The organism is Micrococcus sp. 2A, from assembly GCF_039519235.1.
Classification (GTDB): Bacteria; Actinomycetota; Actinomycetes; order Actinomycetales; family Micrococcaceae; genus Micrococcus.
In genome coordinates this window covers 450,725-507,064 of sequence record NZ_CP154351.1, presented here as the reverse complement: position 1 = coordinate 507,064, position 56,340 = coordinate 450,725, and the positions used below count along the sequence as shown (strand labels likewise).

Below are 56,340 nucleotides of genomic sequence, written 5' to 3'. Positions count from 1 at the left end.
CACCTTGAAGACCTTCATCGCGATGAACGCCATCAGCGCCACGCACAGGAACAGGAGCACGGAGATCGCGGAGCCCATGCCGATCTCGAGCCGTCCGATGGAGGTGCGGTAGGCCAGCAGCGAGAGGACCTCGGTGCCGTAGGCGCCGTTGGTCATGATGTAGATGGAGTCGAAGATGCGGAACGCGTCCATCGCGCGGAACAGCACGGCCACCATGATGGACGCCTTCATGGTCGGCAGGATCACGAGGCGCATGCGCTGCCACCACGAGGCGCCGTCCACGGCGGCTGCCTCGGTGAGGTCGCCCGGCACCTGGGCCAGGCCGGCCAGCAGGAGCAGGGAGATGAACGGCGTGGTCTTCCAGATCTCCGAGAGCATGATCACGGACAGCGCCGTGGAGCCCTGGGCGAACCAGTTCAGGTCCGCGCTGATCCCCGGCACCCAGTCGAACCAGTGGTTGATGAAGCCGGAGTCGATGGAGAACATGTAGAACCACGCGAAGGCGGACACCACGGTGATGATGCCGTAGGGCACCAGGATCATGGTGCGGATCAGCCCGCGGGTGCTCGTGATGGCGTGGTGCATGGCCAGGGCCAGCAGGAAGCCGAGGATCAGCTCCACCACCACGGTGACCAGGGTGATCAGCAGAGTGATCCCGAGATCCCGCCAGAAGACCGGGTCGGAGAGGATCACGCCGTAGTTGCCGAGCCCCACGAACTCCCGCTCCCCCGGCGCCGTCAAGCGGTAGGTGAACAGCGAGTCGTAGAGCGCCTGCAGGATCGGGTAGAGCACCACGAACAGCATGACGAAGAACGCCGGGCCGGCGAGCATCCAGCCGAGGCGGGCCTCGGACGTCGCGCGAGCGGACTTCCGACGGCGCGGCCGGCGCGACTGCTCCGGTGCGGTGATGGACGTGACAGCGGTGCTCACAGCAGGCGCTCCCCTCGGAGGACTTCCTGGATGAAGGCGTCGGTCTCGGCCGGGGTGACGGCCGGGTCCACGTTCGACGGCGGCGCATAGCGCTGCTGGATCGCGGTGGACACCTCGTTGTAGTACGGCGTCTGCGGGCGCGGTGCGCCCTGTTCCAGGGACTCCCGGATCGTGGGCGCCATGGGGTACTTCTCGATGACCTCGGGGTCCTCGTAGGCGACAGGGTCGGCCGGCGGGTTGCCGTTGTCCCGGAAGTACTGGGCCTGGTGCTCGGCGGTGGTGATGCACTGGACCGCCTTCCACGCGAGGTCCGCGTGCTCGGACTTCGCGCCCACGCCCAGGTTGATGCCGCCCACGGGCGGGGCGGAGTCCTTCGCCTGCGTCGTCTGGGGGTAGAGGGCCCAGCCGATGTCCTCGGGGAGGTCCTCCGGCAGGGAGCCCTCCTTGACGGAGGCGAGGGTGGCCGGCCACACGAACGGCCAGTTCACCATGAAGGACCCGGACTCGCCCTGGAAGAGCAGCATGGAGGCGTTCTCGTCCTGTGTGGGGAGGCCGGCGCTGCCGAGCCCCTCCTTGCCGATCGTGGAGATGATCTCGGCGGCCTTGCGGCCAGCCTCGGACCCGAAGTTCGTCTGCACCTCGTCCGCGGGCGCGTCGGGGTTGGCGAGGATGTGCTCGCCACCGCCCTCCACGAGGGCGTTGAGCCACACGGTCATCGACTCCCCGCGGGCGCCCTGGACGCCCAGCTCCTTGTCCTGCTCGCGGGCCACCTCGATGAGCTGGTCCCACGTGACGGGCTGGGACATGTCCAGCCCGGCCTCCTCGGCCACCGACTTGCGGTACCACAGCAGCTGCGTGTTGGCCCAGAACGGGACCGTGACGATCTCGTCCTTCCACGTGGCGCCGGCCAACGCACCCTCGAGGGCGTGCTCCCTCGCCTGCTGCTGCAGATCCTCCGGCACGGGGGCCAGGAAGCCGGGCTCCGCGAGCTCGGGGACGAAGGGCGGGTCGAGGGACATGATGTCCATCGAGGTGTCGCCCGCCGCGAGCCGGCGCGTCAGCTGCTCCCGCTGGGAGGCCGCGTCCGTGGGCAGCATGGACGTCTCGACGGCGTACTCGCCGCCGGCCGCGTCCGTGCACTGCTTCGCGATGGCCGCCTGCCCGCCGTCGTCCGGGTTGGTGTACCAGGTGAGGGTGGGCGCCCCCTCCTCGGCCGGCGCGCATCCGGCCAGGATGAGCGCTCCGGCGGTCATCACGGAGGCCATCGTCGCCCCCCGTGAGAGCCGAGCCCGCTGCTGTCTCGTCACTGCAAACCTCGTTCGCTCCGGAAGATGTGACACACACCCTACTCCTCGCGGATGCGCGTGGCCCACCTCACATCAGGCGCCGGCGGCGCGCTTCGTCTTCGCCGTGGGCGACGCCGTCGCGGGGTCCTCAGGCCACGGGTGCTTGGGGTAGCGGCCCCGGTTCTCCGCGCGCACGTGGGCGTAGGGCCCCGCCCAGAAGGAGGGCAGGTCCGCGGTGACGGCGAGCGGCCGCCCCGCCGGGGAGAGCAGGTGCAGCACCACGGGCAGCCGGCCGTCCGCCACGGCGGGGCTCTGCGCGGCCCCCAGGAACTCCTGCAGCTTGGCCGCCACCACCGGCGCCGTCTCCTCGTCCGTGGCCGGGTACTCCACGGCCGCCGTCCGCCCGCTGGGGATGGGCAGCCGTTCGGGGGCCAGCTCGTCGAGGCGCCCGGCCTCCGGCCACGGCAGGATCCCGCGCAGCAGCCCGGCGACGTCCACGGAGGTGGCCGAGCGGCCCGCCGCGAGCTCCGCCGCGATCCCGGCCACGAGCGGCTCGAGGTCCGGGAGGGCGGCGGCGGAGAGGTCCGGCCACGGGCGGCCCAGCACCCGGTGCAGGAGGTGGACGCGGCGGCGAAGGCGCTCCCCCGCACCTGGTCCGGCCCCGGGCTCGAAGCGGGCCAGCCCCTCCGCGGCCAGGGCGGCGCGCACGGCGTCCGCGGCCGCGGCGGCGTTGACGCGCGCGGGCCCCTCCGCGAGCGGGATCGCCCCCAGCATCGTCCTGCGGCGGCCCGTGAGCCGTCCGCCCTTCCACGCCGCGTCCGCCTCGTCCCGGAGGAGTGCCGCCGCGGCGTCCGCGGCGATCTCCCGGGTGATCGGGGCGTCCGCGCGGATCACGGCGCCGGTGCCCTCGGCGTCGCCGGCGGCGCGGGAGGCCTCCGCGACGGCGAGCCACGCCGCGCCCCGCAGCTCTCCCCCGCCGCTGCGCGGCAGGGATGCGCGCGTCCCCGAGGCGAGCAGGTAGGCGTCCGTGTCCTCCACCCGCCGCGCCACCCGGCCCGGGGCGCTCAGTGCGACGACGATGCCCGCCGCGTGCGCGGCCCGGCCCCCGTCAGCGCCCCCGTCGGAGGCCCGGCCGGCGCGTCGCCCCGTCTCCCGTCCGCCGCTCGACCCCCGGGTCACGATCCGCTCGAGCCGCTCGGCCTCCCGCCGCCATCGGCCGGACTCGGGGTGGCCCCCACCCCGCAGCGCGGCGAGCAGCGCCTCGAGGTCGGCGCCGGGCGCGCGCACGTCGAGGGCGAGGAGGGCCACGGCCGCGGCGGCGGCGCGCGCGCCCACGCGGTCCGCGCCGGCCAGGAGCGCGTGGCCGAGCGCCGGGTCCACCGGCAGGCCGGCCAGGACCGTCCCGTGCGCCGTGATGCGGCCGTCCCCGTCCACGGCGCCGAGCTCGGCGAGCGTTCGACGGGCCTCGGCCATCGCGTCGGCGGGCGGGTCCTCGGGCAGCACCACGCCCTCTCCGCCCGGCGCGCCCCACGCGGCGAGCGCGAGCGCCACGGGGGCGAGGTCCACCACGGCCAGGGCCGGCGTCGGGGCGGCGGGGGCGGCGCCGAGGGCCGCGGCACTGTGGCAGCGCACCACCGTGCCGGGGCCGAGGCGGGCGGCGCGGCCCGCCCGCTGGCCGGCGGCCGCGCGGGAGGCCTGCACCGTGACAAGGCCGGTCATGCCGCGGCCACGGTCCCGCCGGGGCTCGCGCGCCAGCCCGGAGTCGACGACGAGACGGACCCCCGGGACGGTCAGGGAGGACTCGGCCACCGCCGTCGTGACCACCACGCGGGAGACCTCCGGCCGCGTGCGTCCGGCGAGGGCGGCGTCCTGCTCGGCGGCCTCCTGGCGGCCGTGCAGGGTGTGCACCTCGGTGCCGGGGGCGCGCCGCGTGATGCGCTCGGCCACCGCCTCCACCTCCGCGACGCCGGGGAGGAAGACGAGCGCGTCCACGGTGGGGTCGGCCGCGAGGGCCTCCGCGTGGGAGCGGACGGCGACGTCGGCCACGTGGTCCAGGAAGGCCCGCTCGACGCGGCCGTCCGCGGTGAGGCGCGGGGCGCCGAACGGGGCGTGCTCCTCGCGCAGCGGGTGCAGGACGGCCGGGGTGCGCACCACCGGGACGGCGTCGGCGTCGACGCCCATGCCGGCGGCCCAGCGAGCGGCCAGGGACTCGGCGTCCACCGTGGCGGACATGGCCACGAGCAGCAGCTCGGGACGCAGCTGCCGCAGGTCGGCGAGGAGGGCGAACAGGACGTCCGTGTCCAGGTCGCGCTCGTGGACCTCGTCCAGGATCACGGCACCGACGCCGTCGAGGCCCGGGTCGGCCAGGAGGCGGCGCAGCAGCAGGCCCGGAGTCACGAACTCGACCGCCGAGCGGCCTCCGCCCACCGACTCGCCGCGCACCGCGTAGCCGACTGCGTCGTCAGGATCGTCTGAACCGACGGCCATGTGCAGGCGCCGCCACGCGGCGCGCACGGCCACCCGGCGCGGCTGCGTGACCAGGGTGCGCCCGCCGTCCTGCCGCGCGAGCCGGACGGCGACGGCGGGCGGCACCACGGTGGTCTTGCCCGTGCCGGGCGGGGCGTGGACCACGGCGGCCCCGTGCGCCTCGAGGGCGGCCTCCAGCTCGGGCAGCACCGCGGTGACCGTGAGGCCGGCCCCGAGCGCATCGAGGGCGGCCGCGATCCGGCCCTGCGGCGTCGCGGGCGGGGCCCCCGGCCGGCGGGAGGCGACGGGGTCCGCGGGCGTGCGGGGGCGGCTGGCGGAGGTGGGCATCACCGTCCATTGTGGCGGCCGCCGCGGACCTGTCCGGCGCGCGGGGCACTGACTAGGCTGAGGCGCATGATGACTCCCGTCCAGGACCACCTCGACCGCCTGACCGCCGCCTTCCCCGGCGACGACGAGGGCAGGGGCGGCCTGGGCGTGGCCGTGACCCTCGTGGACGGGCACCGCTACGTCTCCGGCTCCTCGGCCGCCGTGCCGCTGGCGGCCCTGGCCTCCCCCGTCCTCCACGCCCTCGCCGTGGAGGACCTCGGCGCGGCGGGCGTGGCCGAGCGGGTGGGCGGCACGCCCGTCCCGGAGGACGACTCGCGGATCGAGGTGGAGGCGGAGACGGGACGCGCGTTCAACCCGCTGCAGAACACGGGCGTGGTGGCCACCGCCGCCCTCGTCAAGGGCCGCGGCGGGCGGGACCGGGCCGGACGCCTGCTCCAGCTGCTCTCCACCCTCCTGGACCGCGAGGTCAGCGTCACGGAGACGGCCGTCAAGGTGGAGAACCGCGCCCAGCACCAGACGCGCGCCGCCGCGTGGCTGCTGAAGTCCCTGGACGTGCTGGACACGGACCCGGAGCCCCTGCTCGAGGACATCGCGACCCTGCGCGCCGTGCCCGTGAAGGTCGAGGACCTCGCCCTCGTGGCGGGCACCCTGGCCCACGGCGGCATCCACCCCGTCACCGGGGCCCGCGTGCTGGAGGAGGAGACCGTCCGCGCCGTGCTCTCCGTGCTGGACTCGTGCGGCATGGACACCCGGCAGCCCCTGTGGGCGTACGACGTCGGCCAGCCCGGCTGGGCGTCCACCCGCGGCGGCACGATCATGGTGGTCGTGCCCGGGCACATGGGCCTGGCCCTGCAGGCGCCTGACCTGGACGAGCACCGCGTGTCCGCCGCCGGCATGGCCGCGCTGCGCTGCATCGTGGAGGACTTCGAGCTGCACCCCTCCGTGGTCACCGGCTCGCCCCGGGCCGCCTTCCGCGCCCACTACCGCGTGGACCAGGCACCCTCCGGCGCGGTGCGCAGCGCCCAGGTGCAGGACGCACTGGACGCGTTCGGGGACACGGTGCACGTGCTGGAGCTGGGCGGGCACGTCGGGTTCAGCCAGGTGGACGCGCTCGCCCGCGTGGTGCGCGGCCTCCCGGACGAGCTGGAGACCCTGCTCGTGGACATCCGGTCCGTCAGCACCGTGACCCGCTCCGCCCGCCTGCTCGTGGCGCGGTGGTTCGCCTATGCCCTGGACTCGGGGTTGGACGTGGTGCTCGTGGACCGGGACGAGGCCATGGTGGCGGAGCTGGTGGCCGCCGTCGAGGAGTCCGTGGACGTGAGCCTGCCGGATCCCCGCCAGGAGGCCGCGCGGGACCTCGAGTCCGCCCCGGACCGCCCGGAGTTCCTGTTCTTCGACTCCCGCTCCCGGGCCATCCAGTGGGCCGAGCAGCGCCTGCTGGTCCGTCACGCCCCGCAGCTGCTGCCCCACTCGCAGGAGGAGGCCGCGGTGGCGCCCCTGCTGCAGCACCTCTCCGCCGAGGACGCGGGCCTGCTCGAGTCCATGATGGACGAGCGCGTGTACACGGACGGTCAGATCATCCGCCGCGCGGGCCAGCCCTTCGGCGGCATCTACGTGATCACGTCCGGCCGCGTGGAGCTCACGGGGCAGGGCACGGGCGGGCGGCGCACCCGCAGGACCGTGCTCACCCCGGGGATGACCTTCGGCGAGATGGCGCTCGGCCAGTCCGGCCGCCAGCCCTCCACGGTGCGCGCCCGTGGGGACGTCACCGCCCGGGTCTTGACCGCGCACGTGATGTACGCCCTGCAGGAGGGGTCCCCGCAGCTGGCCATCAAGCTGTGGGAGGCGCTGGCGCGCGACGCCTTCACTGCCCTGGGCCAGCTCATCCGGGAGACGGGCGCCCTGCAGGACTGAGGGCCGACAGGCTCGGCGCGGCCGTCGAGTGGCGACCGCACCGCGCGGCGACCGCGGCGGGCGACTCAGCGCCCGAGCACGTGGCGCAGCGCGCCCTCCAGCTCGTCGTCCCGCATCGCATAGCCCGAGTCCACGAGTCGCCCGGCCTCCACCTTCTGGTCCGCGCGGACGGTCTCCGCGTCCCCCTCCGCGCCGAGCAGGAGCCGCGGCCCGAAGGCGGGCACCGGCAGCACGGACGGACGGTGCAGCACGCGGCCCAGCACGGTGGCGAACTCCTTGGCCGTGACGGGCTCGGGGGCGACGGCGTTGAGCGGCCCGGCCACGTCGTCGTCGAGCACCGCGTGAGCGAAGGCCCCGGCGACGTCGTCGACCCCCACCCAGCTGACCCACGGGCTCCCGTCGTGGCTCTCGCCGCCGGAGGTGGCCATGGGGCCGCCGAGCCCGGCGAGGAAGAGCGGCAGCACCTGCTGGAGCATGCCGCCGGCGGGGCTGAGCACCACGCCCACCCGCACGCGGGCCACCCGGGCGCCGAAGGCCTCGGCCCGCACGGCCTCGGCCTCCCAGTCCGCGCAGACCTCCGCGAGGAAGTCGTCGCCGGGCTCGAGCTCCTCCCCGAGCCCCGCGCCGAACGGGCCGGTGCCGGCGTGCGCGCCGTAGTAGCCGATGGCCGAGCAGTTCACGAGCGCGGGGACCCGGGGCAGGCGCCCCATCGCGTCGACGAGGGTGCGCGTGCCGCGCACACGGGAGTCGTGCACGGCCTCCTTGTGCGCGTCCGTGAAGCGGCCGGCGATCGGCTCCCCCGCGAGGTTGACGATCACGTCCACCTGGGCGAGCGCGGACTCGTCCACCCGCTCGCGCGCCGGGTCCCACAGGGCGGCGTCCGGGGCCGCAGCCTGCTCCGGGCTGCGCACGAGGCGGATCACGCGGTGCCCGCCGCTCATGAGCAGCGCGGTCAGCTGGGCGCCGATCAGCCCGGACGCCCCGGTGACCGCCACAGTGCGCGCGGGCCCGCCGGTGAGCGGGCCGGGGTGTGCGGCGTGGAAGGCGAGGTCGTCGGCCATCACGCGCGCGCGGTAGGCGAACTGGCGGCGCAGCTCGGCCTCGAAGCCGCGGCCGGCCCATGCGGCCGCGGTGCCGCCGATGCCGGGCACACGGCCCAGCAGCCCCTCCCCCGGCAGCACGTACTCGATGCGGTCCAGCACCACCGTGCCCGGGGTGCCGGCGGCCGTGTCCGCCTCGCCGGGGGCTGCGTCCTCCAGGGTGTGCGTGTGCGTCCAGGAGCGCAGGGGGCCCGAGACCATCTCGTCCCGGAACATCCGGCCCTCCTCGTACGCCGTGTGCCGCGCGTGCCACGGCACCTTGGGCGTGGCGGCCGCCGGGATGCGGGAGGACACGGCGTCCGGCAGCATGCCGGCCAGCAGGCCCCGGGAGGTGTCCGCGAGCAGTCCGAGCGAGCCCGGCGGGCTGATGCGCAGTCGGGTCTCCGAGCCGACCGCCAGGCCGTTCGTGGGCCCGTGCACGAGTTCGGAGGCGAACGGCGGGTTCATGCGCTGGAGCGCCCCGGGGTTGGCCAGCCAGCGGAACACGACGTCGCGGGGGTGGCGCAGGAGGGTGCGGTGCTTGAACACGTGGGTCTCGGTCATGCCCTCACCCTGGCACACCAGAGCGGGGCGCGCCCGGGCTGACGGACAATGGGGGCATGGACTTCGCCCCCGAGCTGCGCTGGACCGCCGCCGCCCTCCCCGACACGGGCCTGAACCTCGTGGCCGTGTACTCCCCCGAGGACCACACCGTGCGGGCCTCCGGGGTGGCCGTCCCCGAGGACGGCGAGCCGCACGCCGCGGCGATCGGCCGCCTCCTGCTGACGCTGATGGACCGACTGGCCGTGCTGGACCCGCCGACGGCGGACCGCGAGATGCACCCGCTGCCGGTCGAGCCCCGTGCGGGCGTGGCGAAGCCCGTGGCCGATGCGCTCGGGGCGTATGCGGCCGGCCACGTCGCCGCGCTCGACGCCCTTGCGGTGACGCAGCCGGGCACCGCCTTCCGCCAGGCCGCGTGGGCGGCGCTGCGGGGGATCACGCCCGGCGCGCCCGTCTCGTACACGGAGCTGGCCCAGCGCGCCGGGTCGCCGCGAGCCGTGCGTGCCGCCGGCGGGGCGTGCGCCGCGAACCTGGTGGCCGTCGTCGTGCCGTGCCACCGCGTGGTGCCGACCTCCGGCGGGGTCGGACAGTACCTGTACGGCCCCGCCGCCAAGCGGGCGCTGCTGGAGCACGAGGCGCGGCACGTGGCCTGACCCCCGGGCGCACGAGGGCCCCGGCACCATGACGGTGCCGGGGCCCTCGTGATGTCCCGCCCCCTGAGGGGACGCCGGTCTCCGTGGATCAGACGGACAGCTTGTCCATGATCGCGTTCAGCGTGGCAGAGGGACGCATGACGTCGACGACCTTGTCCATGGACGGCGCGTAGTAGCCCTCGATGTCCACGGGCTTGCCCTGCACACCGTTGAGCTCGGAGACGATCTTCTCCTCGTTCGCGGCGAGCTCCTCGGCGATCGGCGTCACGGCGTCGGCCAGGGCCTGGTCCTCGGTCTGCTTCGCCAGCTCCTGCGCCCAGTACAGGGCCAGGTAGAAGTGCGAGCCGCGGTTGTCGAGCTGCCCGGCCTTGCGCTCGGGGGACTTGCCCTCGATCAGCAGGGTGCCGGTGGCGGCGTCGAGCGTGTCGGCGAGCACCTGGGCGCGGGCGTTGCCGTTCGTCGTCGCCTCGTGCTCGAAGGACACGGCCAGCGCGAGGAACTCGCCGAGGGAGTCCCAGCGCAGGTGGTTCTCCTCGACGAGCTGCTGCACGTGCTTCGGGGCGGAGCCGCCGGCGCCGGTCTCGAACAGGCCGCCGCCGTTGAGCAGCGGGACCACGGAGAGCATCTTGGCGGAGGTGCCCAGCTCGAGGATCGGGAACAGGTCCGTGTTGTAGTCACGGAGCACGTTGCCGGTCACGGAGATGGTGTCCTCGCCGCGGCGGATGCGCTCGATGGAGAACTTCGTGGCCTCCACCGGGGACATGATGCGGATGTCCAGGCCCTCGGTGTCGTGGTCCTTGAGGTACTCCTCGACCTTCGTGATGAGCTCGCGGTCGTGGGCGCGGGACTCGTCCAGCCAGAACACGGCGGGGGTCTGGGAGGCGCGGGCGCGGGTCACGGCCAGCTTCACCCAGTCGCGCACCGCGACGTCCTTGGTCTGGCAGGCGCGCCAGATGTCGCCCTCGCCGACCTCATGGGAGATCAGGGTCTCCCCGGCCGCGTTCTTCACGGCGACGGTGCCCGCTGCGTCCATGACGAACGTCTTGTCGTGCGAGCCGTACTCCTCGGCCTTCTGCGCCATGAGGCCGACGTTCGGCACGGTGCCCATGGTGGTCGGGTCGAAGGCGCCGTTGGCCTTGCAGTCCTCGACGACGGCCTGGTAGATGCCGGCATAGGAGGAGTCCGGGAGCACCGCGAGGGTGTCGCGCTCGGCGCCGTCCTTGTCCCACATGTGGCCCGAGGTGCGGATCATGGCCGGCATGGAGGCGTCCACGATCACGTCGGAGGGCACGTGCAGGTTGGTGATGCCCTTGTCCGAGTTCACCATCGCCACGTCCGGGCCGTTCTCGTAGGCCTCGGCGATGGCCTTGCGCACGCCCTCGGCGGTCTCGGCGTCGAGCTTGTCCAGCCCGCCCTCGATGGCGGCGAGGCCGTTGTTCGGGTCCAGGCCCGCGGCGGCCAGCTGGTCGCCGTACTGCGCGAACAGGTCCGCGAAGTAGGCCTTCACGACGTGGCCGAAGATCACCGGGTCGGACACCTTCATCATGGTGGCCTTCAGGTGGGCGGAGAAGAGGATGCCCTCCTCCTTCGCGCGCGCCACCTGCTCGGCGAGGAACGCGTCCAGCGCCTTCGCGGACATGAACGTGCCGTCGATGACCTCGCCCTCGAGGACCTTCAGGCCCTCCTTGAGAACCTCGACGGACCCGTCGGCGCCCGTGAACTCGATGCTCAGCGTGTCGTCCGCCGGCATGGTCACGGACTTCTCGTTCGCGCGGAAGTCGTCCGCGCCCATCGTGGCGACGGCGGTCTTGGAGTCCGCGGACCACGCGCCCATCGAGTGGGGGAACTTCTTGGCGTAGTTCTTCACGGCCTTGGGCGCGCGACGGTCCGAGTTGCCCTCGCGCAGCACCGGGTTCACGGCGGAGCCCTTGACGGAGTCGTAGCGCTTGCGGGCGTCCTTCTCCTCGTCGGTCTGCGGGTCGTCGAGGTAGTCCGGCAGGGCGTAGCCGTCTGCCTGGAGCTCCTTGACCGCTGCGCGCAGCTGCGGCACGGAGGCGGAGATGTTCGGGAGCTTGATGACGTTGGCCTCGGGGGTCTTCACGAGCTCGCCGAGCTCGGCGAGGGCGTCGTCGACGCGCTGGTCCTCGGGGAGGACGTCCTTAAAGGCGGCGAGGATGCGGCCGGCCAGGGAGATGTCCCGGGTCTCGATCTCAACGCCGGCGGTGCCCGCGTAGGCGCGCACGATCGGCAGCAGGGAGGCGGTCGCCAGCATGGGCGCTTCGTCGGTGAGCGTGTAGATGATCTTCGACATGCGGATCTCTCCATTCTGGCCGCGCTCGGGGGCACGTCCGTGGTCGACATGGGACGGGTGTCTCACCGCCAATCTACCCGGCGGGTCGCACGCGTCACAGCGTGTGGACGCGCGCGACGCCGGCGGGCACGCCCCGGCTGCGCGCTGTCAGCGGGGCTCGGGACCCTGCCGGTCCAGACCCTCCGACGAGTACCAGCCCGGCCTCCTGTCCGCCGGTGCCGGCGGCGCGGCCGGGGAGCGGGCGCCGAGGCCGTCGTCCACGCCGGCCTCGCCGCCGGGGAGCGTGCCCGACGCGGCCCTCGAGCCTCGGAACGCCGCCCCGAGGCGCGCGGCGTGATCGATCTGCTCCTGCGCTGCCCGGCGCCGGCGCTCCGCCGCCGCGAAGGACTGCCACGCTCCGACTGCCATGAAGGCGGCGAAGGCGAGGCCCATCAGCCCGAAGAAGGAGCCGAGGGCGGAGAGCGCGGCGGCCAGGGCGACTGCGACCAGGCCGAGGCCGAGCGCCGCGTGGCCGGCCCATGGACGCCCGACGGCACGCCGCTTCCCCGCCGCGGCCAGAGGGAGCCGGGCGATGGCGCCCACCACCATGCACGCGAGCAGCCCTGCCCAGCCGCTGCCGATCAGCACCTCGGTCATCATGCCGTCCCCCATCATGCGCCCAGACTAGACACCGCCGGGGGCGGACGCCATGGTCAGCCGTGGAAGAAGTGCCGCGCCCCGGTGAGGTACATCGTGATCCCGGCCGCCTCGGCCGCGGCCACGACCTCCTCGTCCCGCACGGAGCCGCCGGGCTGGACGACGGCCTTGACGCCGGCGTCGATCAGGATCTGCAGACCGTCCGCGAAGGGGAAGAACGCGTCCGAGGCCGCCACGGCGCCGCGGGCCCGCTCAGGGGCGCCGGTGCCGGAGACGTTCTCCGCGCCGCCCGCCGTCGTGATCTCCTTGACCACGTCCTGGCCGCCGGTCTGCGCGGCGCCGAGCGTGTTGGCGCGCTCCACGGCCAGGCGGCACGAGTCGAGGCGGTTGACCTGGCCCATGCCGACGCCCACGGTGGCACCGTCGGAGGCCAGCAGCACGGCGTTCGACTTGGCGGCGCGCACCGCGCGCCACGCGAAGGCGAGGTCGGCCAGCGTGGCCTCGTCGGCGGCGGGACCGGCGGCGCGGGTCCAGGTCGCCGGGTCGTCGCCCTCGGCGTCCACGGCGTCCGCGACCTGCAGCAGCATGCCGCCGGAGACCTGCTTGGCCTCCACGGAGTCGTGGGCGAAGCCCGCCGGCAGGCTCAGCAGGCGCAGGTTCTTCTTCGCGGAGAGGATCTCCACGGCCTCGACGTCGAAGGACGGCGCCACCACGACCTCCGTGAACACGTCCTTGACCTGCTGCGCCATGGCGGCGGTGACGGGTCGGTTGGCCGCGATCACGCCGCCGAACGCGGAGACGGGGTCGCACGCGTGCGCCTTGGCATGCGCCACGGCCACGTCCTCGCCCTCGCCCGCCACGGCCACGCCGCACGGGTTGGCGTGCTTGACGATCGCCACGGCGGGGGCCTTGTGGTCGAAGGCGGCGCGCACGGCGGCGTCCGCGTCCACGTAGTTGTTGTAGCTCATGGCCTTGCCGTGCAGCAGCTCCGCCTGCGCGATGCCCGGGGTGGCCGCGTGGTCCACGTAGAGCGCGGCCGGCTGGTGCGGGTTCTCGCCGTAGCGCAGGCTCGCGGCGCGCTCGAGGGAGAAGCCGGCGTAGGGCGGGAACACGGGGGTCTCGTCCGCGTCCTCGTCGCCGAAGTGGGACGCGGTCCAGGCGGCCACCGCGTTGTCGTAGGCGGCGGTGTGCGCGAAGGCCAGCGAGGCCAGGCGCCTGCGGGTGCGCAGGTCGAAGCCGCCGGACTGGGCCGCGGCCACGACGTCCCCGTAGCGCGCCGGGTCGACGACGATCGCCACGGAGGCGTGGTTCTTCGCCGCGGCGCGGACCATGGAGGGGCCGCCGATGTCGATCTGCTCGACGACGGCGTCCTCCCCGGCGCCCGACTTCACGGTGTCCACGAAGGGGTAGAGGTTCACCACCACGAGGTCGAAGGGCTCCACCTCGAGGTCGCGCAGCTGCGCCACGTGGTCCTCCCGGCGGCGGTCCGCGAGGATGCCGGCGTGCACACGCGGGTGCAGGGTCTTCACGCGGCCGTCCAGGCACTCCTGGAACCCGGTGACGTCGGCGACCTCCGTGACCGGGACACCGGCGCCGGCGATGCGCTGCGCCGTCGAGCCCGTGGAGACGATCTGCACGCCCGCGGCGTGCAGGCCCGCGGCCAGCTCCTCCAGCCCGGTCTTGTCATAGACGGAGATCAGCGCGCGCTTGAGCGGGACCGTGTCCAGGACGGTGGGGGCGGACTGGGCTGAGGTCACGGGGGACTCTCCTTCGGTGGGGGGATGCGGTGCGGGGCCGCCACCCAGTCTAGGACCGCGCATAATGGCCCTACACCCGTCCCGCCCGGCCGTCACAAGGGAGCCCGTCACCGTGTCCTCAGCCACCCGCACCTCCCCCCTGGACTCCCCCGCCCCGCCCACCGGCGAGTCCGTCGTGCAGGAGCTGCCCTGGCGCTGGTCCGTCCAGGGCCGGATCTTCCTCATCGGCGGCCTCGGCTTCATGTTCGACGCGTGGGACGTGGCCCTGAACGGCGTCATGATCCCGCTGCTCTCCGCCGAGTGGGGCCTCACGCGGCCCGAGGCGGCCTGGATCGGCACCGCCAACCTCATCGGCATGGGCCTGGGCGCGTTCCTGTGGGGCACCGTGGCCGACCGGATCGGCCGCAAGGCCGCGTTCTCCTGGACCCTCCTCGTGTTCGCCGTCTTCACGGTGGCCGGCGCCCTGGCGGACTCGCTCGTGTGGTTCGCGGCGTTCCGCTTCCTGGCCGGCATCGGCCTGGGCGGCACCATCCCCGTGGACTACGCGCTGGTCAGCGAATTCACTCCGAAGCGGCTGCGGGGCCGCGTGCTCACCGCCATGGACGGCTGGTGGCCGGTGGGCGCGGCCCTGTGCGGCGTGGTCTCCGCATGGCTCGTGAGCACGTGGGGCGACTGGCGTCTGCCCCTGCTCGTCATGGTGCTGCCCGCCCTGCTCGTGTTCGTCGTGCGCCTGGGCATCCCCGAGTCGCCGCTGTTCCTGATGAGCCACCGCCGCGAGGCCGAGGCGCGCCGCGTGATCGACCGGATGGTCGCGGCGACCGGCGCCGAGCCCCGCCCGTACGTGATGCCCGCCGCCCAGGAGCGCCAGGCGGGCGGCCTCGGGGCGATCGGCTCCCAGCTGGCCGCCGTGTGGCGCTTCTCTCCGCGCATCACGGCCGTGGCCTGGGCCCTGTTCGTGACCATCATGCTCACCTACTACATCGCCCTGCAGTGGCTGCCGCAGTTCCTCATCGAGGCCGGCTACGCCGAGGACCGGGCGTTCGTGATGACCTCGGGCATGGCCGCCGTCGGCCTGCTCGGCGTGGTGGTCTCCGCGCTCCTGGTGGAGAGCACGGGCCGCCGCTGGCTGCTCGCCGTCAGCTCGATCCTCGCGAGCGGTGTGCTCGTGGCGTTGGCCGCCGTGATCGGCGTGCCCGCCGCCGCCCTCCCGCTCGTGCTCGTCTTCGGCTTCATCGTGCAGGTGGCCATCCCCGTGCTCTACACCTACGTGACCGAGCTCTACCCCACCTCGCTGCGGGCCTCCGGGTTCGGGTGGGCCTCCGCCGCGTCCCGCGTGGGCGCGGGCCTGGGCCCCTTGTTCTTCGTGGGGACGCTCGTCCCCGCGCTGGGGCTGCCCGGCGCCTTCGCCGTGACGGGCGGCCTCGTGGTGCTCGCCGCCGTCGTGATGTTCGCCTTCGCCCCCGAGACCCGCGGCCGCGCCCTGGAGGTGGACGCGAACTGAGGGCCGCCGGGGCGCGGCGTCAGGGGCGCGGCGCCCCGGACAGCTCGCCGAGGGTGCGCAGCAGCAGTGCGCGCTCCTGCACCTTGATGCGCTCGTGGAGGGTCTCCTCCGTGTCCGTGTCCAGCACCGGGACGGCGGCCTGCGCCAGGATCGGCCCGGTGTCCACGCCGGCGTCCACCACGTGCACGGTGCAGCCGGCGACCTTCACGCCATGTGCGAGGGCGTCCCGCACGCCGTGGGCTCCGGGGAACGCGGGCAGCAGGGCCGGGTGGGTGTTGAGGATGTGCCCGGGGAAGCGCTCGAGCAGGGGCGCGCCGAGGATCCGCATGAACCCGGAGCAGACCACCCAGTCCGGCTCGTGGGCGGCCACGGCATCCGCGAGCGCGGCGTCCCACTCCGCGCGGGAGGCGTGCTCCGCCGGCGGCACCGCGAACGCCGGGATCCCGTGTGCTCGGGCGCGCTCCAGGCCCTGGGCGGCGGGAACGTCCGAGCCGACGGCGGCGACCTCCACGTCCAGCGCCCCGGACGCGACGGCGTCCAGGACGGCCTGGAGGTTGGTGCCGGAACCGGAGACGAGGGCAACGATGCGCATGCCCCCATCGTAGGGCGGGCGTCTCGTAGGGTGAGGGGGTGTCCGAGCCCCTGCCTCCCCCGACCTCCCGCACCCCCGACGGCGCCCCGGATCCCGGCCGCGCCCGCGTCGGACGGCTGCTGCTGTGGCAGTCCGCGGCCCTGCTGGGGATGATCGGGGCGTTCTCCCTCCCGCTGCCGTGGAAGCTGCTGACGCTCGCGCTCGCCCTGGCCGCCGTGGTGCTCGGCGTGCGCACCTGGACCGTCTCCCGCCGCGCCGGGCGCAGCGGCGCGGGCAGCGCGGGCTCCCGCGGGTCCGGCGCCGGGGCGACGGGCGCCGGACGTGCGGCGGCCGCCGCCGGGATCGCCCTGGGCCTCCTCGGCCTCACGATCGGCGCCCTGCCCCTGCTCGCGTGGAACCAGACCGTCCAGCTCGAGCAGTGCACCGCCTCCGCCCTCACCGTGCGGGCCCAGCAGGAGTGCGCCGCGGAGTTCACGCGTCAGGTGGAGGAGCTCACCGGGCTGCCGCAGGCGGGCTGAGGCCCCGGCGTCGCGCTCAGTCCAGGGCGCGGCGCGGCCGCGGTCGGGACCGTGGGGTCCGACGTCCAGCATCGGCCGGTGCCGCAGGACGGGCGGGAGCCTCACCGGCGGCGGCTGCCTGACCGGAGGCGGGTGCCTCGCCCGCAGACGGCGCGGCGCTCGAGCCGGAGCCCGACGGCGTCGGCGCGTCCTGGGGTGTCACGGCCCGGGACCCGCGGCGCGGCATGCGTGCGCGCGCGGCGGCCCACCCGTCCTGGCCCGCGCGTCGTCCCCGCACCAGCAGCCCCTCCCCCGCAGAGCGCACGCGCGCACCCGTGGCGAGCGCCCGGTCCCGGACGGCCGACGCACCGCCGGCGGCCCCGCGCCGCGCCGCGGTCCCGGCGCGGGCCCGCGCGCCCTCCCACGGGCGGTCCTGCAGGGCGAGGGCCGCCAGATAGCCGACGGCGCAGCCCAGCGCGAGCCACCCGGCCAGAGCAGCCGCGACGGCCCCCACGTTCGACCCGATCTGCGTCAGCGTGCCCACCCCGAGCGTCCCGTTGGTGAGGGCGAGCGGGAGCAGCGCGAGCAGCGCGGCCACGAGGCCCAGGAGCACCGAGAGCGCGAGCGTGGAGAGCGCGAGGGACGCGGCGCGGTTCGGGAAGCGGGCGTCGAGCCAGTCGTCGAGGTGGTTCTCCCCCTCGCGCAGCAGCCACCAGCCGGCGACGGCCCCGGCGAGCACGGGGACCAGCACGAACACGGGATGCCATGGCTGCCCCGGCGCGGGCAGCGCGGCGAAGACGGGCAGCGCGGGGGCAGCGGACGCCGTCGCCCCGAAGGCCGAGTACAGGCTGTCCGAGCCCACGGAGAACCCGGGGCCCGCCGTCCACGCCGCGGCCCACGCCGTGAAGGTGGGCAGGTAGCCCACGTGCAGGAGCGTGAGCATGGTCCCGCCGAGCGTCCCGGCGCCGACCTCCTGGTAGAGGTGCACGACGGCGGTCCACTCGCCCACGAGGCGCCCCGCGACCAGGAGCGCGCACAGGCCGGCGAGGCTCACGAGCGCCACGACGGCGGCGCGGACCACCGACCACGCGTACGTGCCGGCCCAGCGCTCGTATTGGGACCGGCGGGCGATCCGCTCGGTGAGGTCCACGCCGATCAGGTGGGCCCACGTGCCGGCCTCCCGGCGGGCGCCCGCGAGCGCCGCGCCCGTGAAGAGCAGGGCGGGCAGCAGGGTGCCGGCCCACGGGGAGACCGTGAGCTCCCCGTGGGCCGGCAGCAGGGCCACGGTCAGGCCGACGAGCGCGTAGGCGGCCACCGCGCCCGCGAAGGCCTGCCACGCCTGATCGCGGTACGAGGCCCGGGCGAGCCGCCGCCCGGCGCGCCAGCTGAGCGCGAGCGGGACGAGGGTGAGCCCCCATGGCACGAGCCACGCCGTCCCGACGAGGCTCGGCTCCGCGGCCGAGGGCAGGGTGGTGGTGACCGTGACGGGCACGGCGTGCTGCACGAGCCACAGGGTTCCGCCCACCTGCAGCACGTCGTCGATGCGGGGACGGTGGAACCCGCCGGTCACCCACACCAGCAGGGTGGGGATCAGCACGATGAGCAGGCTGATCAGCGCCGTCACGAGCGCCTCCACCACCCCTTGGAGCCAGAGCGGCAGGGGCAGGGGGCGCAGGAGAGGGGGCATTCGGCGGCTCACCCCCTCTATGGTGCCACCCGCGGCCGGCCGGGCGCGGGCACGGCGGGGTCACCGAACGTTCACCCTCGGGCCACCGGCGGGTCGCCGGGACATGCCCGTGCGGTGGCCCGCGGCCCCTACGCTGGCCCTGTGCGTGTAGCCGTGATCGCTGAGTCCTTCCTGCCCCACATGAACGGGGTCACCAACTCCATCCTCCAGGTGCTGCGTCACCTGCGGGAGCGCGGCGACGAGGCCATCGTCATCGCCCCCGCCGCCTCGTGGACCGCGGGCTGGACCCAGCGCGCGGGCGCCGGCCACGCCCCCCGCGAGGTCGAGGGCTTCCCCGTGCACGCCCTCCCCTCCATGCCCATGTCCGGCTACGCGTCCGTGCGCGTGGCCGCCGGCACCGTGGCCCGCCTGCGCGGCATCCTGGCGGACTTCGGCCCGGACGTGGTGCACATCGCCTCCCCGTTCGTGCTCGGCTGGCGCGGCGTGCAGGCCGCCGAGGAGCTCGGCATCCCCTCCGTGGCCGTCTACCAGACCGAAGTGCCGCGCTACGCCACCAAGTACGGGCTCCCGTGGCTCGAGGACGTGCTCTGGAACCACGTGGCCCGCCTGCACAACACGGCCACCCTCACGCTCGCGCCGTCGTCGTTCACCGTGCGCCAGCTGCACCGCGTAGGCGTGCGCCGCGTGCACCTGTGGGGCCGCGGCGTGGACTCCCGCCGCTTCCACCCCGCCAAGCGGGACGAGGCGCTGCGCGCCGAGCTGGCCCCCCACGGCGAGCGCCTCATCGGCTTCGTGGGGCGTCTGGCGCACGAGAAGCAGGTGGAGGACCTCCGCGCGCTCGCGGACCTGCCCGGCACGCGCCTCGTCGTCATCGGTTCGGGCCCCCTGCGCGAGACGCTCGAGCGCCAGCTGCCCGGCGCCCGCTTCGCCGGCTTCCAGGGAGGCGAGGACCTCGCCCGGCACGTGGCCAGCCTGGACCTGTTCGTGCACCCCGGCGAGTCGGACACCTTCGGTCAGACCCTCCAGGAGGCCATGGCCTCGGGCGTGCCCGTCGTGGCCGTGGGCCGCGGCGGCCCGCTGGACATCGTGGACTCCTCCCGCACCGGCTGGATCTACCAGCCCGGCGACCTCGACGAGATGCGGGACCGCGTCGCCGACCTCGTGTACGACGACGTCAAGCGCGCCGCCTTCGCGCACGCCGCGTGGGAGTCCGTGCAGGGCCGCACGTGGCCCGTGCTGTGCGAGCAGCTCGTGGGCTACTACGAGAAGGCCATCCACGTGCAGCACCGCCGCCGCGGCGAGCTGGCGCGGCGTCTCCTCACCTCGCCGGCCCTGCTGGCCCACCGCGTCTTCGGCTGAGGCGAGCGGGGCCCGACCGTCTCAGCATGCGGACCATCCGACGGTCCGCGCCTCAATTCCGTCATGAACCAGCTCACATGCCAGGATGACGGCAGGCACCGCGGCCTCCCTCCTCCGCCGCGGACGCCGTCGGCGAGGCGGGCCCGCACCGCCCCCGACGAGACGTCTACCAGGAGGACACCATGCATCAGGTTCTGCACACGCTCCGCGACGAGGTCTTCGCCCGCAACCCCGGTGAGGCCGAGTTCCACCAGGCCGTGTCCGAGGTGTTCGAGGCACTGGATCCCGTGGTGGAGCGCCACCCCCAGTACGTGGAGGCGGGCGTCCTGCACCGCCTCTGCGAGCCGGAGCGCCAGATCATCTTCCGCGTGCCGTGGGTCGACGACCAGGGCACCGTGCAGGTCAACCGCGGCTTCCGCGTGGAGTTCAACTCGGCCCTCGGCCCGTACAAGGGCGGGCTGCGCTTCCACCCCTCGGTGTACCTGGGCATCATCAAGTTCCTGGGCTTCGAACAGATCTTCAAGAACTCCCTCACCGGCATGCCGATCGGCGGCGGCAAGGGCGGCTCCGACTTCGACCCGGCCGGCCGCTCCGACGGCGAGATCATGCGCTTCTGCCAGTCGTTCATGACCGAGCTGCACCGCCACATCGGCGAGCACACGGACGTCCCCGCGGGAGACATCGGCGTGGGCGGGCGCGAGATCGGCTACATGTTCGGCCAGTACAAGCGCCTCACCAACCGCTTCGAGGCCGGCGTGCTCACGGGCAAGGGCCTCACCTGGGGCGGCTCGCTCGTGCGCACCGAGGCCACCGGCTACGGCGCCGTCATGTTCGCCGACTCCATGCTCCGCACCCGCGGCGAGTCAATGGACGGCCAGCAGGTCCTCATCTCCGGCTCCGGCAACGTGGCGATCTACGCCGCGGAGAAGGCGGCCGCCCTCGGTGCCACCGTGCTCACGGCCTCGGACTCCGCCGGCTACATCGTGGACCCGGACGGGATCGACGTCGACCTGCTCAAGCAGCTCAAGGAGGTCGAGCGCGCCCGCATCTCCGAGTACGCCGAGCGCAAGGGCGGCCGCGCCCGCTACGTGGCCGGCGGCTCCGTGTGGGACGTCGAGGGCACGGTCGCGCTGCCCTGCGCCACGCAGAACGAGCTCGACGAGAACGCCGCGAAGACGCTTCTGAAGCAGGGCGTGAAGGCCGTGGCCGAGGGTGCGAACATGCCCTGCACCGAGTCCGCCGCCCACCTGTTCGTGGCCGCCGGCACGCTGTTCGGCCCCGGCAAGGCGGCCAACGCCGGCGGTGTGGCCACGTCCGCCCTGGAGATGCAGCAGAACGCGGTGCGTGACTCGTGGGGCTTCGAGTACACCCACGACCGCCTCGAGCAGATCATGCGGGACATCCACGACCGCTGCGTGGAGACCGCCGAGGAGTACGGCACGCCGGGCAACTACGCGGCCGGCGCGAACATCGCGGGCTTCATCAAGGTGGCCGACGCCATGATCGCCCAGGGCGTGGTCTGAGGCCCGGCCCTGCCCCTTCCGTGATCCTCCGCCGCCCTGCGACATCACCGCCGTTCTGACGCGCGGTGATGTCGCAGGGCGGCGGTCGTTCGAGGGCACCCGACTCCTGCACAGGACCCCCGACGGCGGGTGCCCTCCACCGTCCGGCGCGGTCGACCCCTCGCGCCCCGGACGGGCCCACGACACTGGGCCGCATGACCCAGCTCTCCGACCACGCGCGTGCGCTGCTCCCGGGACGCGGGCCCCTGCTCAGCGCGGCGGACCCCCACGACGGGGCGGCGCGGCGCCGTCTCGAACGCGCCTGGACCCGCGGGGTCCTCGTGCGGCTCTGCCCGCGCGTCTACATCAGCGCCGGCGACTGGGCCGCGCTGCGTCCGTGGGACAGGGCGGTCGTGTCCGCCGTCGCCCTCTCGATCGCCCGCCCCGCGACGGTGTTCACGGGCCTGACCGCGGCCCGGTTGCACGGTCTGGGGCCGGCCGTCGAGCCGCCCGCGCTCGAGCTGCGCGCCCCCTCGCCCGGGCATCACGGCGCCGGGCCGCTGATCCGCCGTCCCTTCGCCCCCTCCGTGGTGGCCCACGATCGCCGGCTTCCCGTCCCGCCGCGCCGCCGACCCCGATGGGGGCTGCCAGAGGCGGCCCCCGCCGCGCCTCAGCCGGTCGGGGCCGTCCTGTCGGACGGGCAGAGCCTGGGAACCGTCCTGGCGGATCCGCTGCCCACGGTGCTGCTGGTGCTGGGGGCGGCCACCCCGTTCCGCGACGCCGTGGCCCCGCTGGACGCGCTCGTCCGAGCCCGGCCCGAGGAGGCCGCACGCTGGGCGAGGCAGGCGGAGAGCCGACTCGAATCCGCGGCCGCCCTCCGCCGATTCGAGCGGGCCTGGCACTTCGCGGACGCGCGGGCGGAATCCGCCGGGGAGTCCTACAGCCGGGCCATCCTCCACGAGCTCGGCTTCGTCCCGCCCACGGCGCTGCAGCATCGCCACCGGGATGCGAACGGACGCGAGGTGGCCCGCACGGACTTCTGGTGGGAGCAGGTGCGGGTGTACGGGGAGTTCGACGGGCTGGGCAAGTACGACCTGTCGTTCTTCGACGGTGACGACACGGCCCGCCGCGCCAGCATCCGCCGGGAGAAGGAACGGGAGGTGGCCCTGCAGCTGGTCACCCGGGCGGGCGCGCACTGGACGTGGGGCGATCTCCTGCGGCCGGACCGGCTGGCGCGGATCCTCACCGCCGCGGGCGTCCCCCGCTCGGTCTGATCCGCGGCCATCCCGCGGGCCCTGTCTCGACTCTGCGAGCCCGAGCGGTCGACCTCCGCTCTGCGACATCGCAGCCGTGCTGCACGGCGGTGATGTCGCTGGGCGGCTGCCGACCGGTCAGCGGCCCACCTCAGCCGGCCAGTGCCGCCCGCTGCTCCGGGGTCACTCGCACCGGGCGGCCGGTGGCGCCGTCGACGAACACCATGACGGACGTGGCGGTGGCGCACAGGGCGTCGTCCACGCCGTCGTGCAGCCGGTAGCCCACGTGCACGGATGCCGCCTTCACCGCGTCCACGCTCACGACAACGCGCAGCGGCACGGGCCGGTACGGCATCTGCGCGCGGTACTTCACGGTGTGCTCGGAGATGAACGTGCGCACGCCCTCGCCGACGCCCTCGAGCAGGTCGATCGGCACCGTCGCCCCGCCGCCCGCGCCCGTCCCCGAGGGGACGCCGAACGCGGCCACGCGCGCCTCCTCGAGCAGCTGCACCACGGCGATGTTGTTGATGTGGCCGTAGGCGTCCATGTCCGCCCAGCGCAGCGGGATGCGCACCTCCACGGAGCGCAGCTCCGCGGCGCCGGTCACGAGCCCTCCGCCACGGAACGCCGCGCCAGCGCGTCGTCCTCCGCCGCCTCGTCCGACGTCTCTCGCACTCCCAGCGCCGTCGCGTCGTCGCCCAGGATGTCCTCCCGCCAGCCCTCCGGGTGCACGTCCACGAACTCCACGGGCAGGATGCGCAGCTTCTCGAGCTGCTCGGACAGGGCGGCCCCGTCCGGCCCGTAGCACCACGGGATGCCGGGGGTGGACTGACGGGTGCCCTCCGCGCGGCCGCCCGCGAGCAGGGCCTCCGAGGGGGTCAGCTGACGGATCACGATCGCCTTGACCTTGTCCGGGTGGCGATGCGCGAAGTCGGCGTAGATCTCGGGGTCGTGCTGGCCGTCGTCGCCCACGAGGATCCACTGCATGTCCGGGAACTCCTCGGCCAGGCGCTGGAGCTGGGTGACCTTGTGCTCCTGGCCGGAGCGGAACCAGCGGTCCTTCGTGGGACCCCACGTGGTGAGCAGCAGCGCGCCCAGCGGGTACAGGTTGCGGCCCAGGAAGCGGGAGAGGGTCTGCGCCACGTTCCATGCGCCCGTGGACAGGTAGATCACGGGCGCGTGCGGCTCCAGCTCGGCGATGCGCCGCAGCAGCACCGCCATGCCCGGAGTGGGCGTGCGGGCGTGCTCGTCGATCACGAACGAGTTCCACGCGGCCAGCATCGGGCGAGGGAGGGACGTGACCACCACGGTGTCGTCGATGTCCGAGACGAGGCCGACGCGCGCCGCCGGGTCCGCGATGTAGAGGTCCATGGTCACGGACTCCTCGTCGCCGACGTCCAGCGTGGCGGTCTGCCAGCCGGGCTCCAGCTGGACGTCGATGACGGCGTCCACCACACCCATGCGGTCGGCGCGCACCGTGGTGGTCCGCTCCCCCACGGTGACCGTGACCTCGGCGTACGCCATGGGCGGGGCCACGAAGTTGCGCCAGCCTCGCACGCCGTCGGCCACGACCTTGGACAGACGCCGGCCGTTGAGGAAGTCGGCGTCGTTGGCGATCACCACGCGGGAGAAGACCCGCACCCACGAGGTGGAGCCGTAGCCCGTGAACGCCATGGCCGTGGGCACGTGGCCGGCGCGCAGGGCGCGGGCACGGTGCCACCGGTTCCAGCTCTCCTGGAGGTGGGTGGCCATGTTCTCGGCGGGGGTCGGAACCCCCGCCTGGCGCGGCGGGCGGGCGGGATCGGTGCGGGCGGCGTCGGCGGGCATGGGCCCCAGTATGTCGCATGGGCCCGGTCGGGGGTGCGCCGGGGGGTGCGGCTCTCACCCGACGACGATGACCCGCTCCGTGGAGGGCTCCCGGCCCGCGGGGAAGGCCAGCGTGAGGGCCTCGGCCATGTTCGCGGCCTTCGCGACCGCCCCCGCCACGGTGTTGTGGAGGGAGTCCTTCTCACCGAACCACTCGGGGCGGTCCGCCGCGTCGTGCGCCCAGTCGTAGACCCACAGGTTGGGGTGGCGCTCGGTGGCGGCGACGAGCCCCTCGTTGAAACGGGCCGCACCCTCCATGGTGTAGTTCGGGAGGGCGGCCCACGGCATCAGCATCACGTCCACCCACAGGACGCGTCGGCCCTGGGCGGCCTTCATCACCATGTCGATCCGCGGCTCCCGCTGGTCCCACATGTCCACCTTGGTGAAGAGGGCAGCGTCGTTCATGCCGACGTTGACCACGAAGCAGCCGTCCGGGTCGAGGCCGGGCAGATGGGCCGTGATGGCCTGCACGGCGTTGGTCTGGCCCGGGTCCTTCTCGAAGCGCTCGACGATCCCGCGCCCGGGCCGGATGTCCTCCACGACCTCCTCCACGCCCACGTCCTCGTACTGGGCCGTGATGCGCAGGGCGGGGTCCTTGATCACGGTCGCGTCGGTGTTGCCGGAGGCCAGGGAGCTGGAGTCGCCGATGTGCACCACCTCGGTGCAGGAGGTCGTGGCGGGCGCGGGGGCCGACGAGGCGGCGGCCGACGGGCTCGCCGCGGAGGCCGGGGCCGTCACGGGTGAGCCGAGGCCCTCCCCGGGCGGCGTGGAGGCGCCCTGAGCCGGGTCGGCGTCCTGCACTGCCGGGTCCGCGTGCCCGGCCTGCGCCACGATCTCCCTGGTGGAGGTCTGCGGCAGGGCCGTCAGCCCGGCCAGGCCCGCCGCGGCGAGCACGGCCACGGCCGCCGCGGCCAGGCCGGACCGCACCCCGCGGGACCCTCGCGAGCGCGCGGAGGCGCCCGACGTCGTCTCCCCCTCCGCCCCGGACCGCCGCGCGGGCGCGCGGCCCGTCAGGACGGCGCGGAGGCCGTGGTGGCGGATGGGGTCCTCCACGAACCGCCAGGACAGGGCCGCGATGAGCAGGGTGAGCCCCAGGATGAGGGCCCCGCGCAGCACGGGCTGGCCGTAGAGCGCGCGGTCCGGCAGGAAGGCGACCACGGGCATGTGCCACAGGTAGATCCCGTAGCTGCGCGCGCCGATCCAGCGCAGCGGCGCGACGCCGAGGACGCGGCCGAGCCGGGACGCGGGGTGCACGAGGGGAAGGACGGCGGCGCACGTGGCCACGGTCAGCGCGGCGATGCCCCACGTGTAGAGGGAGGGCGAGTCCTGGTCCGTGGTGGCCACCAGGGCCAGGATCCCGGCGAGGCCCAGGACGCCCACGAGGTCGAGGGCCCAGACGGCCGCGCCGCGCACCCGCCCCACGCTCGCGGGCCGCCACAGGAGCGCGAGGGCCGCGCCCCACAGCAGGCCGCCGGCCCGCGTGTCGGTGCCCTCGTAGGCCCGCGTCGTGTCCCCCAGCGGATCCGCGAGGAGAGCCAGCAGCACCATGGACGCCGTGCCCAGCAGGACGACGACGACGAACAGCACCACGGTGCGCCGCCGTCCACCCAGGCCGCGGGTGAGGGCCAGCAGCCCGAGCAGAAGGAGGGGCCAGACGAGGTAGTACTGCTCCTCCACGGCGAGGGACCACAGGTGGTCCAGCGGCCCGGGGCCGTCCATCTGCTCGAAGTAGCTGCCGCCCGTGAGGATCGTGTGCCAGTTGGCCACGTAGAACAGGGCGGCGAGGGACTCGCCGACGCGTTCGTCCCACTCCCCCGGCTCCACGAGCGCGGTGGCGGCCAGCACGGCGATCAGCACCAGGACGACGGCCGGCAGCAGGCGCCGGAAGCGGCGGATCCAGAAGTCCTTGAGGTCGAGCTCGCCGTGCCGCTCGTGCCGGCGCAGCAGCAGCGCGGTGATGAGGAAGCCGGAGAGCGTGAAGAACACGCCCACGCCGAGCAGGCCGCCGGAGGCGTGCGGCACGCCCAGATGGTAGGCCACCACGAGCAGGACCGCGAGCGCGCGCAGGCCGTCCAGGCCGGGGAAGTAGGCGGAGTTCGAGGCGACGGGGCGGGGCACGGGGGCGTCCTTCCACGAGCAGGGGCCGAGGCGCCGCCCGGTGCGTGCGGCCCGGCGGCGTCCACCGCCGAGGGTAGTGCACCGCGGCGACCGCGGGTCTCAGCGGGTCTCGGGCACCCACTCCGCGAGGCGGTCCAGCATGCGGGCGACCTTGCCCGTGGCGATCGCCGCCCGGATGTGACCCTCGGAGAACCGCTCGCCCCGCAGCACGTACGTGAACAGCGTGCCGAGGTCTGCCAGAGAGGCCGCGGCGATCCCGCGGTCGCTCACGGCGTCCACGTGCCGCAGGTAGTCGAGATCCACGCCGGAGAGCTCCTGCGCGGCGATCAGCCCGTTCATCACGCGGTCGTCGTCGGCGGACAGGGACGGCGCATCCCCCGCGGGCACGCCCTCCGGCGTCCCCTCGCCCCCGGCCAGCACCGCGCGCAGAGTGCGCACCGCGGCCACGCGCTCCGGGGTGGGCTCCTGGGGGCCGGTCAGCGTGCGGTCCTCGCTCATGGGCGTCTCCTCTGCGTCGGGTCCCCCCATTGTCCCCCGCGCCTACGCTGGGAGCCATGGTCGCCCCCGCCGCCTCCCCCCACGACGTCGTCCCACCCCCCGGTGCCCTGCGCGCCGTCGCGCTCTCGGCGGCCCGGGCGGTGGCGCCCGCGCTGGCCGCGGCGTTCCGTGCCGGCCCCACCCGCGGCGCCCCGGCGTCCGCCGAGACCAAGTCGAACCACCACGACCTGGTCACCGTGCACGACCGGAGGACCGAGGAGCGGATCGTCGCCGCGCTGACCGCCGCGGTGCCGGGCTCACGGGTGCTCGGCGAGGAGCTCGGGCGCCACGGGGGCGGCGCGGACGCCGAGGGCGGTCCCCCGCTCGAGTGGATCGTGGATCCGATCGACGGCACCTCCAACTTCGCGCACGGCTTCGCCATGTTCTCCGTGTCCATCGCGGCCGTCGTGCACGGCGAGGTGGTGGCCGGCGTCGTGCTGGACCCGGTCAACGGGCTCGCGTTCTCCGCCGACGAGACCGGGGCGTACCTCGGGGACGCGCCGCTGGCCGACGTCGGGCGCCCGGCCCCCGCCGGCGGTGAGCGTGCGCTGAACGTCGTGACCTCCTATCCGGCGGGCGAGGCGCTGGACGCGGAGGGCGAGGGCGCGCTGCGCCGCTTCGGGCGGCTCGTGGCGACGTACGCCACGGTGCGCCGCACGGTGTCCGGAGCGCTCGAGCTCTGCCACGTGGCCGCCGGCTGGGCGGACGCCGCGCTGCTCGTGGACACGAAGCCGTGGGATGTCGCGGCGGGGCAGCTCATCCTGCGCCGGGCCGGGGGCGCGTACCTGACGCCGGCGGGCCCCGGCGGTGCCGGCCTCACCCCGGACTCGCCGCGCGCGCACGAAGCGGCGTTCGCGCTGGCGCTCGCCCCGCACCGGGCGGCGCCGACCGCGGAGGCGGTGCTGGGCGAGCTGCTGGCCGTCCGCGCCGACAGCCGGGCCTAGAGTGGAGACGTGACCGGCGTCGCATCCCGTGGCGCCGTCCTCTCACCCCCCGAGGAGGCCGTGATGACCGATCGCCACCAGGACCCCACCGCTCCCCCGATGCAGCGCCTCGACCCCGCGGCGCGCCCCGGCGACGGGCTGATGTTCCCGCACGCCGACGGCGAGCCCGTGCTCACCCTGACCGACGAGCAGTCGTGGAGGCTCCTCGGGCACACCCGCCACGCGCGCCTCGGCCTGGCCGTGAACGGCGAGCCGGACATCGTGCCCGTGAACGTGCGCGTCCACGACGGCGGCGTGTACTTCCGCACGGCCCCCGGCTCGAAGCTGGCGGAGCTCGCCGTCAACCCCAACGTGGTGGTGCAGGCGGACGGCATCCTGGCCGACCAGGCGTGGTCCGTGCTCGCCCGCGGCACCGCGCGCCGCCTCGAGACGGAGGCGGAGGTGACCGAGGCCGAGGCGCTCGGCATCACGCCGTGGGTGCCCACACTGAAGGACTACTACGTCCGCGTGGACGTCACCCGCCTGAGCGGCCGCCACTTCACGTTCGGGAAGCACCCCGAGCGCACCGACGACGACGGCGCGGCCGGCATCGACGCGCACCGCACGGACTGATCAGGCCGTCTCGGCCGCGGCGGCCCGCCCGGCCGTGCGGCCGCTGAAGAGGCACCCGCCGAGGAATGTTCCCTCGAGCGCGCGGTGCCCGTGCATGCCGCCCCCGCCGAAGCCGGCCGCCTCGCCCGCCGCGTAGAGACCCGGGATCACGGCGGCGCCGGCGTCCAGCACCCGCCCCTGCAGGTCCGTGTGCAGCCCGCCGAGGGTCTTGCGGGTCAGCGTGCGCAGGCGCACCGCGATGAGCGGCCCCGCCTTCGGATCGGTGAGCCGATGCGGGGCGACCGTGCGGATGAGGCGGTCGCCGAGGTAGCGGCGTGCGCCGCGCACGGCGTCCACCTGGCGGTCCGTGCCGGGGCGCTCGGCCCCGGCCTCGTGCTCGGCGACGGCGGCCCGCACCGCCGCCTCGTCCACCGCGGGGCCGTCCGGGACGAGCGCGTTCATCCGCGCGACCAGCTCCCCCACGGAGTCGGCCTGCACGAAGTCCTCGCCGCGATCCAGGAACGCCTGCACGGGGCCGGGCACGTCCTGCGTGACGCGGCCCAGCACCTGGCGGATCGAGCGGCCGGTCAGGTCGGGGTTCTGCTCGGACCCGGAGAGCGCGAACTCCTTGCCGATGATCCGCCGGTTGAGCACGAACCACGTGCGGTCCGCCGGGGGCCGCTGCTCCGTGGCCCGGCCGCCCGCCGCCGTCGAGCCGGGCGAGCGGATGTCCTGCAGCGTGCCGAGGGTGTCGAATCCGGGCCAACGCGGATGCGGCAGGCGCCGGCCCGTCGCGTCGAGCCACAGCGACGACGGCCCGGGCAGGATCCGGATGCCGTGACCAGGCCAGATCGGGTCGTGGTTGGCCACGCCCTCCGTGTAGTGCCACATGCGATCCGGGTGCACGAGAGCGGCGCCCACCTCCCGGGCCGCCCGCATGCCGGAGCCGTCCACGGAGGCGGGGACGCCGCAGAGCATCTCGGCGGGCGGAGTCCCCAGCCGGTCGGGCCACGCGGCGCGCACGGCGTCGTGGTCGGCGCCCACCCCGCCGCTGGCCACCACGACGGCGGCCCCGCCCACCCGGAACTCCCCCGCCACGGTGCGGCTCGAGGCCGTGCCGCGGGCGCCGTCGTCGTCGGCGAGGACGTGGCCCTCCACGCCCGTGACGGCACCGGACTCCGTGATCAGGCGCGTGACGCGGTGGCGGGGCAGGTAGGTGAGGCGGCCGTCGAAGGCGGCGCGCTCGACGATGCGGGAGAACGGCTCCACGATGCCCGGGCCGGTCCCCCACGTGATGTGGAAGCGGGGCACGGAGTTGCCGCCCACGCCGGGCGCGGGGACCTTCCGCTCCGCCCAGCCGACCACGGGGAAGAGCCGGTGGCCGCGCTCGCGCAGCCAGGCGCGCTTCTCCCCGTGGGCGAAGTGCACGTAGGCCTCGGCCCACGCGCGGGGCATGGCGTCGTCGGGGTGGTCGGTGAAGCCCGCGGTGGCCTGCCAGTCGGACCAGGCCAGGTCGACGGAGTCCTTCACGCGGAGGCGCCGCTGCTCGGGCGAGTCCACGAGGAAGAGGCCGCCGAAGCTCCACCACGCCTGCCCGCCGAGGTCGGCGGCGCGCTCCTGATCCACGAGCACCACGCGCCGGCCCGCCCCGAGCAGCTCGGCGGCGGCCACGAGCCCGGCGAGGCCGTGCCCCAGGACGACGACGTCGGCGCGGTGCTCGGAGCGGGCAGTGACGGGGCTCACAGTGGTCATGGCGCCACTGTACTGAGGTCCCGCCGGGCTCGTCGCTCAGGCGGGGGCGGATCAGACCTCCGGGGCCTCCCCCAGGTGGCTCGGCGCCCACATCGCCAGGCGCGTCTGCACCACGACGACGTTCGGCCCCTCGGCCTGGAACGCTCTCTCGAGCGCGCCCCGCACATCCTCGACCGTCACCGTCTCGGCCGGGACCCCGAACGACTCCGCGAGCCGCTGGAAGTCCGGCCGGTCGAGCTCGGTGGCGGTGGCCTTGCCGAACGCACCCTCCATGTACTCGCGGAGGATGCCGTAGCCGCCGTCGTCGACGATCAGCCACGTGACCGCCGCATCGTGCTGCTTCGCCGCCGCGAGCTCGGCGATGGAGTACATGGCCGAGCCGTCGCCGGCCACGGCGAGCACGCGCCCGTCGATGCCGGTCCGGCCGAGGTGGGCCAGGCCCAGCGCGCCGCCGAACGCCGCGGGGAAGCCGTAGCCGAGGCCGCCGGCGCCCTGCGCCGAGTGGAACTCGCCGTCCTGCGCGTCCCAGCAGTTCCAGCCCCAGTACGCGGCGATGGTCATGTCCCAGTAGGTCTGCATGCCCGCCGGGACCGCGGCGCGGATGTCCGCCATGAGGCGGCGCTCCCGGCCGAGGTCCTGCGCGTCGAGGCGGGCGATGACCCGGGCGTTGGTCTCGGCCACGACGTCGGCCGCGGCCCGGCCGTGCCAGCCCGCCTCCCGCTGGGCGCGGGTGACGCCGGCCTCGCGGAGGGCGTCGGCGAGCATGGCGAGCATCTGGCCGGCGTCGGCGCGGACGCCGAGCGTGGGGTGGTTCGTCTCCAGCACGCGCGGCTCCGCGTCCACCTGGATGAGGCGGCCGCGGGGCTCGAGCGTGAAGTAGTTGGACGTGACCTCGCCGAGCGCGGAGCCGACCACGAGGAGCACCTCGGCGTCCTCGAGCAGGTCCGTGACGACGCGGTCCTCGACCCATCCGCCCAGGGAGAGCGGGTGCTCCCACGGGAAGGCCGTGTTGCCGCCGGGAGAGCAGACCACGGGGGCCTGCAGCAGCTCCGCGACGTCCTTGAGGGACTCCATGGCGGCGCGGCCGGAGCGGCGCACACCGCCGCCGGCCACGATCGCCACGCGGGAGGCGTCCTTCAGCCAGCGCACGGACTCGTCCACGAGCTCGGCGCGCGGCGGGTGGTCATAGGGCACCGCGAGCGCGTCCTGCACGGGCGGCACCATGACCTCCCCGAGCAGCACGTCCTGCGGGATCTCCACCCACACGGGGCCCTGGGGCACGGTGACGGCGTCCGCCCACGCGTCCTGGATGGCCGAGGGGATGCCGGAGGCGTGGTGCACCGTGAACTGGGCCTTGGTGACGTTCTTCGCGGAGGCCTTCTGGTCGTCCAGCTGGTGCAGCATCCCCTTGCGGCGCGCCCCGAGTCCCGAGAGCGGGATCTGGGAGGCGATGACGAGCATGGGCACGCCCGTGGCGTAGGCCTCCTGGAGACCGGCCAGGGACGTCAGCGCGCCCGGGCCCGTGGAGAGGAACAGCACGCCGACCTCGCCGGTGGCGCGGGCGTACCCGTCCGCCGCGAAGGCCGCGTTGTTCTCCACGCGGTTCGAGACGAACTCCAGCGGCGAGCGGGAGAGCGCGTCGAACAGCCCGAGCGCGTGCTGGCCCGGGATGCCGAACACGGTCCTGGCGCCGAGCGCGTGCAGGGTCTCCACGGCCAGGTCGCCGCCGTTGCGCACCGGCGTCTCGCCGCCGGCGTGCTCGGCAGCAGCCGCCATGTCCGCGGCCTCGTGCGGGGCGGAGGCGTGCTGCGCGCTCACGCGGACGCCCCGACCCCGGCGGCCGCGCGCTGGGCGCGGCGGTCGGCCATGAGGGACACCAGGTCGTAGGCCACGTGCGAGGCGGCGACGCCGGTCAGCTCGGCGTGGTCGTAGGCCGGGGCGACCTCCACGAGGTCGGCGCCGACGATGTCCAGGCCGCGCAGGCCGCGGAGGATCTCCAGCAGCTCGCGGCTGGTGAGGCCGCCGGCCTCGGGGGTGCCGGTGCCGGGTGCGTGGGCCGGATCGAGGACGTCGATGTCCACGGAGATGTACAGCGGGCGGTCGCCGATGCGGGTGCGCAGCTGGTCCACGATCTCGTCCACGCCCTTGCGGAACACGTCCGAGGAGGTGACGATGCCGAAGCCCATGCGGTGGTCGTCGTCGAGGTCCTTCTTGCCGTACAGGGGACCGCGGGTGCCGACGTGGGAGATGGCCTCCGTGTCCAGGATGCCCTCCTCCACGGCGCGGCGGAAGGGGGTGCCGTGGGTGTACTCGGCGCCGAAGTAGGTGTCCCACGTGTCCAGGTGGGCGTCGAAGTGCAGCAGGGCCACGGGCTCACCCGCGCGGGCGGAGGCGGCACGCAGCAGCGGCAGGGCGATGGTGTGGTCGCCGCCGATGGTCATAAGCGAGGCGCCGTCCTCGGTGAGGTCCATCGCGTCCTGCTGGATCGCCTCGATGGCCTCGCCGATGTTGAACGGGTTCACCGCCATGTCCCCGGCGTCCACCACCTGGGCCTGCGCGAAGGGCGAGGTGCCCGTGGCGGGGTTGTACGGGCGCAGCAGCCGCGAGGACTGACGCACGTGGCCGGACCCGAAGCGCGCGCCAGGGCGGTAGGAGACGCCGGCGTCGAACGGCACGCCGACGACCTTGATCTCCGGGGCGACGCCGGCGGCCGCGGCCTCGTCCAGGCGGGGCAGCAGGGCGTAGGTGGGGGCGCCGCCGTAGCGGGGCACGAGGGCGGAGTTCACGGGGCCGATGCGGCCGTTGTCCTCGACGCGGGGGATCTCGAGCATCTGGATGTCCTCTCTGGGTGGTTCAGTTCGGTGCGGTCTGGTCGGTGGGGCCTGTCAGGTGCGGGCGCGCCGCACGGGTTCAGGCGTGGCCCACGAGGGTCCACAGCACGACGGCGGGGTGGCCGTCCGGATTGGTCCACGAGTGGGGCTCGCGGCCGGGGAAGGTGACGGTGTCCCCCTCCTCCAGCAGGTGCACGGCCTCGGTGGTCCGCAGCTCGAGGCGGCCGGTGACGACGTGCACCGCCTCCACGCGGCAGTCCACGGTGTACAGCTCCGTCTCACCGCGGCCGTGCGGCGCGATCTCCGCGCGTAGGATCTGCAGGTCGCGGTTGCCGCGCGGGGTGATCAGGCGCTCGCGGATGCCCTCACCGCCGAGGCTGATGGCGGGCGCGTCGGCGAGGCGCACGACCGTCACCTCGGGCGCGTCCAGGACGTCGCCCGGGCTCGCGCCGAGCACCTGGCACAGGGTGACGAGCGTGTTGACGGACGGGCTCGTCAGGTCTCGCTCGAGGCGGGAGAGGAAACCTTTGCTGACCCCGGCCGCCTCGGCCAGCTGCGCCACGGTGAGCCGCCGCGCCTCGCGCAGCGCGCGCAGCCGACGACCGATCAAGGCCTGGGCCGGTGCGGTCTCGAGCGGGAGGGCCTTCATCGCGCTCCTTCCTCGCGTCGGGCGACGTCGCGATGTCATCCTGGACGGCATGTTGCCCGATGGACAACATATGTTTACCGTAGACCCTGATCGTGTGATCGGCAACACGCTGGCCGCGCCCCGCTCGCCCACAGCGCCTCCGCATCCCCGGCGCCGTGGATCCCCTCGCCCCAAGGACCACCCGTGACCATCAACCTGACCATCGTCGCCGTCTACCTGGTCGGCATGCTCGCCTTCGGCTGGTGGGGCAAGACCCGCGCAGCCAGCGCGGAGGACTACCTCGTGGCGGGCCGTCGCCTCGGGCCGGCGCTGTTCACCGGCACCATGGCCGCCGCGGTGCTCGGCGGCGCCGCCACCGTGGGCGGCGTCGGCCTGGGGTACCAGTTCGGGCTCTCCGGTGCGTGGCTCGTGGCCGCCATCGGCGTCGGCGTGCTCATCCTGTCGGTGGCGTTCGCCCCGATCCTCGCCCGCCTGAAGATCTACACCGTCTCGCAGATGCTCCGCCTGCGGTACGGCCGCGGCGGGGCCTCCCACGCCTCCTCCTTCGTGATGCTCGCGTACACGCTCATGCTCGCCGCCACCTCCACCGGCGCCTACGCGTCGATCTTCGTGGTGCTCTTCGGCTGGGACCGCTGGCTGTCCGTCCTGGTGGGCGGCGGCATCGTGCTGGCCTACTCCGTGCTCGGCGGCATGTGGTCCATCACCCTGGCGGACATGGCGCAGTTCCTCATCATGACCATCGGCATGTTCGCCCTCATGCTCCCCCTCTCCTTGGCCAACGCCGGCGGCTGGAGCGCCATGCAGGAGCGCCTGGGCGCCGAGTTCTTCAGCTGGGACGGGATCGGCGTGCAGTCGATCGTCACCTACTTCGTGGTCTACACCCTCGGCCTGCTGATCGGCCAGGACGTCTGGCAGCGCGTCTTCACGGCCCGCTCCCCGCGCGTGGCCCAGATCGGCGGCGCCACCGCGGGGCTGTACTGCATCGTGTACGGCGTCGCCGGCGCGCTGATCGGCATGGCCGCCCGCACGGTGACCGCGGACATCGCCACCACGGACGACGTGTTCGCGTGGGTCGCCCAGAACCTGCTGCCCGTCGGCGTCGGTGGCGTGGCCCTGGCGGCCGCCGTCGCGGCCATGATGTCCACCGCATCGGGGGCGATCATCGCGGCCTCGACCGTGATGCGCACCGACATCCTCCCGATCCTCCGCGGCGAGGCCGCCGCCTCCGAGGACGGCGCCACCACCGAGGACGCGGCCACGGAGACCGCGGCGGAGCTCGCCTCGAACCGCGGCTGGGTGCTGCTGCTCGGCGCCGTCGTGCTGGGGCTGGCGATCGTCGTCCCGGACGTGGTGGCGGCCCTGACCATCGCGTACGACATCCTCGTGGGCGGCCTGTTCGTCGCGATCGTCGGCGGCCTCGTATGGAAGCGCGGCACCGGCACGGCGGCCCTGTGGTCCATGGTGGTCGGGACGCTGGGCACCCTCGGCACCATGGGCTGGCTCGAGCTGAACGCGGCCGAGCCCTTCGAGGGCGTCTTCGCGAACGAGCCGATCTACGTCGGCCTGGCCGCCTCCGCCATCGTGTACGTCCTCCTCAGCCTGATGACCCGGCCCACCGACCCCGCGGTCCTCGAGGCCTGGCGGGTGCGCTCCCGCCACGGCGTCGACCCCGCGGTCCGAGCGCAGGTCTGACCGACGCTCCCGGGGCCCGTGATCCTCCGACGCCCACACGATGGCCGAGGCCAGGTGACCGGTGCGGCGGGTGGCGGCGGGTGGCGGCGGGCGACCCTTCCCCCAGGCTCCCCCCGGCCCCTAGTGTGTCCGTACAGCCCGGGACTGGGACTACCCCTCGGGTTCGCCCCGTCTCTCGCCCCACCTGGGGCCTCGCTGGAGACAGAAAGGCAACAGTTTCCATGACCACCAAGAACCGCGCCGTGGCATTCCACGGCATCAAGGACGTGCGCGTCGACGAGCTGGACTTCCCCAAGCTGGAGATGCCTGACGGCTCCGCCGCCCCGCACGGCGTCATCCTCAAGATCGTCGCCACCAACATCTGCGGCAGCGACCTGCACATCTACCGCGGGTCCTTCCCCGCGCCCGAGGGCATGGTGCTGGGTCACGAGATGACCGGCCAGGTGCTGGAGATCGGCAGCGACGTCCAGTTCCTGAAGGAGGGCGACCTCGTCTCCGTGCCGTTCAACGTGGCCTGCGGCCGCTGCCGCAACTGCCGCGCCGGCCGGACCGAGATCTGCGAGACCGCCAACCCGGAGCAGGCGGCCGCCGCCTACGGCTTCAATCTGGGCGGCTTCCAGGGCGGACAGGCCGAGTACCTGTTCGTGCCGTACGCCGACTTCCAGCTGCTGCGCTTCCCGGACCAGGAGCAGGCGATGGAGAAGATCCTGGATCTGACCGTGCTCTCGGACATCCTCCCCACGGCGTTCCACGGCCTCGTGGAGGCCGGCGCCAAGCCCGGCTCCACCGTCTACATCGCCGGTGCCGGCCCCGTGGGCCGGTGCGCCGCGGCTGCCGCTCGGCTGCTGGGCGCCTCGTGCATCATCGTGGGCGACCAGGACGCCTCGCGGCTGGAGCTGGTGCGCAAGCACGGCTGCGAGACCATCGACCTCTCCGTCACGGAGAACCTGCAGGACGCCGTGAACGACATCCTCGGCGAGCCGATGGTGGACTGCGCGGTGGACTGCGTCGGCTCCGAGGCCCACGGCCTGGGCTCCGCGTCCGATGAGATGCAGCCCATCGCCGCTGTGAACCAGGTCCTGGACATCACCCGTCCGGGCGGTGCCACGGGCATCATCGGCATCTACGGGCCGGACCCGATCGCGGAGACGAAGGCTGAGCAGGAGGGCACCTTCCCGGTGGACTTCGGCAAGGCCTGGATCAAGTCGCCCCACATCATCGGCGGCCAGGCGCCCATCATGCGCTACAACCGTCAGCTGATGATGTCGATCCTGTGGGACCGGATGCCGTACCTGACGGAGATGGTCAACCCGCGCGTGATCAGCCTGGACGAGGCACCCCAGGCCTACGCGGAGTTCGACCAGGGCTCCCTGGAGAAGTTCGTCATCGACCCCCACGGCATGATCGCCCGCTGAGCGGTTCGCCTCCGGCGGCACGACGGCGCCCCTCACCTGCCCGCGCAGGTGAGGGGCGCCGTCGTCGTCCGCGGATCAGGCCGCGTGCAGCAGCGTCGCAGTGATCCCGAGGGCCGCCAAGCCCACCACCAGCACGACCATGCCGGCCACCGACGCCAGGGCCGGCCGGGCCCGCTCCCCTGCGATCCCGCGCGCCTGCGCCACGTAGCGCCGGCGCTGGGTGGCCAGCACCGCCGCCCCGCCGACGGCCGCCACCACCGCAGGCCCGAACGCCCACGCGCCGACGGCCGGCCACCACCTCAGGAACGTGAGGCTGAGGACGCTCAGCGCCAGGACCGTGCGGCCCCAGCTCATCACGGTGCGCTCGGGCTGCAGCCCCGGGTCGTGATGCAGACGCATCGCCTCAGCCCCGCGGCAGGACGACGGCGAGCATCAGCACCACGACGGCCAGCACGACGCCCCCCGCCAGGACCGGGACGATCAGCGGCAGCGGCAGCGGACGGCCGCGGCGCATCGCCCGCTCCACCCGGAGCCAGCGCGCGCCCGCGCCCAGGGCGAGCAGCGCCGCCAGGACGAGCAGCACCGTGCTCAGCACCACCCGGACCGGCGGCGCGAAGAGGGCGCCGGTGAACGTCTCCACCGCGACCCCGCCGGCCAGCAGCGCCAGCGCCGTCCGGACCCAGGCCAGGAACGTGCGCTCATTGGCAAGCGTGAACCGGGGGTCCGGCTCCACCCCGCCCGCCAGGAGGCGGTGCTGCCAGGCCGGCCGGCCGCCGTCGTGGGCGGCGGCCTCGGGGCCGTCGGGGGTCTCTGCTGCGTCCATGCGGCCATGGTAGCGACGGCGTAGACTGGCGGGTCGGGCGCGCGCCCGGCCGCCGTGGTCCGCGGCGGCGGCGCCCGTCTCCGCCTGCCCATCCGATGGAGCCCCATGAGCCCCGCCCACACCGCCACTCCTGCGGCACGCCCCGAGCCGACCCGCGAACAGGTCCGACGCTGGCGCCGCTACCTCGCCGACGAGATCGCCGAGGGTCAGATCTACCGCGACATCGCCGCCCGCAAGGACGGCGTGGAGCGCGACATCCTGCTCGGCCTCGCCGAGGCCGAGCGCCGCCACGAACAGCACTGGCGGGCCCTCCTGGGTGGGCACGCCGAGAACCCGCCGCGCCCCTCCCTGCACCGCATCCTGCTGCGCTGGCTCGCGCGGATCTTCGGCTCCGTGTTCGTGCTGGCCCTGGCCCAGCGCGCCGAGTCGGACACTCCCTACGCGGAGGACCAGGACGCCCCCGAGGGCATGGTGGCGGACGAGGCCATCCACGAGGAGGTCGTGCGCGGCCTCGCCGCCCGGGGTCGCGAGCAGCTGGCAGGCAACTTCCGTGCCGCCGTCTTCGGCATGAACGACGGGCTGGTCTCCAACCTGGCGCTCGTGATGGGCATCGGCGCGACGGGCGTGGCGCCGTCCGTCGTGCTGTTCACGGGCGTGGCCGGCCTGCTGGCGGGCGCGCTGTCCATGGCGGCCGGCGAGTACGTCTCGGTGCGGTCCCAGCGGGAGCTGCTCGAGGCATCCTCCCCCACCCAGATCACCCTCGAGGCGGCCCAGCACCTGGACCTGGACCACAACGAGCTCAAGCTCGTCTACCTGGCCCGCGGCATGACGCCCGAGGACGCCGAGCACCGCGCGCTCGAGCGCCTCGGCTATCTCACGTGCGACTGCAACCCGCGGTTCTCCGCCCGTCCCGACGGCTCCCAGGGACCCGTGGACCACTCGGACTCCTTCGCGGAGATCGGCTCGGCGTGGAGCGCCTCCCTGTCCAGCTTCGCGTTCTTCGCCTCCGGCGCGCTCATCCCGATCCTGCCGTACATCTTCGGCATGTCCGGGCTGTGGGCCCTGGGCCTGGCGGCGGCGATGGTGGGCGTGGCCCTGCTCTTCACCGGCGGTGTGGTCGGGCTGCTGTCCGGCTCCTCACCGCTGGCTCGGGGCCTGCGCCAGCTCGCGATCGGCTACGGCGCCGCGGCGGTGACCTACGTGCTGGGCATGCTGGTAGGCGGCGACGTGGGCTGACCTCCGGGTGCTCCGGGGTTCGGCCACGGGTGCAAGGGCCGCCACGGCAGCACCAGGCGCGACAGGCGCAACAGGCGGCGTCCACCTGAGCTGGGCGCAGTACTGCCAGGTAACCTCGGGGGTTACCTGGCAGTACTGCGCCCAGCTCATCGGCGGCAGCGTCCATGTCAGCCCTCCCGCACGCAGGAACGACGCAGGAACAACGCAGGAACAACGGGAGCAAGAACGCAGTGGGCCCCGCACCTCCCTCTCGGGAGGCACGGGGCCCGCGTCGTCGGGATCAGCCCGAGATCTGGGGACTCAGAGGCCCTTCATGATCTCACGCATGAGCTCGGCGGTCTCGGAGGGAGTCTTGCCCACCTTCACGCCGGCGGCCTCGAGGGCCTCCTTCTTGGCGGCCGCGGTGCCCGCAGAGCCGGACACGATGGCGCCCGCGTGGCCCATGGTCTTGCCCTCGGGGGCGGTGAAGCCCGCGACGTAGCCGACGACGGGCTTGGTGACGTTGGCCTTGATGTAGTCGGCCGCGCGCTCCTCGGCGTCGCCGCCGATCTCGCCGATCATGACGATGGCCTTGGTCTCCGGGTCCGCCTCGAACGCCTCGAGGGCGTCGATGTGGGTGGTGCCGATGACCGGGTCGCCGCCGATGCCGATGGCGGTGGAGAAGCCGAAGTCACGCAGCTCGTACATCATCTGGTAGGTCAGCGTGCCGGACTTGGACACGAGGCCGATGGGGCCGGAGCCGGTGATCGACGCCGGGGTGATGCCGGCCAGGGCCTCGCCCGGGGTGATGATGCCGGGGCAGTTCGGGCCGATGATGCGGGTCTTCGGCTTGCCGTCCGCGCCGGTCTTCGACTGGGACAGGGCGAAGAACTCGGCGGAGTCCTGCACCGGGATGCCCTCGGTGATGACCACGAGCAGCGGGATCTCGGCCTCGATGGCCTCGATCGCGGCGTCCTTGGCGAAGGCCGGCGGCACGAAGGCGACGGACACGTCGGCGCCGGTCTTCTCCATGGCCTCCGTGACGGAGCCGAAGACGGGCAGCTCGACGGCGTTGCCGTCCTTGTCCTCATGGGACACGGTGGTGCCGGCCTTGCGGGCGTTCACGCCGCCCACGATGTTCGTGCCGGCCTTGAGCATCAGGCGGGTGTGCTTGGTGCCCTCACCGCCGGTGATGCCCTGCACGATGACCTTGGAGTCCTTGTTCAGGTAGATCGACATAGCTGTTCCTCAGTCTTTCCGAACGGTCAGTTCGCGGAGTGGGCGAGCTCGGCGGCCTTGTCGGCGCCCTCGTCCATGGTGGCGGCCAGGGTGACCAGCGGGTGGTTGGCCTCCTGCAGGATGCGGCGGCCCTCCTCCACGGCGTTGCCGTCCAGGCGGACGACCAGCGGCTTGGTGGCGGAGTCGCCCAGGATCTCGAGGGCCTTGACGATGCCGTTGGCGACGGCGTCGCACGCGGTGATGCCGCCGAAGACGTTCACGAACACGGACTTGACCTGCTCGTCGCCGAGGATGACGTCGAGGCCGTTGGCCATGACCTCGGCGTTGGCGCCGCCGCCGATGTCAAGGAAGTTGGCGGGCTTCACGCCGCCGTGCTTCTCGCCCGCGTAGGCCACCACGTCGAGGGTGGACATCACGAGGCCGGCGCCGTTGCCGATCACGCCGACCTGGCCGTCGAGCTTCACGTAGTTGAGGTCGTTCGCCTTGGCCTTGGCCTCCAGCGGGTCCTCGGTGCGCTCGTCGACGAGGGCCGCGTGGCCCTCCTGGCGGAACTCGGCGTTGTCATCGAGGGAGACCTTGCCGTCGAGGGCGAGGATCTTGCCGTCGCCGGTCTTCACCAGCGGGTTGACCTCGACGAGGGTGGCGTCCTCCTTCTCGAAGACGGTCCACAGCGTCTGCAGGACGTCGGCGACGTCGGCGCGCAGCTCCTCGGGGAAGTTCGCCTCGGCGACGATCTTCTGGGCGGTCTCGGCGTCGATGCCGGTCAGCGCGGAGACGGGCACCTTGGCGAGGGCCTCGGGGCGCTCCTCGGCGAGGGTCTCGATGTCCATGCCGCCCTCCACCGAGCACATGGCCAGGTAGGTGCGGTTCGCGCGGTCCAGCAGCACGGAGAAGTAGTACTCCTCGGCGATGTCGGCGCCCTGCGCGATCATGACCTGGTGCACGGTGTGGCCCTTGATGTCCATCCCCAGGATGGCCTTGGCGTGCTCGTACGCCTCGTCGGCGGTCTTCGCGACCTTGACGCCGCCGGCCTTGCCGCGGCCGCCGACCTTCACCTGCGCCTTGACGACGGTCACGCCGCCGATCTTCTCAGCGGCCGCCTTGGCCTCTTCCGGGGTCTGCGCCACGATGCCGGCGAGCACGGGGACGCCGTGCTTCTCGAACAGATCGCGCGCCTGGTACTCATACAGGTCCACGGTGGATGTCCTTCTGGGTCGAAGACTTCGGTCTGCCGGGGTGCCGCATCACGGCGCCTCGGCGGGAGCGGGCCCCGCGCCGGTCCGCCGCGCGCGGAGGCGCGGAGACGGCGTCGTGGAGCTCTCCTCCGTCACTGTAGTCCACACCGCCCGGCGCGCAGAGGGCTCTCAGCCCTCCAGCTGGGTGAGGGGTGCATAGCGCAGCAGCAGGCGCTTCTGGGCCCCCGAGTCCTCGAACGTGACCGTGGCCACGGTCTTGTCCCCGGCTCCGGTGACGGCGTCTACGCGGCCCGCACCGAAGGTGGCGTGGGACACGCGGTCTCCGGGGTTCAGGGCCGCGATCTCCTTCTGCGGCTGCACCCGTGAGGGGGCCTTGCCGCGCACCACCGACGACGGCACGGTCAGGTCCGCGGCCTCCTCGCCGCGGGTGAGGCGCGCGGGGCGCGCGCCGGTGCCGTCATCGCGAGAGGCCCACGAGGGCCGGCCGCCCTCGCCGCCGGAGCCGAACCGCCCCGCGTACCGCGAGGTCCCCGCCCCCGTGAGCGAGGTCAGGGAGCCGGCCGGGCGCGTGGTCCCCTCGCGCTCCCACTCGATGAGCCGCTCGGGGATCTCCCCGAGGAACTGGCTGGGCGGGTTGAACTGGTGCTGGCCCCACAGGGAGCGCGCCTCCGCGCGGGAGAGGAACAGCCGTTCACGGGCGCGGGTCAGCCCCACGTAGGCCAGGCGTCGCTCCTCCGCGAGCTCCTTCTCATCCGTCATGGAGCGGGCGTGCGGGAAGACGCCGTGCTCCATGCCCGTGAGGAAGACGACCGGGAACTCCAGGCCCTTGGCCGTGTGCAGCGTCATGAGCGTCACCTGGCCCTGCGCCTCGGCGAGGTCCGCGCCCTCGGCGTCCGACGGCGAGGGCAGCTGGTCCGCGTCCGCCACGAGCGCCACCTGCTCGAGGAAGTCCGAGAGCGTGCCGTCCGGGTGAGCGGTGGAGAAGGCGCGCACCACGGCCACGAGCTCGCCGAGGTTGTCCGCGCGGGACTCGTCCTGCAGGTCCTCCGACTCGCGCAGCGCGGCGAGCATGCCGGACTGTTCGAGGACGGCCTCGAGGACGGTGGCCGGGCTCTCGCCCTCCGTCAGCTGCATGAGGTCGTCCATCATCTGGACGAACCCGCGGATCGCCTTCACGGATCGCGTGGCCATGCCCGGGGCGTTCTCCGCGTCCCGCAGGGCGTCGAAGAACGTGGTGCGCTGGCGCTGCGCCCACGCGGCCACGGCGCCCTCAGCACGGTCGCCGATGCCGCGCTTGGGCTCATTGAGGATGCGGCGCACGTTGACGTCGTCGGCCGGGTTGACCACCACGCGCAGGTACGCGAGGGCGTCCTTGATCTCCTTGCGGTCGTAGAACCGCGTGCCGCCGATCACGCGGTACGGGATGCCGCGGGTGACGAGGCGCTCCTCGAGGGCGCGGGACTGGGCGTTGGTGCGGTAGAACACGGCGACGTCGGCCGGGCGCACCCCGCCCTCGTCCTGGAGGCGGTCGATGGTGGAGGAGATCCACTCGGCCTCCGCGGACTCGTTCTCCGCGGCGTAGCCGGTGATCTTCTCCCCCGCACCCTCGGCCGTCCACAGGTCCTTCTTGCGGCGGTCCGGATTGTTTTGGATGACCGCGTTGGCCGCGTCCAGGATGGTCTGCGTGGAGCGGTAGTTCTGCTCGAGCCGGATGGTGGCCGCGTCCGTGAAGTCCTGCTCGAACTCCACGATGTTGCGGATGTCCGCGCCGCGGAAGGCGTAGATCGACTGGTCCGAGTCGCCCACCACGGTGAGCTCGCCGCCGGGGGTGTCCACACCCTCGGGTTCGCCGGCTGGGCCGGTGAGCAGCCGCACGAGGCGGTACTGCGCGTGGTTGGTGTCCTGGTACTCGTCCACGAGCACGTGGCGGAAGCGGCGGCGGTAGCTGTCCAGCACGCGCGGGAACGCCTCGAACATGTGGACGGTCATGCCGATCAGGTCGTCGAAGTCCAGGGCGTTGGCCTGGCGCAGCCGCGCCGTGTAGTCGCGGTACACCGCGGCCACCGCCTGGGCCCACGGATCCGTCTCGGACACGGTGCCCGCATAGTCGTCCGCCTCGATGAGCTCGTTCTTGAGGGAGCTGATGCGGTTGAGCAGGGCCTTGGGCGCGAAGCGCTTGGGGTCCAGCTCGTGCAGCTTGGCGATCGTGGTGACCAGCCGCAGGCTGTCCGCCGCGTCGTAGATGGTGAAGGTGGACTTCAGCCCGATGCTCGCCGCCTCGTTGCGCAGGATGCGCACGGCGGAGGAGTGGAACGTCGAGATCCACATGCGCTGCGCCGTGGGGCCGATGAGCCCGGCGACGCGCTCGCGCATCTCCGCGGCGGCCTTGTTCGTGAAGGTGATGGCCAGGATCTCGTGCGGGCGGGCCCGCCCCGTGGCCAGCAGGTGCGCGATCCGGTGGGTCAGCACGCGCGTCTTGCCCGAGCCGGCCCCGGCGACGATCAGCAGCGGCGCCCCGGCATGGGTCACCGCCGCCGCCTGCTGGGGGTTCAGCCCCTCCACGAGGGACTCCGGGGTGTGGGCGGCGGTGTCCGCGCCGTTCCCGACGCCGTCCCCGCCCCACGCTCCCCCCGGCGCCTCCGGGTCCAGCGCGGCACGCGTCACCGCGGCGGGCACGAGCCCGGGCAGGGCGGTCTGCGGATCCGCCGACGGGCGGGTCCGAGAGGTGGGCAGGGGGGCGCGTCCGAGCGCGGAGAACAGGTCAGCCATGGCCCGTCCAGTCTAGGCGCGGCCCCGGACACGACAGCGGGGGCCGTCTGCGATGATGTCCCCTGGAGGTCCCATGTCGAAGAAGTCCCGCACGCCCCGACCGTCGTCGTCCACGGCGATGACTCCCGCTCCGACCGCCGCCAGCCGCTCGGACGGCGACCCGACCATGCTCGTGATCGCGCTGATCGGCACCACGCTGTTCGTCGGCGCCTACTACCACCTGCTGGTCCTGCAGCAGATGACGCAGCTCACCGGCGGGCTGGCCGTGCCGGACTCGATGCTCGTCTACGGTCAGGACCACGTGCGGGCCCTCGCCGGCGTGATGGACGAGGCGGCGCGCGGCCAGCTCAACTGGGTGCACAAGACGGCCGGGGTCATCTTCCCGATCGCCGTCGCCCTGACGCTCACCGCGGTGGCGGCCTGGCGCCTGCGTCCCGCGGCGGCGAAGTGGGGCGCGTTCGGACTCGGCGTGCTGTTCGCCGTGGTGGACATCGCCGAGAACATCGCCATCGAGCAGGCGATCGCCGCGGGCGGCCCCGGCGCCGGCCTCGCGTCCGCGCTCACCCTTGCCCGCTGGGTGCTGCTCGCCCTGATCGCGCTCGCGGTGGTCGTGATGCTGGTGCGCGGCGGGAAGGGCCGGCAGGCCGCGACGTCGGTGCCCGCCTCGGCCTGACGCGCTCGGCTAGACTGACCGACCGGACCCGGCCACGGGTCCCTGCCCCAGTAGCTCAGTTGGATAGAGCGACCCTCTCCTAAAGGGTAGGCCGTCGGTTCGATTCCGGCCTGGGGCACCACCGCCGTCGCGGCGCCTGCGTGCCTCAGCCTGCGTCGGCGAACTGGGTCGTGTAGAGCTCGGCGTATCGGCCGCCCCGCTCCAGCAGCGCCGCGTGCGTGCCGCGCTCCACGATCCGCCCGGCCTCCACCACGAGGATCTCGTCCGCACTGCGCACCGTGGAGAGCCGGTGGGCGATCACGATCGCCGTGCGGCCCGCGAGCGCCTCCCCGAGCGCGTCCTGGATGGCGCGCTCGTTCGTGGAGTCCAGCGCCGCCGTCGCCTCGTCCAGCACCACGACGCGCGGGGCGGCCAGCAGCAGGCGCGCGATGGTCATGCGCTGGCGCTCGCCGCCGGAGAGGCGGTAGCCGCGCTCGCCGACCACGGTGTCCAGGCCGTCGGGCAGGGCCCGCATCACGTCTCCCAGGCGGGCGCGCTCGATCGCATCCCACAGCTGGGCGTCCGTGGCGTCGGGGCGGGCCAGGGCGAGATTGCCGCGCACCGTGTCATGGAACAGGTGTCCGTCCTGCGTGACCATGCCGACCGCCTGCTGCAGATCCGCGAAGGTCATGTCCCGCACGTCCACGCCGCCCAGCTCGACCGCGCCGGAGCTCACGTCCTGCAGGCGGGTCACGAGGGAGGCGATCGTCGACTTGCCGGCCCCGGAGGAGCCGACGAGGGCCACGGTGCGCCCGGCCGGCACCTCGACGTCGATCCCGTGGAGCACCTCCTCGCCGCCGCGCGTGTCCAGCACGGCCACCTCCTCGAGCGAGGCCAGGGACACCTCCTGCGCGGTGGGGTAGGAGAAGCGCACGTCCCGCAGGCGCACGGAGAGCGGCCCCTCGGGCACGGCCACGGCGCGGCCCGGCTCCGGCTCCCGCATGAGGGGCTCCAGGTCGAGGACCTCGAACACGCGCTCGAAGGAGACGAGCGCGCTCATGATCTCCACGCGCGCATTGGCCAGCGCGGTCAGCGGGGCGTAGAGGCGCGTGAGGAGCAGGGCGAGCGTGACGACGTCGCCGGCGTCGAGGGTGCCCGCGAGGGCCTGGAGCCCGCCCACCCCGTACACGGCCGCGAGAGCGAGCGCGGAGACGAGCGTGAGCAGCGTGGTGAACACGGCCTGGCGCACGGAGATGTCCACGCCGGTGGCGCGCACGCGGTCCGCGCGCCGGGCGAACTCCGCCGACTCCGTGGCCGGGTCGCCGAAGAGCTTGATGAGGGTGGCGCCCGGCGCGGAGAAGCGCTCGGTCATCTGGTCGCCCATCGCGGCGTTGTGCCCGGCGCGCTCGCGTGAGAGCCCGGCCAGGCGCCGGCCCACCCACCGGGCGGGGAACAGGAAGACCGGAAGGAGCACGAGCGAGAGCACGGTGATCTGCCAGCTCGTCGCGATCATCACGGCCAGGGTGAGCGCCACGGAGACCACGTTGGCCACGACGCCGGAGAGGGTGCGGGAGATGGCCGACTGGGCCCCGACGACGTCGTTGTTCAGGCGCGAGACCAGGGCGCCCGTGCGCGTGCGCTGGAAGAAGGCGACGGGCATGCGCTGCACGTGGTCGAAGACCTGCGTGCGCAGGTCGAAGATGACCCGTTCGCCGAGGCCCGCGGAGAGCCACTTGGTGAACACGCCGAGGACGGCGTCGGCGATGGCGACCGCGGCGATGAGCAGCGCGAGCCGCACGATCAGGTCGCCGTCCCGGCCGCCGGTGATCGCGTTGACGACGTCGCCCGCGAGGACCGGCGAGGCGACGCCGAGCACGGCCCCCAGGATCGAGGCGAGGACGAACACGACCAGCCGGGCGCGGTACCGTCCGGCGAACGCGACCGCGCGCCGCACGGTGCCCTTCTTGAGGGACTGGGACGCCTCCGGGCCGCTGCGCGTCATGCGCATCATGGACGCCCGTGCCGCCGACTCCATGCTCATGCGCATCACTCCCCTGTCGTCTCGTGACCGAGAGCAGTCTAGGGAGCGCCCCGGGAGCGGCGGGGGGATTCCGCTGGGAGCGTCAGGCCGCCAGGCCCAGGTAGCCCTGCCACGCCTCGGCGGGGCGGTCGAGCTCGCGGATACGCCACTGCGCACCGCGCGGGCGCACCGGGTCCACGCGCAGCCGCCACCCCAGGGACTCGAGCGAGCGGTCCGCCTTGGCGCCGTTGCAGCGCAGGCAGCACGCCACCAGGTTCTCCCACGAGTTCTCCCCGCCGCGCGAACGGGGCCGGACGTGGTCCACCGTGGTGGCGTGGGCCCCGCAGTAGGCGCAGCGGTGGCCGTCCCGGCGCAGCACGCCCTTGCGGGAGACGGGTGCCGCCTCCCCGTGGGGGACGCGGATGTACTGGTGCAGGAGGATCACCAGGGGGCGGCCCCACGCGCGCGTCGGGCTCAGCATGGGATCCCCGCCGTCCTCCAGGACGCTGGCCTTGCCCGTGGCCACGAGCAGGAGCGCTCGGCGGTCGGAGACCACCGAGAGGGGTTCGTAGCCGGCGTTGAGGACGAGTGTGCGCATGGCGGGCCTCGGGACGGGGAGCGGACGGTCCCACGCTACGGGCCTCCGGTCCCTGCGCGCGGCGTGTCGCACGCGGGTGCGCAAAGTCTTCACCGATCGGTCACCTGCGCCTCACGCGCCGGTCACTCGCCGGGCAGGGCCTCCACCCACACGTGCGCGGCGGTGTCCCCGTGCAGCTCCAGCGCGTCGCCGGCGGCGGCGTCGCCGTCCGCCTCCGCCTCGATCCGGACGTATCCGGCCTCGAGCGCGGGCTGCGCCCGGAGGACGCCGCCGGGCACGACGCCCGCGGCGGCGAGGTCCGTCAGGAGCTCCGGGTCGGCCTGGATCCCCTCGGCGAGGCTGAGGACGCGGAACCGGCCGGGGGTGGCGGCCGCCGTCGCCAGCCTCTCCCCGGCGAGGCCCATGTCCCGGCTCCAGTCCTCGGCGGAGCGCTGCTCGGGGCGCGGCGGGATCGGGGTGCCGTACGGGGTGACGCTCGGGTTCTCCAGGATCTCGAGCAGGCGGCGCTCCACCTGGTCGCTCATGACGTGCTCCCAGCGGCAGGCCTCGTCGTGCACGAGCGCCCAGTCCAGGCCGATGACGTCCGAGAGCAGGCGCTCGGCCAGGCGGTGCTTGCGCAGCACGGCAACGGCACGCTCGCGCCCGTCCACGGTGAGGTCCAGGCGGCGGTCGGCGCCGACGTGCACGAGGCCGTCGCGCTCCATGCGGGCCACCGTCTGGGAGACCGTGGGGCCGGAGTGGTCCAGCCGCTCCACGATGCGCGCACGCAGGGGCGTGATGCCCTCCTCCTCGAGCTCGAGGATGGTGCGCAGGTACATCTCCGTGGTGTCGATCAAATCGGTCATCGCGCCGTCCTCTTCCCGTGGTCTTCCTCTCGCGCCATCCTAGCCACGGGACCGGGGTCACGTTCACGGGGCGCGAGCGCCGCTGGGCCACAATGAGGACGACCCCGTCCCCTGCCCAGGAGCGCACCATGAACCCGACCTCCCCCGCCGAGATCGTCATCCCCACGGACATGCTGCCGGCGGACGGCCGGTTCGGCGCTGGACCGTCCAAGGTCCGCCCCGAGCAGCTGCAGGCCGTGGCCGACGCCGCCGGGCTCATGGGGACCTCCCATCGCCAGAAGCCCGTGAAGGACCTCGTGGGCCGCGTGCGCGCCGGCGTCGCCGAGCTCTTCTCCGCCCCCGCGGGCTACGAGGTGGTCCTCGGGGTCGGCGGGTCCACCGCGTTCTGGGACGCCGCCTCCTTCGGACTGGTCCACGAGCGTGCGCAGCACCTGAGCTTCGGCGAGTTCGGCTCCAAGTTCGCCCGCGCCACGGACGCCGCCCCGTTCCTCGGCGCCTCGGACATCCGCATCGCGGAGCCGGGCACGCGCCCGGAGCCGGAGGCCGTGGCCGGCGTCGACGTGTACGCGTGGCCCCACAACGAGACGTCCACGGGCGTCATGGCGCCCGTGGAGCGCCCCGCGGGGATCGACGACGACGCGCTCGTGCTGATCGACGCCACCTCCGCGGCCGGCGGCCTGCCCGTGGACGTGGCGCAGGCGGACGTCTACTACTTCGCCCCGCAGAAGAACTTCGCCTCCGACGGCGGCCTGTGGCTCGCGCTGTTCTCCCCCGCTGCGCTCGAGCGGGTGCAGGAGGTCTCGGCCTCGGGCCGGTGGATCCCGGAGTTCCTGGACCTGGCCACCGCCGTGGACAACTCGCTCAAGGACCAGACGTACAACACGCCGGCCCTGGCCACCCTGGTGATGATGGACGCGCAGCTGCAGTGGATGAACGGCAACGGCGGCCTGGACTTCACCACCGCGCGCACCGCCGAGTCCTCGCGCCGGGTGTACGAGTGGGCCGAGCGGCACGCGGTGGCCACCCCGTTCGTGACGCGCCCCGAGGACCGCTCCGCCGTCATCTGCACCGTCGACTTCGACGAGGCGGTGGACGCCGCCGCCGTGGCGAAGGTGCTGCGCGCCAACGGCGTCGTGGACGTGGAGCCCTACCGCAAGCTCGGGCGCAACCAGCTGCGCATCGCCACGTTCGCGGCCATCGAGCCGGACGACGTCACGGCGCTGCTGGCCTGCATCGACCACGTGGTCGAGCGCCTGGGCTGAGCAGGGCTCAGGCCTCGCCGGGGACGCGGCCCTCGGCGACGGCCGCCAGACGCTCGCGCTCGTCCTCGTTCACGCGCTCGGCGTAGGGCACCCACGGCGGGGCCACGAGGGCCCCGTCATGCGCCTGGATCCCCAGCTCGCACACGGTCACGTGCTTCGAGCGCGGGGCCCGGGCGAGGGTGCAGTACCAGGCCCACCCCGCGTAGCCGGGCAGGTGCGCGGCGAAGCGATGGGTGACGAGCCGGTCGTCGTCCGCCGTGGCGTCCAGGTGCTCGCCCACCTGGCCCTCCTCCGCATCCTCGGCCAGCGCGGCGCGCGCGGTCTCCACGGCCTCCGCCAGCAGCTCGTCCCGCTTGGGGGCCCGACGCCGGACGGGAGGCGCCGGCACGGCGGCCGCCTCGGTCTCGGGGCTCTGTCCGCTCGCGGACGGCGTCACGGGCTGCTCCGTCTCGTGCTTCACGGCGCTCATGCCTCGAGGTCGTCCGCGACGCGGCGCAGGACCTGCGCGATCTTGCCGGCCTGGGCGGGCTGCGGGTAGCGCCCGCGGCGCAGGCCGTTGGAGGTCTGGTCCAGCACCCGGATGAGGTCCTCCAGGAGGACCGCCATCTCATCGGGCCTGGGGCGGTGGTTGCGGACCACGGAGGGGGCGGAGTCGAGCACGCGCAGGGAGAGCGCCTGCTTTCCGCGCCGCCCCTCGGCCACGCCGAACTCGACGCGAGCCCCGGAGTGGAGCTCCGTCACGCCCGCGGGCAGGGCCGACGAGGGCACGTGGACCTCCTCGCCCTCGTCGGTGTGGGCGAATCCGAACCCCTTGGCGGAGTCGTAGAACTTGATGCGACCGGTGGGCATCTCTGGTACCTGCTTCTTCGTCGTCGGGTCGCCCACCGGCCTCTCCGGCGGGCGCCGCCGCCGTCTCCGACGGGCGCTCGGCCGGGTCTCGCCCGAGGGATCGGCGGGGTCCTGGACTGCACCGGCGCGGTGAGGCCGCGGCATCGGTGGGACCGCCTCAGACCGTGAGCCCTCGAGGGACGGCGATGGACGTGCTGCACTGATCCTCCAGGATAGCCGGACTACAGTGGCGGCCATGCCTGCCACCGTCCCCTCCGCCGCGCGCCGACCCGCCACCGACCTCGCGGAAGGCCGCGCGCCCAGCCCGTGGCTGCGCGCGGTGCTCGTGGCGGGCGTGGCCGTCACGGCGGTCTCCGCCCTCGCGCTGGCGGCCCTCCTGGTGGCCTACTTCCTCTCGGCCCCGGCCCTGCCCCTCCTGTACCGCCTGGCCCTCTACGGGCTTCCCGCGGGGTTCGGCCTGCTGGTGCTGCACCTGGTCCTCTCGGCCGTGCGGCGCGCCCGCTCCTGAGCGGCCCGGCACGTCAGCGAACGCCCAGCGGACTCCCAGGTGGAGTGGCCAGACTGGACTCATGCAGTCTCAGAACCCTGAAGCCCGCCTCCTCGTGGTGGACGACGAGCCCAACATCCGCGAGCTCCTCTCCACGTCCCTGCGCTTCGCGGGCTTCGAGGTGCGCGCCGCCGCCAACGGCCACGACGCCCTCGAGGCGGCGGAGGAGTTCCAGCCGGACCTGGCGGTGCTGGACGTGATGCTCCCGGACATGGACGGATTCACCGTGACCCGCCGGCTGCGCGCCGCGGGCCGCCACTTCCCCGTGGTGTTCCTCACCGCCCGGGACGGCACCGAGGACAAGGTCACCGGCCTCACCGTGGGCGGGGACGACTACGTCACCAAGCCCTTCTCGCTGGACGAGGTGGTGGCCCGCATCCGCGCGGTGCTGCGGCGCACCGCGTCCCTGGACGACGACGGCGCCGTGCTGCGCGTGGACGACCTCGAACTGGACGACGACGCGCACGAGGTGCGTCGCGGCGGCGAGGTGGTGGACCTCTCCCCCACCGAGTTCAAGCTCCTGCGCTACCTGATGATGAACCCGAACCGCGTCCTCTCCAAGGCCCAGATCCTGGACCACGTGTGGGAGTACGACTTCAACGGGGACGCCTCCATCGTGGAGTCCTACATCTCCTACCTGCGTCGCAAGATCGACGTGGGCGGGCGGGACCGCATGATCCACACCAAGCGCGGGGTGGGCTACATGCTGCGCACGGCCGACAAGCGCTGAGGTGGCGGAGCGCCTCCGCGTCGCGTCGTCCCGGCTGCGGCACCCCCGCACGTGGGCTCGGGGCGCGTGGTCGGCCCAGTCCCTGCGCACCAAGCTCGTCGTGATGATCACGGCGCTCATGCTCACCCTCGTGGCGGTCACCGCCCTCGTCACCTCCGCCCTGTTCCGGCAGGAGCTCGTGCGGCAGCTGGACGAGGACATGGTCACCAACCGGGACGCGGTGTCCGTGTACCTGACCACCGTGGTCCAGACCGGCGGGTACTACACGCCCCAGCACGGGATCCTGCGCTTCTACGGCGCCCTGTGGGACACCACGGGCGCGCCGGTCGTCAGCACCCCCGTGATCATGGACGCGGACGCCCCGCGCCTCGAGGGGCTCTCCCTGGATCGCGTGCGCGAGATCGGCTCCGAGTCCTTCGAGGTGCCCGGCACGCAGGCGGACTCGAACGGCTGGCGGGTCCAGCTGTACCCCCTGCGCAGCGGCGAGGGCTCCATCGCCATCGCCCTGCCCCTGCACACCGTCTCCTCCTCCGTGGAGCGGGTCACCGCGCTCGTGGTGACCATCGGGCTGCTGGCGACGGCGGGCGCCGTCGTGGTGGCCAACCTGGCGGTGGAGCGCGCCTTCCGGACGCTGAACCGCGTGGAGCGCACGGCCGCGAAGATCGCGGCGGGCGATCTGAGCCAGCGCGTCGAGACCGCGCCCCCGGACACCGAGGTGGGGCGACTGTCCCGCTCGCTCAACGCGATGCTCGCTCACATCGAGTCCGCCTTCCGGGACAAGGAGGTCTCCGAGGGCAAGATGCGCCGGTTCGTGCAGGACGCGTCCCATGAGCTGCGCACCCCGCTCGTGACCATCCGCGGCTTCTCCGAGCTCTACCGCCACGGCGGCATCACGAAGGAGGAGGACGTGGCCGCGGCGATGGGCCGGATCGAGTCCGAGGCGGCCCGCATGACGCGCCTCGTGGAGGACCTGCTGACCCTCGCCCGCCTGGACGAGCAGCGGCCCCTCGAGCACGCGCCGGTGGACCTGCTCGTGCTGGGCGTGGACTCCATGATGGACGCCTCGGTCAACGCCCCGGACCGCACGGTGCGGCTCGTCGGGCTGGACGGCGGACGGGCCTCCTCGGCCCCCCTCATGGGCGACGAGAACCGCATCCGCCAGGTGGTGGTCAACCTCATGACGAACGCGCTGCGGTACACCCCGGCCGGCACCCCGATCGAGATCGCGGTGGGCACCGTGGAGATCCCCTCCGGCGGCTCCGGCGGCCCCGGCGGGGGACCGGACCGGGACTCGGTGATCGAGATCCGCGACCACGGCCAGGGCGTCTCCGAGGAGGACCGCGCACGGATCTTCGAGCGGTTCTACCGCGCGGACTCCTCGCGCCACCGCGAGACCGGCGGCACAGGGCTGGGCCTGGCGATCGTCGCCGCGATCGCCGCCCAGCACGGCGGCTCCGTCCGGCTCCTGGAGACCGAGGGCGGCGGCGCCACGTTCTCCGTGCACCTGCCGTGGACCCCCTTCGAGGACGACGACCTCGAGGATGACGGCGAATCCGGGCACGAGGACGACGTCGACGCCGGCCTCGAGGAGGACGGCCCGGAGGGCGGGCGTCCGACGGCGGATCCCGCCGGACGCGCCTCCTCCTCTGCGGCCCCCTCGGGGGCGGGCGCCTCGTCCGCGGTCCAGCGCCGTCGGCTGACGCGGGTCGCCGGACGACTGCGCCGCGCTGCGGCCAGCCGTCGCGACCGCGGCCCGCGCGACGGCGGCTGAGTCCCGCGGCCCGGCCGCGGCTCCTGCACAGGGCTCACCGCTCCCCCGGCCGGTCCCCAGACCGCGGGGACCGACGGCGGGCCGGCAGCGGCCGTCCCTAGCGTGGGGGTCAGCGGAGCCGGCCGCACCTCCGGCGTTCACAGAGGGGACACGCACATGACCATCGTCCAGATCGACATCGAGGACCTGCGCGCCAAGAGCGGCGCCGTCGAGGGGTCCATCGGCCGCCTGCAGGCCGAGGTGAACACCATGGAGGCGAGCCTCCGCCAGCTCCAGGACACGTGGCGCGGCCAGGCGTCCAGCAACTTCCAGGGCGTGCTGACCGAGTGGCGCGCCACCCAGCAGCGCGTGGAGGCCTCCCTGGCGTCCATCCGCCAGGCCATGGACGCCGCCGCCCAGCAGTACCAGGACGCAGAGGCGGCGAACGCCTCGATGTTCCGCTTCTGATCCGGGGCCCGTGCCGCGCGCGGCCTAGAGTGGCGGTCATGAGCGTGCTCATCGACCCACCCGTCTGGCCCGCGCACGGCACGGTGTTCTCGCACCTCGTCTCGGACGCCTCCCTCGAGGAGCTGCACGCCTTCGCGCGGACGGCTGGCCTCAGCCCGCGCGCCTTCGACCTGGACCACTACGACGTGCCTGCGCACCGCCACGCGGACCTCGTGGCGGCAGGGGCGGAGGAGGTCAGCGGCGCGGAGCTGGTCCGGCGCCTCGTCCGATCGGGCCTGCGCGTTCCGGCCCGACGCCGGCCGGCGCGGATCGCCCCGGTGCTGCGCCGCCGTTGGGAGCGGCTCTTCGCGGGGGCCGGTGCCCACCCGGACGCGGTGCTCGCGACGGGTCAGGAGCTGCTGACGCGGTGGGCCGAGGAGCACCGCCACTACCACTCCCCCGCGCACCTGCTCGCCGTGCTCGAGGCGCTGGACGAGCTCGACGCCGCTGGTGAGGACCTCGGCGCGGACCCCCGCGCCGTGCGTCTGGCGGCCTGGTTCCACGACGCCGTCTACGCGGCGGACCAGACGGCCGACCCCGGCCAGGACGAGGCGGACTCGGCCGAGCTCGCCCTCCACCTGCTCGGCGATCCGCGGCTGCGGGTGCCCACCGCCCTCGTCGCCGAAGTCGAGCGGCTCGTGCTGCTCACCGTGGACCACCGCCCAGCCCCGGGCGACCCCGCCGGGGCTGCTCTGAGCGACGCGGACCTCGCGGTGCTCGGCAGCTCCCCCCAGGGGTATGACGGCTACGTCGAGGCCGTGCGCGCGGACTTCGCGCACGTCGCTGACGCGCACTGGCGCACCGGGAGGGCTGCCGTCCTCCAGCACCTGCTCTCCGCCGAGCACCTCTACGCCACCGCCACCGGCCGCGCCCGCTGGGAGCAGCCGGCGCGTCTGAACCTGCGCCGCGAGCTGGAGGCCCTGCGCTCCTGAGCCGACACGGCGAGGCCCGCCTCCCCGGATCGGGAAGACGGGCCTCGCGTGCTGGGCGCCCGGGAGGACCGGGCGGGCTCAGCGGGTGGTCACATCATGCCGCCCATGCCGCCCATCGGGTCCATGCCCTCGGCACCGCCGGCCGGGTTCTTCTCCGGCTTGTCGGCCACGACGGCCTCGGTGGTGAGGAACAGGCCCGCGATGGACGCGGCGTTCTGCAGGGCGGAGCGGGTCACCTTGACCGGGTCGTTGATGCCCGCGGCCAGCAGGTCCTCGTACTCGCCGGTGGCGGCGTTCAGGCCGTGGCCGGCCTCGAGGGTCTTGACCTTGTCCGCCACGACGCCCGGCTCCATGCCCGCGTTGAAGGCGATCTGCTTCAGCGGGGCCTCGATGGCGACCTTGACGATGTTCGCGCCGGTGGCCTCGTCGCCCTCGAGCTGCAGGCCCTCGAACGCCTTCGCGCCGGCCTGGATCAGGGCCACGCCGCCGCCTGCGACGATGCCCTCCTCCACGGCCGCCTTGGCGTTGCGCACGGCGTCCTCGATGCGGTGCTTGCGCTCCTTGAGCTCCACCTCGGTGGCCGCGCCGGCCTTGATGACGGCCACGCCGCCGGCCAGCTTGGCGAGGCGCTCCTGGAGCTTCTCGCGGTCGTAGTCCGAGTCGGTGTTCTCGATCTCGGCGCGGATCTGGGCCACGCGGCCGGCGATCTGCTCGGCGTCGCCGGCACCCTCCACGATGGTGGTCTCGTCCTTGGTGATGACCACCTTGCGGGCGGTGCCCAGCAGGTCGAGGGTGGCGTTCTCCAGGGAGAGGCCGACCTCGGAGGAGATGACCTGGCCGCCGGTGAGGATGGCGATGTCGGCGAGCATGGCCTTGCGGCGGTCGCCGAAGCCCGGAGCCTTCACGGCCACGGACTTGAAGGTGCCGCGGATCTTGTTGACCACCAGCGTGGCCAGGGCCTCGCCGTCGACGTCCTCGGCGATGATCAGCAGCGGCTTGCCGGACTGCATGACCTTCTCGAGGATCGCCACCATGTCCTTCACGGTGGAGATCTTGGAGTTCACGATGAGGATGTAGGGATCCTCGAGGACGGCCTCCTGGCGGTCCGTGTCCGTGACGAAGTAGCCGGAGATGTAGCCCTTGTCGAACCGCATGCCCTCGGTGAGCTCGAGCTCGAGGCCGAAGGTGTTGGACTCCTCGACGGTGATGACGCCCTCCTTGCCGACCTTGTCCAGCGCCTCGGCGATGAGGGCGCCGATCTGCGGGTCGGCGGCGGAGATGGACGCGGTGGCGGCGATCTGCTCCTTGGTCTCGATCTCGCGGGACGCGGAGAGCAGCTCGGCGGTGACGGCCTCGACGGCCTTCTCGATGCCGCGCCTCAGGGAGAGCGGATCGGCGCCGGCGGCCACGTTGCGCAGGCCCTCGCGCACGAGCGCCTGGGCGAGCACGGTGGCGGTGGTGGTGCCGTCGCCGGCGACGTCGTCGGTCTTCTTGGCGACCTCCTTGACGAGCTCCGCGCCGATCTTCTCGTAGGGGTCCTCGAGCTCGATCTCCTTGGCGATGGACACGCCGTCGTTGGTGATGGTGGGGGCGCCCCACTTCTTCTCGAGCACCACGTTGCGGCCGCGGGGGCCGAGCGTCACCTTCACGGCGTCCGCGAGGGTGTTCAGACCCTTCTC

General features: G+C 73.9%; 47 protein-coding genes and 1 tRNA gene (2 of these 48 only partly in view). 20 read left to right on the top strand and 28 right to left on the bottom strand.

The genetic code is table 11. The features are described from left to right. The 3 genes from AAG742_RS02365 to AAG742_RS02355 all read right to left on the bottom strand — a co-directional run. Window positions 1-930: the 5' portion of a sugar ABC transporter permease gene (locus AAG742_RS02365; protein ID WP_298713993.1), read on the bottom strand. It extends 30 nt beyond the left edge of the window; 930 of the gene's 960 nt are visible here — the first part of the coding sequence; it begins with the start codon at window positions 928-930; the stop codon falls past the left edge of the window. Beyond that, the gene (locus tag AAG742_RS02360) at window positions 927-2,183 is read right to left on the bottom strand and encodes an extracellular solute-binding protein (protein WP_298714255.1); all 1,257 of its coding nucleotides are present in this window, start codon (window positions 2,181-2,183) and stop codon (window positions 927-929) included. Before AAG742_RS02360 ends, AAG742_RS02365 begins: the two co-directional genes overlap by 4 nt. Window positions 2,184-2,309: 126 nt before the next feature. Beyond that, a complete protein-coding gene (locus tag AAG742_RS02355; RefSeq protein WP_343282232.1) occupies window positions 2,310-5,030 on the bottom strand; it encodes an ATP-dependent helicase C-terminal domain-containing protein in 2,721 nt (906 codons plus the stop codon). A 66-nt stretch (window positions 5,031-5,096) separates the two neighbouring features. Between AAG742_RS02355 and AAG742_RS02350 the strand changes: the two genes are divergently transcribed. Further along, a complete protein-coding gene (locus AAG742_RS02350) occupies window positions 5,097-6,944 on the top strand; it encodes a glutaminase (protein ID WP_298713985.1) in 1,848 nt (615 codons plus the stop codon). 65 nt (window positions 6,945-7,009) lie between these two features. On the opposite strand, the gene AAG742_RS02345 is transcribed toward AAG742_RS02350, so the two are convergent. Continuing rightward, window positions 7,010-8,587 (bottom strand): TIGR01777 family oxidoreductase, encoded by a 1,578-nt coding sequence (locus tag AAG742_RS02345; protein ID WP_298713982.1) that lies wholly within the window; start codon window positions 8,585-8,587, stop codon window positions 7,010-7,012. Window positions 8,588-8,643: 56 nt separating this feature from the next. Here AAG742_RS02345 and AAG742_RS02340 point away from each other — a divergent pair, with 56 nt between their 5' ends. Beyond that, a complete protein-coding gene (locus tag AAG742_RS02340; RefSeq protein ID WP_298713979.1) occupies window positions 8,644-9,237 on the top strand; it encodes a methylated-DNA--[protein]-cysteine S-methyltransferase in 594 nt (197 codons plus the stop codon). An 88-nt stretch (window positions 9,238-9,325) separates the two neighbouring features. Here AAG742_RS02340 and AAG742_RS02335 read toward each other — a convergent pair whose 3' ends face one another. The 3 genes from AAG742_RS02335 to purH form a co-directional block, all read right to left on the bottom strand. Further along, window positions 9,326-11,548, bottom strand: coding sequence for an NADP-dependent isocitrate dehydrogenase (locus AAG742_RS02335; RefSeq protein WP_298713976.1), 2,223 nt, complete (start codon window positions 11,546-11,548; stop codon window positions 9,326-9,328). 147 nt (window positions 11,549-11,695) lie between these two features. Next, window positions 11,696-12,202, bottom strand: a complete 507-nt coding sequence (locus AAG742_RS02330; protein WP_298713973.1) for a hypothetical protein — start codon at window positions 12,200-12,202, stop codon at window positions 11,696-11,698. A 38-nt stretch (window positions 12,203-12,240) separates the two neighbouring features. Then, on the bottom strand, window positions 12,241-13,941 hold the full coding sequence (gene purH, locus AAG742_RS02325; protein ID WP_298713971.1) for a bifunctional phosphoribosylaminoimidazolecarboxamide formyltransferase/IMP cyclohydrolase: 1,701 nt from the start codon (window positions 13,939-13,941) through the stop codon (window positions 12,241-12,243). A gap of 112 nt (window positions 13,942-14,053) precedes the next feature. Between purH and AAG742_RS02320 the strand changes: the two genes are divergently transcribed. After that, window positions 14,054-15,442 (top strand): MFS transporter, encoded by a 1,389-nt coding sequence (locus AAG742_RS02320; RefSeq protein WP_298713970.1) that lies wholly within the window; start codon window positions 14,054-14,056, stop codon window positions 15,440-15,442. Window positions 15,443-15,461: 19 nt separating this feature from the next. Here AAG742_RS02320 and purN read toward each other — a convergent pair whose 3' ends face one another. Beyond that, the gene (purN, locus tag AAG742_RS02315; RefSeq protein ID WP_298713967.1) at window positions 15,462-16,034 is read right to left on the bottom strand and encodes a phosphoribosylglycinamide formyltransferase; all 573 of its coding nucleotides are present in this window, start codon (window positions 16,032-16,034) and stop codon (window positions 15,462-15,464) included. Between the two features lie 38 nt (window positions 16,035-16,072). On the opposite strand from purN, the gene AAG742_RS02310 reads away from it, so the two are divergent. Continuing rightward, entirely contained in the window at window positions 16,073-16,552 is a 480-nt protein-coding gene (locus AAG742_RS02310; RefSeq protein WP_248115382.1) for a hypothetical protein, read from the top strand. A gap of 16 nt (window positions 16,553-16,568) precedes the next feature. Here the strand turns inward: AAG742_RS02310 and AAG742_RS02305 are convergent, their stop codons facing one another. Then, a complete protein-coding gene (locus tag AAG742_RS02305) occupies window positions 16,569-18,218 on the bottom strand; it encodes a DUF6350 family protein (protein WP_298713961.1) in 1,650 nt (549 codons plus the stop codon). Window positions 18,219-18,359: 141 nt separating this feature from the next. On the opposite strand from AAG742_RS02305, the gene AAG742_RS02300 reads away from it, so the two are divergent. The 3 genes from AAG742_RS02300 to AAG742_RS02290 all read left to right on the top strand — a co-directional run bounded on the left by AAG742_RS02300 (window position 18,360) and on the right by AAG742_RS02290 (window position 22,353). Next, entirely contained in the window at window positions 18,360-19,577 is a 1,218-nt protein-coding gene (locus AAG742_RS02300; protein ID WP_298713958.1) for a glycosyltransferase family 1 protein, read from the top strand. Window positions 19,578-19,759: 182 nt separating this feature from the next. Beyond that, entirely contained in the window at window positions 19,760-21,100 is a 1,341-nt protein-coding gene (gdhA, locus tag AAG742_RS02295; protein ID WP_298713955.1) for an NADP-specific glutamate dehydrogenase, read from the top strand. A 194-nt stretch (window positions 21,101-21,294) separates the two neighbouring features. Then, complete coding sequence (locus AAG742_RS02290; RefSeq protein ID WP_248115378.1) at window positions 21,295-22,353, top strand: hypothetical protein; 1,059 nt, start codon at window positions 21,295-21,297, stop codon at window positions 22,351-22,353. Window positions 22,354-22,483: 130 nt separating this feature from the next. On the opposite strand, the gene AAG742_RS02285 is transcribed toward AAG742_RS02290, so the two are convergent. From AAG742_RS02285 to AAG742_RS02270, 4 genes are all read right to left on the bottom strand, one after another. Further along, entirely contained in the window at window positions 22,484-22,939 is a 456-nt protein-coding gene (locus tag AAG742_RS02285) for a thioesterase family protein (protein ID WP_298713952.1), read from the bottom strand. After that, window positions 22,936-24,159 carry a phosphatase domain-containing protein gene (locus AAG742_RS02280; protein ID WP_298713949.1) on the bottom strand — a complete coding sequence of 408 codons (1,224 nt, stop codon included), beginning with the start codon at window positions 24,157-24,159 and terminating at the stop codon, window positions 22,936-22,938. Before AAG742_RS02280 ends, AAG742_RS02285 begins: the two co-directional genes overlap by 4 nt. A 54-nt stretch (window positions 24,160-24,213) precedes the next feature. Beyond that, window positions 24,214-26,316 (bottom strand): acyltransferase family protein, encoded by a 2,103-nt coding sequence (locus tag AAG742_RS02275; RefSeq protein WP_298713948.1) that lies wholly within the window; start codon window positions 26,314-26,316, stop codon window positions 24,214-24,216. 99 nt (window positions 26,317-26,415) lie between these two features. Beyond that, complete coding sequence (locus AAG742_RS02270; RefSeq protein WP_298713945.1) at window positions 26,416-26,814, bottom strand: DUF6508 domain-containing protein; 399 nt, start codon at window positions 26,812-26,814, stop codon at window positions 26,416-26,418. A gap of 56 nt (window positions 26,815-26,870) precedes the next feature. Here AAG742_RS02270 and AAG742_RS02265 point away from each other — a divergent pair, with 56 nt between their 5' ends. Beyond that, complete coding sequence (locus AAG742_RS02265; RefSeq protein WP_343282231.1) at window positions 26,871-27,797, top strand: inositol monophosphatase family protein; 927 nt, start codon at window positions 26,871-26,873, stop codon at window positions 27,795-27,797. Window positions 27,798-27,860: 63 nt separating this feature from the next. Further along, window positions 27,861-28,409 carry a pyridoxamine 5'-phosphate oxidase family protein gene (locus AAG742_RS02260; RefSeq protein ID WP_298713941.1) on the top strand — a complete coding sequence of 183 codons (549 nt, stop codon included), beginning with the start codon at window positions 27,861-27,863 and terminating at the stop codon, window positions 28,407-28,409. On the opposite strand, the gene AAG742_RS02255 is transcribed toward AAG742_RS02260, so the two are convergent. The 4 genes from AAG742_RS02255 to AAG742_RS02240 all read right to left on the bottom strand — a co-directional run bounded on the left by AAG742_RS02255 (window position 28,410) and on the right by AAG742_RS02240 (window position 33,620). Beyond that, complete coding sequence (locus AAG742_RS02255; RefSeq protein ID WP_298713939.1) at window positions 28,410-30,140, bottom strand: FAD-binding dehydrogenase; 1,731 nt, start codon at window positions 30,138-30,140, stop codon at window positions 28,410-28,412. 51 nt (window positions 30,141-30,191) lie between these two features. Then, the gene (locus AAG742_RS02250) at window positions 30,192-31,916 is read right to left on the bottom strand and encodes a thiamine pyrophosphate-binding protein (RefSeq protein ID WP_298714252.1); all 1,725 of its coding nucleotides are present in this window, start codon (window positions 31,914-31,916) and stop codon (window positions 30,192-30,194) included. A 38-nt stretch (window positions 31,917-31,954) separates the two neighbouring features. After that, window positions 31,955-32,971 carry an agmatinase gene (gene speB, locus AAG742_RS02245; protein ID WP_298713937.1) on the bottom strand — a complete coding sequence of 339 codons (1,017 nt, stop codon included), beginning with the start codon at window positions 32,969-32,971 and terminating at the stop codon, window positions 31,955-31,957. Between the two features lie 79 nt (window positions 32,972-33,050). Beyond that, a complete protein-coding gene (locus AAG742_RS02240; protein WP_298713935.1) occupies window positions 33,051-33,620 on the bottom strand; it encodes an XRE family transcriptional regulator in 570 nt (189 codons plus the stop codon). 183 nt (window positions 33,621-33,803) lie between these two features. Between AAG742_RS02240 and AAG742_RS02235 the strand changes: the two genes are divergently transcribed. Both AAG742_RS02235 and AAG742_RS02230 read left to right on the top strand, forming a co-directional pair. Continuing rightward, on the top strand, window positions 33,804-35,312 hold the full coding sequence (locus AAG742_RS02235; protein WP_298713933.1) for a sodium:solute symporter: 1,509 nt from the start codon (window positions 33,804-33,806) through the stop codon (window positions 35,310-35,312). Window positions 35,313-35,533: 221 nt separating this feature from the next. Continuing rightward, window positions 35,534-36,727, top strand: a complete 1,194-nt coding sequence (locus AAG742_RS02230) for an alcohol dehydrogenase catalytic domain-containing protein (RefSeq protein WP_298713931.1) — start codon at window positions 35,534-35,536, stop codon at window positions 36,725-36,727. A 75-nt stretch (window positions 36,728-36,802) separates the two neighbouring features. On the opposite strand, the gene AAG742_RS02225 is transcribed toward AAG742_RS02230, so the two are convergent. Next, entirely contained in the window at window positions 36,803-37,126 is a 324-nt protein-coding gene (locus tag AAG742_RS02225) for a DUF202 domain-containing protein (RefSeq protein WP_298713928.1), read from the bottom strand. A 4-nt stretch (window positions 37,127-37,130) separates the two neighbouring features. After that, window positions 37,131-37,550: a DUF202 domain-containing protein gene (locus AAG742_RS02220; RefSeq protein ID WP_298713925.1), complete on the bottom strand. Its 420-nt coding sequence runs from the start codon at window positions 37,548-37,550 to the stop codon at window positions 37,131-37,133. A 105-nt stretch (window positions 37,551-37,655) separates the two neighbouring features. On the opposite strand from AAG742_RS02220, the gene AAG742_RS02215 reads away from it, so the two are divergent. After that, window positions 37,656-38,786, top strand: a complete 1,131-nt coding sequence (locus AAG742_RS02215) for a VIT1/CCC1 transporter family protein (protein ID WP_298713922.1) — start codon at window positions 37,656-37,658, stop codon at window positions 38,784-38,786. Window positions 38,787-39,086: 300 nt separating this feature from the next. On the opposite strand, the gene sucD is transcribed toward AAG742_RS02215, so the two are convergent. The 3 genes from sucD to pcrA all read right to left on the bottom strand — a co-directional run bounded on the left by sucD (window position 39,087) and on the right by pcrA (window position 43,969). Then, entirely contained in the window at window positions 39,087-40,004 is a 918-nt protein-coding gene (gene sucD / locus AAG742_RS02210) for a succinate--CoA ligase subunit alpha (protein WP_248115364.1), read from the bottom strand. A gap of 26 nt (window positions 40,005-40,030) precedes the next feature. Beyond that, window positions 40,031-41,200 (bottom strand): ADP-forming succinate--CoA ligase subunit beta, encoded by a 1,170-nt coding sequence (gene sucC, locus AAG742_RS02205; protein ID WP_248115363.1) that lies wholly within the window; start codon window positions 41,198-41,200, stop codon window positions 40,031-40,033. Between the two features lie 168 nt (window positions 41,201-41,368). Then, window positions 41,369-43,969 carry a DNA helicase PcrA gene (gene pcrA / locus AAG742_RS02200; protein WP_298713920.1) on the bottom strand — a complete coding sequence of 867 codons (2,601 nt, stop codon included), beginning with the start codon at window positions 43,967-43,969 and terminating at the stop codon, window positions 41,369-41,371. A 73-nt stretch (window positions 43,970-44,042) separates the two neighbouring features. Here pcrA and AAG742_RS02195 point away from each other — a divergent pair, with 73 nt between their 5' ends. Together AAG742_RS02195 and AAG742_RS02190 are read left to right on the top strand one after the other, a co-directional pair. Then, window positions 44,043-44,642, top strand: a complete 600-nt coding sequence (locus AAG742_RS02195) for a hypothetical protein (protein ID WP_298713917.1) — start codon at window positions 44,043-44,045, stop codon at window positions 44,640-44,642. 44 nt (window positions 44,643-44,686) lie between these two features. Continuing rightward, window positions 44,687-44,763, top strand: a tRNA-Arg gene (locus AAG742_RS02190). Between the two features lie 24 nt (window positions 44,764-44,787). Here AAG742_RS02190 and AAG742_RS02185 read toward each other — a convergent pair. The 3 genes from AAG742_RS02185 to AAG742_RS02175 all read right to left on the bottom strand — a co-directional run bounded on the left by AAG742_RS02185 (window position 44,788) and on the right by AAG742_RS02175 (window position 48,084). Further along, window positions 44,788-46,662, bottom strand: a complete 1,875-nt coding sequence (locus AAG742_RS02185) for an ABC transporter ATP-binding protein (protein WP_298713914.1) — start codon at window positions 46,660-46,662, stop codon at window positions 44,788-44,790. Window positions 46,663-46,744: 82 nt separating this feature from the next. Next, the gene (locus AAG742_RS02180; RefSeq protein WP_248115357.1) at window positions 46,745-47,239 is read right to left on the bottom strand and encodes an HNH endonuclease; all 495 of its coding nucleotides are present in this window, start codon (window positions 47,237-47,239) and stop codon (window positions 46,745-46,747) included. 122 nt (window positions 47,240-47,361) lie between these two features. Next, on the bottom strand, window positions 47,362-48,084 hold the full coding sequence (locus tag AAG742_RS02175; RefSeq protein WP_248115356.1) for a metal-dependent transcriptional regulator: 723 nt from the start codon (window positions 48,082-48,084) through the stop codon (window positions 47,362-47,364). A 128-nt stretch (window positions 48,085-48,212) separates the two neighbouring features. Between AAG742_RS02175 and serC the strand changes: the two genes are divergently transcribed. Next, window positions 48,213-49,346, top strand: coding sequence for a phosphoserine transaminase (serC, locus tag AAG742_RS02170; protein ID WP_248115355.1), 1,134 nt, complete (start codon window positions 48,213-48,215; stop codon window positions 49,344-49,346). A 7-nt stretch (window positions 49,347-49,353) separates the two neighbouring features. Here the strand turns inward: serC and AAG742_RS02165 are convergent, their stop codons facing one another. Together AAG742_RS02165 and AAG742_RS02160 are read right to left on the bottom strand one after the other, a co-directional pair. Next, on the bottom strand, window positions 49,354-49,815 hold the full coding sequence (locus tag AAG742_RS02165; RefSeq protein ID WP_298713911.1) for a DUF3027 domain-containing protein: 462 nt from the start codon (window positions 49,813-49,815) through the stop codon (window positions 49,354-49,356). Further along, window positions 49,812-50,195, bottom strand: a complete 384-nt coding sequence (locus tag AAG742_RS02160; protein ID WP_298713906.1) for a cold shock domain-containing protein — start codon at window positions 50,193-50,195, stop codon at window positions 49,812-49,814. Before AAG742_RS02160 ends, AAG742_RS02165 begins: the two co-directional genes overlap by 4 nt. A gap of 235 nt (window positions 50,196-50,430) precedes the next feature. Between AAG742_RS02160 and AAG742_RS02155 the strand changes: the two genes are divergently transcribed. The 5 genes from AAG742_RS02155 to AAG742_RS02135 all read left to right on the top strand — a co-directional run bounded on the left by AAG742_RS02155 (window position 50,431) and on the right by AAG742_RS02135 (window position 54,661). Next, window positions 50,431-50,703, top strand: a complete 273-nt coding sequence (locus AAG742_RS02155; protein WP_248115352.1) for a hypothetical protein — start codon at window positions 50,431-50,433, stop codon at window positions 50,701-50,703. A 61-nt stretch (window positions 50,704-50,764) separates the two neighbouring features. Beyond that, window positions 50,765-51,472, top strand: coding sequence for a response regulator transcription factor (locus AAG742_RS02150; RefSeq protein ID WP_298713903.1), 708 nt, complete (start codon window positions 50,765-50,767; stop codon window positions 51,470-51,472). 1 nt (window position 51,473) lies between these two features. Next, entirely contained in the window at window positions 51,474-53,243 is a 1,770-nt protein-coding gene (locus tag AAG742_RS02145; RefSeq protein WP_298713902.1) for a HAMP domain-containing sensor histidine kinase, read from the top strand. 156 nt (window positions 53,244-53,399) lie between these two features. Then, window positions 53,400-53,690, top strand: a complete 291-nt coding sequence (locus tag AAG742_RS02140; protein ID WP_248115349.1) for a WXG100 family type VII secretion target — start codon at window positions 53,400-53,402, stop codon at window positions 53,688-53,690. 38 nt (window positions 53,691-53,728) lie between these two features. Beyond that, a complete protein-coding gene (locus tag AAG742_RS02135) occupies window positions 53,729-54,661 on the top strand; it encodes a DUF4031 domain-containing protein (protein ID WP_298713900.1) in 933 nt (310 codons plus the stop codon). Between the two features lie 89 nt (window positions 54,662-54,750). Here the strand turns inward: AAG742_RS02135 and groL are convergent, their stop codons facing one another. Then, window positions 54,751-56,340, bottom strand: the 3' portion of a protein-coding gene (gene groL / locus AAG742_RS02130; protein WP_298713897.1) for a chaperonin GroEL. Its footprint extends 45 nt past the window's final position; 1,590 of the gene's 1,635 nt are visible here — the last part of the coding sequence; its start codon lies off the right edge, out of view — the gene reads right to left on this strand; its stop codon occupies window positions 54,751-54,753.

What these genes read in the sequence shown, in the direction of transcription:
- AAG742_RS02360 (WP_298714255.1), bottom strand. Translation starts at nt 2,183, where the DNA reads ATGACCGCCGGAGCGCTCATCCTGGCCGGATGCGCGCCGGCCGAGGAG.
- AAG742_RS02355 (WP_343282232.1), bottom strand. Translation starts at nt 5,030, where the DNA reads ATGCCCACCTCCGCCAGCCGCCCCCGCACGCCCGCGGACCCCGTCGCC.
- AAG742_RS02350 (WP_298713985.1), top strand. Translation starts at nt 5,097, where the DNA reads ATGATGACTCCCGTCCAGGACCACCTCGACCGCCTGACCGCCGCCTTC.
- AAG742_RS02345 (WP_298713982.1), bottom strand. Translation starts at nt 8,587, where the DNA reads ATGACCGAGACCCACGTGTTCAAGCACCGCACCCTCCTGCGCCACCCC.
- AAG742_RS02340 (WP_298713979.1), top strand. Translation starts at nt 8,644, where the DNA reads ATGGACTTCGCCCCCGAGCTGCGCTGGACCGCCGCCGCCCTCCCCGAC.
- AAG742_RS02335 (WP_298713976.1), bottom strand. Translation starts at nt 11,548, where the DNA reads ATGTCGAAGATCATCTACACGCTCACCGACGAAGCGCCCATGCTGGCG.
- AAG742_RS02330 (WP_298713973.1), bottom strand. Translation starts at nt 12,202, where the DNA reads ATGATGGGGGACGGCATGATGACCGAGGTGCTGATCGGCAGCGGCTGG.
- purN (WP_298713967.1), bottom strand. Translation starts at nt 16,034, where the DNA reads ATGCGCATCGTTGCCCTCGTCTCCGGTTCCGGCACCAACCTCCAGGCC.
- AAG742_RS02305 (WP_298713961.1), bottom strand. Translation starts at nt 18,218, where the DNA reads ATGCCCCCTCTCCTGCGCCCCCTGCCCCTGCCGCTCTGGCTCCAAGGG.
- gdhA (WP_298713955.1), top strand. Translation starts at nt 19,760, where the DNA reads ATGCATCAGGTTCTGCACACGCTCCGCGACGAGGTCTTCGCCCGCAAC.
- AAG742_RS02290 (WP_248115378.1), top strand. Translation starts at nt 21,295, where the DNA reads ATGACCCAGCTCTCCGACCACGCGCGTGCGCTGCTCCCGGGACGCGGG.
- AAG742_RS02280 (WP_298713949.1), bottom strand. Translation starts at nt 24,159, where the DNA reads ATGCCCGCCGACGCCGCCCGCACCGATCCCGCCCGCCCGCCGCGCCAG.
- AAG742_RS02270 (WP_298713945.1), bottom strand. Translation starts at nt 26,814, where the DNA reads ATGAGCGAGGACCGCACGCTGACCGGCCCCCAGGAGCCCACCCCGGAG.
- AAG742_RS02265 (WP_343282231.1), top strand. Translation starts at nt 26,871, where the DNA reads ATGGTCGCCCCCGCCGCCTCCCCCCACGACGTCGTCCCACCCCCCGGT.
- AAG742_RS02260 (WP_298713941.1), top strand. Translation starts at nt 27,861, where the DNA reads ATGACCGATCGCCACCAGGACCCCACCGCTCCCCCGATGCAGCGCCTC.
- AAG742_RS02255 (WP_298713939.1), bottom strand. Translation starts at nt 30,140, where the DNA reads ATGACCACTGTGAGCCCCGTCACTGCCCGCTCCGAGCACCGCGCCGAC.
- AAG742_RS02250 (WP_298714252.1), bottom strand. Translation starts at nt 31,916, where the DNA reads ATGGCGGCTGCTGCCGAGCACGCCGGCGGCGAGACGCCGGTGCGCAAC.
- speB (WP_298713937.1), bottom strand. Translation starts at nt 32,971, where the DNA reads ATGCTCGAGATCCCCCGCGTCGAGGACAACGGCCGCATCGGCCCCGTG.
- AAG742_RS02240 (WP_298713935.1), bottom strand. Translation starts at nt 33,620, where the DNA reads ATGAAGGCCCTCCCGCTCGAGACCGCACCGGCCCAGGCCTTGATCGGT.
- AAG742_RS02230 (WP_298713931.1), top strand. Translation starts at nt 35,534, where the DNA reads ATGACCACCAAGAACCGCGCCGTGGCATTCCACGGCATCAAGGACGTG.
- AAG742_RS02225 (WP_298713928.1), bottom strand. Translation starts at nt 37,126, where the DNA reads ATGCGTCTGCATCACGACCCGGGGCTGCAGCCCGAGCGCACCGTGATG.
- AAG742_RS02220 (WP_298713925.1), bottom strand. Translation starts at nt 37,550, where the DNA reads ATGGACGCAGCAGAGACCCCCGACGGCCCCGAGGCCGCCGCCCACGAC.
- AAG742_RS02215 (WP_298713922.1), top strand. Translation starts at nt 37,656, where the DNA reads ATGAGCCCCGCCCACACCGCCACTCCTGCGGCACGCCCCGAGCCGACC.
- sucD (WP_248115364.1), bottom strand. Translation starts at nt 40,004, where the DNA reads ATGTCGATCTACCTGAACAAGGACTCCAAGGTCATCGTGCAGGGCATC.
- pcrA (WP_298713920.1), bottom strand. Translation starts at nt 43,969, where the DNA reads ATGGCTGACCTGTTCTCCGCGCTCGGACGCGCCCCCCTGCCCACCTCT.
- AAG742_RS02195 (WP_298713917.1), top strand. Translation starts at nt 44,043, where the DNA reads ATGTCGAAGAAGTCCCGCACGCCCCGACCGTCGTCGTCCACGGCGATG.
- AAG742_RS02185 (WP_298713914.1), bottom strand. Translation starts at nt 46,662, where the DNA reads ATGAGCATGGAGTCGGCGGCACGGGCGTCCATGATGCGCATGACGCGC.
- AAG742_RS02180 (WP_248115357.1), bottom strand. Translation starts at nt 47,239, where the DNA reads ATGCGCACACTCGTCCTCAACGCCGGCTACGAACCCCTCTCGGTGGTC.
- AAG742_RS02175 (WP_248115356.1), bottom strand. Translation starts at nt 48,084, where the DNA reads ATGACCGATTTGATCGACACCACGGAGATGTACCTGCGCACCATCCTC.
- serC (WP_248115355.1), top strand. Translation starts at nt 48,213, where the DNA reads ATGAACCCGACCTCCCCCGCCGAGATCGTCATCCCCACGGACATGCTG.
- AAG742_RS02165 (WP_298713911.1), bottom strand. Translation starts at nt 49,815, where the DNA reads ATGAGCGCCGTGAAGCACGAGACGGAGCAGCCCGTGACGCCGTCCGCG.
- AAG742_RS02160 (WP_298713906.1), bottom strand. Translation starts at nt 50,195, where the DNA reads ATGCCCACCGGTCGCATCAAGTTCTACGACTCCGCCAAGGGGTTCGGA.
- AAG742_RS02155 (WP_248115352.1), top strand. Translation starts at nt 50,431, where the DNA reads ATGCCTGCCACCGTCCCCTCCGCCGCGCGCCGACCCGCCACCGACCTC.
- AAG742_RS02150 (WP_298713903.1), top strand. Translation starts at nt 50,765, where the DNA reads ATGCAGTCTCAGAACCCTGAAGCCCGCCTCCTCGTGGTGGACGACGAG.
- AAG742_RS02140 (WP_248115349.1), top strand. Translation starts at nt 53,400, where the DNA reads ATGACCATCGTCCAGATCGACATCGAGGACCTGCGCGCCAAGAGCGGC.
- AAG742_RS02135 (WP_298713900.1), top strand. Translation starts at nt 53,729, where the DNA reads ATGAGCGTGCTCATCGACCCACCCGTCTGGCCCGCGCACGGCACGGTG.